At 62.6% G+C, this 57,061-nt stretch carries 54 protein-coding genes and 1 pseudogene (2 of these 55 cut by a window edge); 32 read left to right on the forward strand and 23 right to left on the reverse strand.

Annotation, left to right across the window (positions count from 1 at the left end; genetic code table 11):
• A protein-coding gene (locus JV201_RS28645; RefSeq protein ID WP_219406297.1) for an FAD-binding oxidoreductase crosses the window boundary here: on the forward strand, positions 1–11 show its 3' end. Its footprint begins 1,282 nt before the window's first position; the window shows 11 of its 1,293 coding nt (coding positions 1,283–1,293); its start codon lies off the left edge, out of view; the stop codon is at positions 9–11.
• Position 12: 1 nt separating this feature from the next.
• Here JV201_RS28645 and JV201_RS28650 read toward each other — a convergent pair whose 3' ends face one another.
• Positions 13–249, reverse strand: a complete 237-nt coding sequence (locus JV201_RS28650) for a DUF1127 domain-containing protein (RefSeq protein ID WP_219406298.1) — start codon at positions 247–249, stop codon at positions 13–15.
• 165 nt (positions 250–414) lie between these two features.
• Here JV201_RS28650 and JV201_RS28655 point away from each other — a divergent pair, with 165 nt between their 5' ends.
• Together JV201_RS28655 and JV201_RS28660 are read left to right on the forward strand one after the other, a co-directional pair.
• Positions 415–1,839: a PLP-dependent aminotransferase family protein gene (locus tag JV201_RS28655; protein WP_008439421.1), complete on the forward strand. Its 1,425-nt coding sequence runs from the start codon at positions 415–417 to the stop codon at positions 1,837–1,839.
• Positions 1,840–1,901: 62 nt separating this feature from the next.
• Positions 1,902–3,464, forward strand: coding sequence for a phospholipase D family protein (locus JV201_RS28660; RefSeq protein ID WP_003208738.1), 1,563 nt, complete (start codon positions 1,902–1,904; stop codon positions 3,462–3,464).
• A gap of 124 nt (positions 3,465–3,588) precedes the next feature.
• On the opposite strand, the gene JV201_RS28665 is transcribed toward JV201_RS28660, so the two are convergent.
• Both JV201_RS28665 and JV201_RS28670 read right to left on the reverse strand, forming a co-directional pair.
• The gene (locus JV201_RS28665; protein WP_102370161.1) at positions 3,589–4,731 is read right to left on the reverse strand and encodes an MFS transporter; all 1,143 of its coding nucleotides are present in this window, start codon (positions 4,729–4,731) and stop codon (positions 3,589–3,591) included.
• 156 nt (positions 4,732–4,887) lie between these two features.
• Positions 4,888–6,381, reverse strand: a complete 1,494-nt coding sequence (locus JV201_RS28670; protein WP_003213259.1) for an aldehyde dehydrogenase — start codon at positions 6,379–6,381, stop codon at positions 4,888–4,890.
• Between the two features lie 230 nt (positions 6,382–6,611).
• On the opposite strand from JV201_RS28670, the gene JV201_RS28675 reads away from it, so the two are divergent.
• Positions 6,612–6,974: a cupin domain-containing protein gene (locus tag JV201_RS28675; RefSeq protein WP_003213261.1), complete on the forward strand. Its 363-nt coding sequence runs from the start codon at positions 6,612–6,614 to the stop codon at positions 6,972–6,974.
• A 70-nt stretch (positions 6,975–7,044) separates the two neighbouring features.
• Here the strand turns inward: JV201_RS28675 and rpmG are convergent, their stop codons facing one another.
• Together rpmG and rpmB are read right to left on the reverse strand one after the other, a co-directional pair.
• Complete coding sequence (gene rpmG, locus JV201_RS28680; RefSeq protein WP_003176906.1) at positions 7,045–7,200, reverse strand: 50S ribosomal protein L33; 156 nt, start codon at positions 7,198–7,200, stop codon at positions 7,045–7,047.
• A gap of 11 nt (positions 7,201–7,211) precedes the next feature.
• Positions 7,212–7,445: a 50S ribosomal protein L28 gene (gene rpmB / locus JV201_RS28685; protein ID WP_003213263.1), complete on the reverse strand. Its 234-nt coding sequence runs from the start codon at positions 7,443–7,445 to the stop codon at positions 7,212–7,214.
• A gap of 458 nt (positions 7,446–7,903) precedes the next feature.
• Here rpmB and JV201_RS28690 point away from each other — a divergent pair, with 458 nt between their 5' ends.
• A complete protein-coding gene (locus tag JV201_RS28690) occupies positions 7,904–9,496 on the forward strand; it encodes an ABC transporter substrate-binding protein (RefSeq protein ID WP_008439424.1) in 1,593 nt (530 codons plus the stop codon).
• Positions 9,497–9,524: 28 nt separating this feature from the next.
• Here the strand turns inward: JV201_RS28690 and radC are convergent, their stop codons facing one another.
• Complete coding sequence (gene radC / locus JV201_RS28695; RefSeq protein ID WP_087693709.1) at positions 9,525–10,199, reverse strand: DNA repair protein RadC; 675 nt, start codon at positions 10,197–10,199, stop codon at positions 9,525–9,527.
• Positions 10,200–10,329: 130 nt separating this feature from the next.
• On the opposite strand from radC, the gene coaBC reads away from it, so the two are divergent.
• From coaBC to argB, 4 genes and pseudogenes are all read left to right on the forward strand, one after another.
• Positions 10,330–11,538, forward strand: a complete 1,209-nt coding sequence (gene coaBC / locus JV201_RS28700) for a bifunctional phosphopantothenoylcysteine decarboxylase/phosphopantothenate--cysteine ligase CoaBC (protein WP_008439425.1) — start codon at positions 10,330–10,332, stop codon at positions 11,536–11,538.
• A 5-nt stretch (positions 11,539–11,543) separates the two neighbouring features.
• Positions 11,544–11,999 carry a dUTP diphosphatase gene (gene dut / locus JV201_RS28705; protein WP_219406299.1) on the forward strand — a complete coding sequence of 152 codons (456 nt, stop codon included), beginning with the start codon at positions 11,544–11,546 and terminating at the stop codon, positions 11,997–11,999.
• A 252-nt stretch (positions 12,000–12,251) separates the two neighbouring features.
• Positions 12,252–13,673 (forward strand): annotated as a pseudogene (locus tag JV201_RS28710) (phosphomannomutase/phosphoglucomutase); the annotation flags it as partial.
• A 19-nt stretch (positions 13,674–13,692) separates the two neighbouring features.
• A complete protein-coding gene (argB, locus tag JV201_RS28715) occupies positions 13,693–14,598 on the forward strand; it encodes an acetylglutamate kinase (RefSeq protein ID WP_003213275.1) in 906 nt (301 codons plus the stop codon).
• A gap of 168 nt (positions 14,599–14,766) precedes the next feature.
• Here argB and pyrE read toward each other — a convergent pair whose 3' ends face one another.
• On the reverse strand, positions 14,767–15,411 hold the full coding sequence (gene pyrE, locus JV201_RS28720; protein ID WP_003213276.1) for an orotate phosphoribosyltransferase: 645 nt from the start codon (positions 15,409–15,411) through the stop codon (positions 14,767–14,769).
• Positions 15,412–15,493: 82 nt separating this feature from the next.
• On the opposite strand from pyrE, the gene JV201_RS28725 reads away from it, so the two are divergent.
• Positions 15,494–16,273 (forward strand): exodeoxyribonuclease III, encoded by a 780-nt coding sequence (locus tag JV201_RS28725; RefSeq protein ID WP_003176915.1) that lies wholly within the window; start codon positions 15,494–15,496, stop codon positions 16,271–16,273.
• 58 nt (positions 16,274–16,331) lie between these two features.
• Here the strand turns inward: JV201_RS28725 and JV201_RS28730 are convergent, their stop codons facing one another.
• Positions 16,332–16,700, reverse strand: coding sequence for a DUF4870 domain-containing protein (locus tag JV201_RS28730; RefSeq protein WP_003213278.1), 369 nt, complete (start codon positions 16,698–16,700; stop codon positions 16,332–16,334).
• A 22-nt stretch (positions 16,701–16,722) separates the two neighbouring features.
• Positions 16,723–17,445, reverse strand: coding sequence for a ribonuclease PH (gene rph / locus JV201_RS28735; protein ID WP_003213280.1), 723 nt, complete (start codon positions 17,443–17,445; stop codon positions 16,723–16,725).
• A gap of 217 nt (positions 17,446–17,662) precedes the next feature.
• Between rph and JV201_RS28740 the strand changes: the two genes are divergently transcribed.
• The 6 genes from JV201_RS28740 to JV201_RS28765 all read left to right on the forward strand — a co-directional run bounded on the left by JV201_RS28740 (position 17,663) and on the right by JV201_RS28765 (position 22,967).
• A complete protein-coding gene (locus JV201_RS28740; protein WP_008439430.1) occupies positions 17,663–18,526 on the forward strand; it encodes a YicC/YloC family endoribonuclease in 864 nt (287 codons plus the stop codon).
• An 11-nt stretch (positions 18,527–18,537) separates the two neighbouring features.
• Positions 18,538–19,158 carry a guanylate kinase gene (gene gmk, locus JV201_RS28745; protein ID WP_003213284.1) on the forward strand — a complete coding sequence of 207 codons (621 nt, stop codon included), beginning with the start codon at positions 18,538–18,540 and terminating at the stop codon, positions 19,156–19,158.
• A 167-nt stretch (positions 19,159–19,325) separates the two neighbouring features.
• On the forward strand, positions 19,326–19,589 hold the full coding sequence (rpoZ, locus tag JV201_RS28750; protein WP_003176920.1) for a DNA-directed RNA polymerase subunit omega: 264 nt from the start codon (positions 19,326–19,328) through the stop codon (positions 19,587–19,589).
• A 60-nt stretch (positions 19,590–19,649) separates the two neighbouring features.
• Positions 19,650–21,755 (forward strand): bifunctional GTP diphosphokinase/guanosine-3',5'-bis pyrophosphate 3'-pyrophosphohydrolase, encoded by a 2,106-nt coding sequence (gene spoT / locus JV201_RS28755; RefSeq protein WP_008439435.1) that lies wholly within the window; start codon positions 19,650–19,652, stop codon positions 21,753–21,755.
• 24 nt (positions 21,756–21,779) lie between these two features.
• The gene (locus JV201_RS28760; RefSeq protein WP_219406300.1) at positions 21,780–22,160 is read left to right on the forward strand and encodes a RidA family protein; all 381 of its coding nucleotides are present in this window, start codon (positions 21,780–21,782) and stop codon (positions 22,158–22,160) included.
• A gap of 63 nt (positions 22,161–22,223) precedes the next feature.
• On the forward strand, positions 22,224–22,967 hold the full coding sequence (locus tag JV201_RS28765; protein ID WP_003213290.1) for a hypothetical protein: 744 nt from the start codon (positions 22,224–22,226) through the stop codon (positions 22,965–22,967).
• A gap of 43 nt (positions 22,968–23,010) precedes the next feature.
• Here the strand turns inward: JV201_RS28765 and JV201_RS28770 are convergent, their stop codons facing one another.
• On the reverse strand, positions 23,011–23,862 hold the full coding sequence (locus JV201_RS28770) for an SDR family oxidoreductase (protein ID WP_219406301.1): 852 nt from the start codon (positions 23,860–23,862) through the stop codon (positions 23,011–23,013).
• A 189-nt stretch (positions 23,863–24,051) separates the two neighbouring features.
• Between JV201_RS28770 and exbB the strand changes: the two genes are divergently transcribed.
• The 9 genes from exbB to JV201_RS28815 all read left to right on the forward strand — a co-directional run bounded on the left by exbB (position 24,052) and on the right by JV201_RS28815 (position 32,689).
• Positions 24,052–25,038, forward strand: a complete 987-nt coding sequence (gene exbB, locus JV201_RS28775; RefSeq protein WP_023659288.1) for a tonB-system energizer ExbB — start codon at positions 24,052–24,054, stop codon at positions 25,036–25,038.
• A 6-nt stretch (positions 25,039–25,044) separates the two neighbouring features.
• Positions 25,045–25,470: a TonB system transport protein ExbD gene (gene exbD / locus JV201_RS28780; RefSeq protein WP_003213296.1), complete on the forward strand. Its 426-nt coding sequence runs from the start codon at positions 25,045–25,047 to the stop codon at positions 25,468–25,470.
• Positions 25,467–26,216: an energy transducer TonB gene (locus JV201_RS28785; RefSeq protein ID WP_219406302.1), complete on the forward strand. Its 750-nt coding sequence runs from the start codon at positions 25,467–25,469 to the stop codon at positions 26,214–26,216. Before exbD ends, JV201_RS28785 begins: the two co-directional genes overlap by 4 nt.
• A 167-nt stretch (positions 26,217–26,383) precedes the next feature.
• Entirely contained in the window at positions 26,384–26,719 is a 336-nt protein-coding gene (locus JV201_RS28790; RefSeq protein ID WP_003213299.1) for a cupredoxin domain-containing protein, read from the forward strand.
• A 3-nt stretch (positions 26,720–26,722) separates the two neighbouring features.
• Positions 26,723–27,541, forward strand: coding sequence for an FTR1 family protein (locus JV201_RS28795; protein WP_219406303.1), 819 nt, complete (start codon positions 26,723–26,725; stop codon positions 27,539–27,541).
• A gap of 19 nt (positions 27,542–27,560) precedes the next feature.
• Positions 27,561–28,091 carry an iron transporter gene (locus JV201_RS28800; RefSeq protein WP_177054881.1) on the forward strand — a complete coding sequence of 177 codons (531 nt, stop codon included), beginning with the start codon at positions 27,561–27,563 and terminating at the stop codon, positions 28,089–28,091.
• Between the two features lie 114 nt (positions 28,092–28,205).
• Entirely contained in the window at positions 28,206–29,126 is a 921-nt protein-coding gene (locus JV201_RS28805) for a hydrogen peroxide-inducible genes activator (protein ID WP_003213305.1), read from the forward strand.
• 8 nt (positions 29,127–29,134) lie between these two features.
• Positions 29,135–31,210, forward strand: coding sequence for an ATP-dependent DNA helicase RecG (recG, locus tag JV201_RS28810; protein WP_219406304.1), 2,076 nt, complete (start codon positions 29,135–29,137; stop codon positions 31,208–31,210).
• Positions 31,211–31,288: 78 nt separating this feature from the next.
• The gene (locus tag JV201_RS28815) at positions 31,289–32,689 is read left to right on the forward strand and encodes an aminoacyl-tRNA deacylase and HDOD domain-containing protein (protein ID WP_087693715.1); all 1,401 of its coding nucleotides are present in this window, start codon (positions 31,289–31,291) and stop codon (positions 32,687–32,689) included.
• Between the two features lie 135 nt (positions 32,690–32,824).
• Here the strand turns inward: JV201_RS28815 and JV201_RS28820 are convergent, their stop codons facing one another.
• From JV201_RS28820 to tagH, 13 genes are all read right to left on the reverse strand, one after another.
• Complete coding sequence (locus JV201_RS28820) at positions 32,825–33,205, reverse strand: hypothetical protein (protein ID WP_008439448.1); 381 nt, start codon at positions 33,203–33,205, stop codon at positions 32,825–32,827.
• Positions 33,206–33,330: 125 nt separating this feature from the next.
• Positions 33,331–34,254 carry a type VI secretion system-associated lipoprotein TagQ gene (gene tagQ / locus JV201_RS28825; protein ID WP_219406305.1) on the reverse strand — a complete coding sequence of 308 codons (924 nt, stop codon included), beginning with the start codon at positions 34,252–34,254 and terminating at the stop codon, positions 33,331–33,333.
• 84 nt (positions 34,255–34,338) lie between these two features.
• Positions 34,339–36,051, reverse strand: a complete 1,713-nt coding sequence (locus JV201_RS28830; RefSeq protein ID WP_063033839.1) for an SUMF1/EgtB/PvdO family nonheme iron enzyme — start codon at positions 36,049–36,051, stop codon at positions 34,339–34,341.
• Positions 36,044–37,228, reverse strand: coding sequence for an ABC transporter permease (locus JV201_RS28835; RefSeq protein WP_219406306.1), 1,185 nt, complete (start codon positions 37,226–37,228; stop codon positions 36,044–36,046). The genes JV201_RS28830 and JV201_RS28835 overlap by 8 nt, the downstream gene beginning before the upstream one ends.
• Positions 37,228–37,932, reverse strand: coding sequence for an ABC transporter ATP-binding protein (locus tag JV201_RS28840; RefSeq protein WP_008439454.1), 705 nt, complete (start codon positions 37,930–37,932; stop codon positions 37,228–37,230). Before JV201_RS28840 ends, JV201_RS28835 begins: the two co-directional genes overlap by 1 nt.
• Positions 37,932–40,940, reverse strand: coding sequence for a serine/threonine-protein kinase (locus JV201_RS28845; protein WP_219406307.1), 3,009 nt, complete (start codon positions 40,938–40,940; stop codon positions 37,932–37,934). Before JV201_RS28845 ends, JV201_RS28840 begins: the two co-directional genes overlap by 1 nt.
• Positions 40,937–41,656 (reverse strand): PP2C family serine/threonine-protein phosphatase, encoded by a 720-nt coding sequence (locus tag JV201_RS28850; protein ID WP_219406308.1) that lies wholly within the window; start codon positions 41,654–41,656, stop codon positions 40,937–40,939. The genes JV201_RS28845 and JV201_RS28850 overlap by 4 nt, the downstream gene beginning before the upstream one ends.
• Positions 41,657–42,310: a type VI secretion system-associated protein TagF gene (gene tagF, locus JV201_RS28855; protein WP_219406309.1), complete on the reverse strand. Its 654-nt coding sequence runs from the start codon at positions 42,308–42,310 to the stop codon at positions 41,657–41,659.
• On the reverse strand, positions 42,307–45,807 hold the full coding sequence (gene tssM / locus JV201_RS28860) for a type VI secretion system membrane subunit TssM (RefSeq protein ID WP_219406310.1): 3,501 nt from the start codon (positions 45,805–45,807) through the stop codon (positions 42,307–42,309). Before tssM ends, tagF begins: the two co-directional genes overlap by 4 nt.
• Positions 45,804–47,093 (reverse strand): DotU family type VI secretion system protein, encoded by a 1,290-nt coding sequence (locus tag JV201_RS28865; protein WP_219406311.1) that lies wholly within the window; start codon positions 47,091–47,093, stop codon positions 45,804–45,806. Before JV201_RS28865 ends, tssM begins: the two co-directional genes overlap by 4 nt.
• Before the next feature lie 6 nt (positions 47,094–47,099).
• On the reverse strand, positions 47,100–48,434 hold the full coding sequence (gene tssK / locus JV201_RS28870) for a type VI secretion system baseplate subunit TssK (RefSeq protein WP_003213330.1): 1,335 nt from the start codon (positions 48,432–48,434) through the stop codon (positions 47,100–47,102).
• Positions 48,435–48,448: 14 nt separating this feature from the next.
• The gene (tssJ, locus tag JV201_RS28875) at positions 48,449–48,955 is read right to left on the reverse strand and encodes a type VI secretion system lipoprotein TssJ (RefSeq protein ID WP_003213332.1); all 507 of its coding nucleotides are present in this window, start codon (positions 48,953–48,955) and stop codon (positions 48,449–48,451) included.
• 52 nt (positions 48,956–49,007) lie between these two features.
• Positions 49,008–50,339: a type VI secretion system-associated FHA domain protein TagH gene (tagH, locus tag JV201_RS28880; protein ID WP_023659289.1), complete on the reverse strand. Its 1,332-nt coding sequence runs from the start codon at positions 50,337–50,339 to the stop codon at positions 49,008–49,010.
• Positions 50,340–50,742: 403 nt separating this feature from the next.
• Here tagH and tssA point away from each other — a divergent pair, with 403 nt between their 5' ends.
• From tssA to tssG, 7 genes are all read left to right on the forward strand, one after another.
• Complete coding sequence (gene tssA, locus JV201_RS28885) at positions 50,743–51,762, forward strand: type VI secretion system protein TssA (RefSeq protein WP_087693721.1); 1,020 nt, start codon at positions 50,743–50,745, stop codon at positions 51,760–51,762.
• Positions 51,763–51,816: 54 nt separating this feature from the next.
• Complete coding sequence (gene tssB / locus JV201_RS28890) at positions 51,817–52,323, forward strand: type VI secretion system contractile sheath small subunit (RefSeq protein WP_003213340.1); 507 nt, start codon at positions 51,817–51,819, stop codon at positions 52,321–52,323.
• A gap of 2 nt (positions 52,324–52,325) precedes the next feature.
• Positions 52,326–53,822: a type VI secretion system contractile sheath large subunit gene (gene tssC, locus JV201_RS28895; protein WP_219406312.1), complete on the forward strand. Its 1,497-nt coding sequence runs from the start codon at positions 52,326–52,328 to the stop codon at positions 53,820–53,822.
• Between the two features lie 153 nt (positions 53,823–53,975).
• Positions 53,976–54,464: a type VI secretion system tube protein Hcp gene (locus JV201_RS28900; protein ID WP_003213345.1), complete on the forward strand. Its 489-nt coding sequence runs from the start codon at positions 53,976–53,978 to the stop codon at positions 54,462–54,464.
• 78 nt (positions 54,465–54,542) lie between these two features.
• The gene (gene tssE, locus JV201_RS28905) at positions 54,543–55,058 is read left to right on the forward strand and encodes a type VI secretion system baseplate subunit TssE (RefSeq protein WP_003213348.1); all 516 of its coding nucleotides are present in this window, start codon (positions 54,543–54,545) and stop codon (positions 55,056–55,058) included.
• Positions 55,055–56,914: a type VI secretion system baseplate subunit TssF gene (gene tssF, locus JV201_RS28910; protein ID WP_063033828.1), complete on the forward strand. Its 1,860-nt coding sequence runs from the start codon at positions 55,055–55,057 to the stop codon at positions 56,912–56,914. The genes tssE and tssF overlap by 4 nt, the downstream gene beginning before the upstream one ends.
• Positions 56,878–57,061, forward strand: the 5' portion of a protein-coding gene (tssG, locus tag JV201_RS28915; protein WP_219406313.1) for a type VI secretion system baseplate subunit TssG. It continues 860 nt past the right edge of the window; 184 of the gene's 1,044 nt are visible here — the first part of the coding sequence; the start codon lies at positions 56,878–56,880; the stop codon falls past the right edge of the window. Before tssF ends, tssG begins: the two co-directional genes overlap by 37 nt.

Below are 57,061 nucleotides of genomic sequence, written 5' to 3' on the forward strand. Positions count from 1 at the left end.
AACTGGTCTGAATCAGCCGCGCCAGAAGGGCTTCAAGCCTTCCCGGCGCGCCTGCTCGGCACTCAGGCCCACGTCTCGCAGTTGCTCGGGGGTCAGCTCCAGCAAGGTTTTGCGCGTATGCATGCGGTGCCAGAACAACGCCCATGAACTGAATGTGGGGGCCTTGGTACGCGCCGCCATGCGCCGCTCCTGCCCGGCTTCCAGTTCCTGACTGTGTAACGCCAACCGTACATCGCTCATACCGCTCATTTTCCTGCCCCTCATTAACGTGTTGCCATGAGTACGTAGGATGAGCCGGCGCGTAAAACCATGACAGATTCAACCACCCTGTATTAAATCCATACAGATACTGCCTATCGGCCGCTGAATCCTGTATTTTCAGCCTATCTGTACTGGTAACCGGGAAGCACCGCCATGACCCTATACGTCAACCTCGCCGAACTGTTGGGCACGCGCATCGAGCAGGGCTTCTATCGCCCGGGCGACAGATTGCCGTCAGTTCGGGCCTTGAGTGTGGAGCATGGGGTCAGCCTGAGCACCGTGCAGCAGGCCTACCGCGTACTGGAAGACAACGGCCTGGCGATGCCCAAACCCAAATCCGGCTACTTCGTACCGGTGGGCCGCGACTTGCCGGCATTGCCCGCCGTAGGCCGCCCGGCCCAGCGCCCGGTGGAAATTTCCCAGTGGGACCAAGTGCTGGAGCTGATCCGCGCGGTGCCACGCAAAGACGCCATACAGTTGGGCCGGGGCATGCCGGATGTATTGTCGCCGACCATGAAACCCCTGCTACGCAGCCTCGCTCGGATCAGTCGGCGCCAGGACATGCCGGGGCTGTATTACGACACTATCCACGGCAACCTGGACCTGCGTGAACAGATTGCCCGCCTGATGCTCGATTCAGGCTGCCAACTGACGCCCCAGGACCTGGTGATCACGACCGGCTGCCACGAGGCCCTGTCTGCCAGCATCCACGCCATTTGCGAGCCCGGCGACATCGTTGCCGTCGACTCGCCAAGCTTCCACGGCGCCATGCAAACACTGAAGGGCCTGGGCATGAAAGCCCTGGAAATCCCCACCGACCCACTCACCGGTATCAGCCTGGAAGCGCTGGAACTGGCACTGGAACAATGGCCGATCAAAGTCATACAGTTGACCCCCAACTGCAACAACCCACTGGGCTACATCATGCCGGAGTCGCGCAAACGCGCACTGCTGACCCTGGCCCAGCGCTTTGACGTGGCGATCATCGAAGACGACGTGTATGGCGAACTGGCCTACAGCTACCCGCGGCCACGCACCATCAAGTCCTTCGACGAGGATGGCCGCGTCGTACTGTGCAGCTCTTTCTCGAAGACCCTCGCACCCGGCCTGCGGATTGGCTGGGTCGCACCCGGTCGCTATCTGGAGCGTGTGCTGCACATGAAATACATCAGCACCGGCTCCACCGCGACCCAGCCGCAGATCGCAATTGCCGAGTTTCTGAAAGGTGGACATTTCGAGCCACATTTGCGGCGGATGCGCACGCAATACCAGCGCAATCGCGACCTGATGCTCGATTGGGTCAGCCGCTATTTCCCGGCGGGCACCCGCGCCAGCCGCCCCCAGGGCAGTTTCATGCTGTGGGTGGAACTGCCGGAAGGCTTCGATACCCTGAAACTCAACCGGCTGCTGGTGGATGAAGGTGTACAGATTGCAGTGGGAAGTATCTTTTCCGCCTCCGGCAAGTACAGGAACTGCCTGCGCATGAACTACGCTGCCAAACCAACGCCGCAGATTGAAGAGGCTGTACGCAAGGTCGGCGCGACCGCCATCCGGTTGCTGGCCGAAGCGATGGACTGACCTTTTACGGGAAATAGCCGTCATATGCGGACAATCGCCCTGATTCGGAACCCATGTCATTGATGACCCACCGGCTATTACCGTTTTTCCTGCTGGGCATCCTGGCCCTGGGCGGCTGCGCCACCATCGACGCGCCACGCACACCCAGCGAGGCGCTGCCGGCCAGCGAATCTTCCTTCGGCCGCTCGATCCAGGCCCAGGCCGCTCCCTACAAAGGCCGCTCCGGGTTCCGCCTGCTGCCCAACAGCAGCGAAGCCTTCATGGCCCGCGCCGAACTGATCCGCAACGCCCAGACCAGCCTCGACTTGCAGTACTACATCGTCCACGACGGCATCAGCACCCGCATGCTCGTGGATGAACTGCTCAAGGCCGCCGACCGTGGCGTGCGCGTGCGCATCCTGCTGGACGACACCACCAGCGACGGCCTGGACCAGATCATCGCCACCCTCGCCGCCCACCCGCAGATCCAGATTCGCCTGTTCAACCCGCTGCACCTGGGCCGCAGCACCGGCGTGACGCGGGCCATGGCGCGGCTGTTCGACCTGTCGCTGCAACACCGGCGCATGCACAACAAGCTGTGGCTGGCAGACAACAGCGTGGCCATCGTCGGCGGGCGCAACCTGGGGGATGAGTATTTCGACGCCGAGCCCAACCTCAACTTCACCGATATCGACATGCTCAGCGTGGGCCCGGTGGCCGAGCAACTCGGCCACAGTTTCGATCAGTACTGGAACAGTGCCCTGAGCAAACCCATTGGTGACTTTGTCAGCAGCGCTTCCAAAGGCGACCTGGCCAGTGCCCGCGTACGCCTGGAAGATTCCCTTGCCGAGTCTCGCCAACAAAACCATGCCCTGTACAACCGCCTGCGCACCTACAAGACCCAGCCGCGCATGGACATCTGGCGTCGCGAGCTGATCTGGGCCTGGAACCAGGCGCTGTGGGATGCGCCGAGCAAGGTGCTGGCCAAGGCCGATCCGGATCCACGGCTGCTGCTGACCACCCAACTGGCGCCCGAGCTGGAAGGTGTCAGCCATGAGCTGATGATGATTTCGGCTTACTTCGTTCCAGGCCAGCCTGGCCTGGTATACCTGACCGGTCGCGCGGACGCCGGTGTATCGGTAAGCCTGCTGACCAATTCCCTGGAAGCCACCGACGTACCGGCCGTGCACGGCGGTTATGCGCCCTATCGCAAGGCGCTGCTGGAACACGGGGTGAAGCTATACGAGTTGCGTCGCCAGCCGGGAGACGGTGGCGGCAGCGGACCTCATCTGTTCCGCAAAGGTACATTCCACGGTTCGGATTCCAGCCTGCACAGCAAGGCGATCATCTTTGATCGGGAGAAATCCTTCATCGGCTCATTCAACTTCGACCCGCGCTCGGTGCTGTGGAACACCGAAGTCGGGGTGCTGGTGGACAGTCCCGAACTGGCGGAACACGTGCGCAACCTGGCACTGGAGGGCATGGCGCCCCCGTTGAGCTATCAGGCGAAGCTGCAGGATGGCCAGGTGGTATGGGTGACCGAAGACAACGGCCAACTGCACACCCTGACCCGCGAACCCGGCAGTTGGTGGCGCCGGTTCAATGCCTGGTTTGCTACATCCGTCGGGCTGGAACGCATGCTTTAAGAACAGCGACGGGACCTGTGGGAGCTGGCTTGCCTGCGATGGCGGAGTGTCAGTTTACGTATCCGGTGCTGACACTCCGCCATCGCGGGCAAGCCCGGCTCCCACAGGTGATCGCATTTCAAGTTCAGGCGGGTTGTGCGGCGCCGAACGCACCTTGGCGCAGCAACAGGATCACCAACCCCAACGCCCCCGCCGCCATCAACAACGGCAACGCATGCCCGCTGATCCACTGGCTGCCGGCACCGGCCACCAGCGGGCCGATCAGGCAGCCAATGCCCCACAGCTGCGCGATATGCGCATTGGCGCGCACCAGTGCGTCGTCGCGGTAGCGCTCGCCAATCAGGATCAGCGACAGGGTGAATAACCCGCCGGCGCTGGCCCCGAACAGCACCCACACCGGCCAGATCATCAGCGTATCGAGCAACAGCGGAATCGCCAGGCTCGTCACCAGCAGCATCAGCGCGCAGCCGAGAAACAGCGTGCGCCGAGGCAGGTAGTCCGCCAGCGCGCCAATCGGCAGTTGCAGCAACGCATCACCGACCACCACCGTGCTGACCATCGCCAGAGCAATCTCGGCGGTGAAACCCTGTTGCAGGCAATACACCGGCAACAACGTAAGAATCATCGCCTCGAATGCGGCGAACAACGCCACCGCCCAGGCAATCGCCGGCAAGCCCTGGCAGAAGCGCAGCAGGTCGCCAAAGGTCACGCTGAAAGACTCGGCAGTCGGCGCACCGGAACGGCCCAGCAGCAGGATCGGCGAGCACGTCAGCAGACCGACACCCACCCAGAAGCCAATATCGTTGTCCGTACCCAGCGCGCCCAGCAGCAACGGGCCCGACAGCTGGCTCAAGGCATAGCTGCAGCCATACAGCGCCACCAGACGGCCGCGCCAGCGTTCGATCACCAGTTGGTTGATCCAGCTTTCGCCGAGGATAAACACGATGGTCAGGATCACCCCGATCATCAGCCGCAACACCAGCCATACCGGGTAGCTGGGCAATACCGCCAGCAAGCCGATGGAAATCGCCCCCGCCCACAGGCACAGGCGCATCAGGTTCGCCGTGCCCAGGCGCGAGGCTAGGCCGCTGGAGACCTTGGCACCCAGTAGCACACCGAAGGCCGGCATCGCCGCCATGACTCCGATGGCGAAGCTGCCATAGCCCCAGCTTTCCAGGCGCAGGGACACCAGCGGCATGCTCACGCCCAAGGCCAGGCCCACGCTCAAGACCGACGCCAACACGGCGAAATAGGTCGCCCAACGCATTTCCACGCTCCTGTGGATTACTTGGAGATCATACAAAACAGTGTGGGAGCGGGCTTGCTCGCGAATGCGGTGTACCAGTCAATACATCAGCGACTGTGATACCTCATTCGCGAGCAAGCCCGCTCCCACATTTTTTACAGCGGTGTTCCTGGAGGCTTACAACTTGATCCAGGTCGCCTTCAGCTCGGTGTACTTGTCGAACGCGTGCAGCGACTTGTCGCGGCCGTTACCCGACTGCTTGAAACCACCGAACGGTGCGGTCATGTCGCCGCCATCGTACTGGTTGACCCATACGCTGCCGGCACGCAGGGCCTTGGCAGTCAGGTGCGCCTTGGAGATGTTCGACGTCCACACCGCAGCGGCCAGGCCGTATTGGGTGTCGTTGGCGATCGCAATGGCTTCTTCCACGCTGTCGAAGGCAATCACCGACAGCACCGGGCCGAAGATTTCTTCCTGGGCGATCTTCATGGCGTTGGTCACGCCGTCGAAAATCGTCGGCTCGACATAGGTGCCACCGCTTTCCTGCAGCGTGCGCTTGCCGCCGGCCACCAGCTTGGCGCCATCGGCATGCCCGGCTTCGATGTACGACAGCACGGTGTTCATCTGCTGGGTATCCACCAGCGCACCGACCGTGGTGGCCGGGTCGAGCGGGTTGCCCGGCTTCCAGGCCTTGAGGGCCTCGATCACCAGCGGCAGGAATTTATCCTTGATCGAACGCTCCACCAGCAGGCGCGAACCGGCGGTGCACACTTCGCCCTGGTTGAAGGCGATGGCGCCGGCCGCGGACTCGGCGGCGGCTTGCAGGTCCGGGGCATCGGCAAACACGATGTTCGGGCTCTTGCCGCCAGCTTCCAGCCAGACGCGCTTCATGTTCGACTCGCCGGAGCGAATCAGCAGTTGCTTGGCGATCTTGGTGGAACCGGTGAACACCAGGGTGTCGACGTCCATGTGCAGCGCCAGGGCGTTACCCACGGTGTGGCCATAACCCGGCAGCACGTTGAACACGCCTTTCGGGATGCCGGCTTCAACCGCGAGGGCAGCGATGCGGATGGCAGTCAGCGGTGATTTTTCAGATGGCTTGAGGATCACCGAGTTACCGGTGGACAACGCCGGCCCGAGTTTCCAGCAGGCCATCATCAGCGGGAAGTTCCACGGCACGATGGCCGCGACAACGCCGACGGGCTCACGGGTCACAAGGCCCAGCTGGTCGTGAGGGGTGGCTGCGACTTCATCGTAGATCTTGTCGATGGCCTCGCCGCTCCAGCTCAGCGCTTGCGCCGCGCCTGGGACGTCGATGTTCAGGGAGTCGCTGATCGGCTTGCCCATGTCCAGGGTTTCAAGCAGTGCCAGCTCTTCGGCGTTGGCCTTGAGCAGGCCGGCGAAACGGATCATGGTGGCTTTGCGCTTGGCTGGCGCCAGGCGCGACCAGGCACCGGAATTGAACGTGGCACGGGCGTTTTCTACGGCACGCTGGGCGTCGGCGACGTCACAGCTGGCAACGGTTGCCAGCAGGCGGCCATCGACTGGGCTCAGGCATTCGAACGTGTCGCCGGAAACGGCGGCGGTGTATTCGCCATTGATGTAGGCGCGGCCTTCGATCTTCAGATCCTTGGCGCGTTGTTCCCAGTCGGCACGGGTCAGGGTGGTCATGCGAGTGTCCTCCTCTTATTGAATACAAGGGCCGGGCGATGTACCCAGGCACCTTCGAAGAATTCTTGCCCGGCCAGCCAGCTGTTCGGCTCAAGGCAGCTGCCACCCTAAACCAGCGGCGATGGATGTTTCAATATATTTGACATAACGGCAGCAAACGCCCTTGCGATGTTCATTTTAATAAACATAGACTTTGAGCTCTCCAACCGCAGGCCAGACGGGACACGCCCATGAACATCCAGAATATCGTCGACTTCAGCCAGGCCAGGACCGAGCCTGATCGCTACCGTCCGGCTGCGGAGAAAATCCTCAAGGGCGACCCGGAGCAAACCGTCTACAACCACTACAACAGTCCGTGCGGCCAGATGAGCGCCGGGGTCTGGGAAGGTGAAGTCGGACAGTGGAAGGTCAACTACACCGAGCATGAGTATTGCGAGATCGTGCAGGGTGTTTCGGTGTTGCGCGATGCCGACGGCAACGCCAAGACCTTGCGGGCCGGTGATCGCTTCGTCATTCCGGCCGGCTTCAGCGGCACCTGGGAAGTGCTGGAACCCTGCCGCAAGATCTACGTGGTGTTCGAAGAAAAGGCCTGATCATTTATCAGGCACAAAAAAAAGCCCGCATCGTGAGATACGGGCTTTTTTTCACAAGAAAGAAAACCAATTACTTGATTTTGCCTTCTTTGTAGATCACGTGCTTGCGAACGCGCGGGTCGAACATTTTCTTTTCGAGCTTGTCCGGGGTAGTACGCTTGTTCTTGTCGGTAGTGTAGAAGTGACCAGTACCGGCGCTAGAGATCATTCGAATCAATTCACGCATGATTTAGCTCCTTAGATTTTGCCGTCGCGGCGCAGTTCGGCCAGCACGACAGTGATGCCGCGCTTGTCGATAACACGCATGCCTTTGGCAGATACGCGCAGACGAACAAAACGTTTCTCTTCTTCAACCCAAAAGCGGTGATGCTGCAGGTTTGGCAGGAAACGACGACGGGTTTTGTTGTTTGCGTGGGAAATGTTATTCCCAGTCACCGGACCCTTACCGGTAACTTGACAGACTCTCGACATGCCTCAGCCCTCTAAAACCACATGCCCAACCCGGCATGGGTTGGCCGCTTAATCTCTCAGTCATTTGGCGCCAGGCGCCGCGTTTCTTTAGGGTCTTACCGGCTACACCTACTAGCGAAGGAACCGGGCCCCTAGAAAAGAGCGCTGCTTTATACCAGAAAGACCCCAGTGCAACAACAGGCCGTGTACTTTTATACGCGTAAATCCAGGCCATGGACGCCTGAACCGTTGCCAGGGTGGGCCGCTATAGAAGCTAACCGCTCGTCGCACAGAATGATTTACAGCGCCCGCGCGCACTGCAAAGTGCTCGGCAAAACGACCTGAGGCGCCATCAAAACAGTATTTGCGGCAAAAGCACAGGCAAAAATGGGCTAGTCATTTGTCAATCAGCCCACTACGGTAGGACTTTTCCAGACTGCACTCGCAGATGGGCCTTCGATCTGCAAAGGAAACCGAATATGCGCCTCGCTGCCCTACCGCTATTGCTAGCCCCTCTTTTTATTGCTGCACACGCCCAGGCGGCCACTACCCTGAGCGTCTGCACCGAAGCCAGCCCCGAAGGCTTCGACGTGGTGCAATACAACTCGCTGACCACCACCAACGCCTCGGCAGACGTATTGATGAACCGCCTGGTGGACTTCGACGCCACCAGCGGCAAGCTGGTCCCGAGCCTCGCGGACAGCTGGGAAGTGTCGCCGGACGGCCTCACCTACACCTTCAAGCTGCACCCGGACGTTAAATTCCACCGCACTGACTACTTCACGCCAAGCCGCAGCCTGACCGCCGAAGACGTGCGCTTCAGCTTCGAGCGCATGCTCGACCCGGCCAACCCCTGGCACAAGATCGCCCAGAGCGGCTTCCCCCACGCCCAGTCGCTGCAGTTGCCCACGCTGATCAAGAAGATCGACGCCCTCGACCCGCTGACCGTGCGCTTCACCCTGGACCACGCCGATTCGACCTTCCTCGCCGCCTTGAGCATGGGCTTTGCCTCGATCTACCCGGCGGAATATGCCGACAAACTGCTCAAGGCCGGCACCCCGGAGAAGCTCAACAGCCAGCCTATCGGCACCGGGCCGTTCATTTTCGGGCGTTTCCAGAAGGACGCGACGATTCGCTACAAGGCCAACCCGGATTACTTCGCCGGCAAGCCTGCGGTAGATAACCTGATCTTTGCGATCACCCCGGACGCCAACGTGCGCCTGCAGAGACTGCGTCGCGACGAGTGCCAGATCGCCTTGTCGCCCAAGCCCCTGGATATTGATGCCGCCCAAAAAGACGCCGACCTGAAGATCGAGAAAACCGCGGCCTTCATGACCGCGTTTGTCGCCATCAACAGCCAGCATCCGCCACTGGACAAGCCGGAAGTTCGCCAGGCGATCAACCTGGCCTTCGACAAGGCCAGCTATCTGAAGGCCGTATTCGAAGGCACCGCCGAAGCCGCCAACGGCCCTTACCCACCCAATACCTGGAGCTATGCCAAGGACCTGCCGGGCTATCCGCAGGACATTGCCAAGGCCAAGCAACTGCTGGATCGCGCCGGGCTCAAGGATGGCTTCAAGACCACGATCTGGACCCGGCCGTCGGGCAGCCTGCTGAACCCCAACCCCAGCCTGGGCGCACAACTGCTGCAGGCGGACCTGGCCAAGGTCGGCATCCAGGCTGAAATCCGTGTGATCGAGTGGGGCGAACTGATCCGCCGCGCCAAGGCCGGCGAGCACGACTTGCTGTTCATGGGCTGGGCCGGTGACAACGGCGACCCGGATAACTTCCTGACGCCGCAGTTCTCCTGCGCGGCCGTGAAGTCCGGCACCAACTTTGCCCGCTACTGCGACCCGGCGCTGGACAAGCTGATCAGCGCCGGCAAGACCACCAGCGAACAAGGCGTGCGCAGCAAGCTGTACCAGCAGGCCCAGGCACAGATCCAGCAACAGGCGCTCTGGCTGCCACTGGCGCACCCGACCGCGTTTGCGCTGACCCGCAAGAATGTCGAGGGGTATCAGGTGAGCCCGTTCGGGCGCCAGGATTACTCCAAGGTCAGCGTCAAGCCCTGACCCCTGCCAGGGGCTGGCATGCCAGCCCCTACATCCACCCAAATTCCGCCATCGACAGCGGGTCACCCTCCCCCACAATGATGTGGTCCAGCACACGCACGTCCACCATCTCCAGCGCCTTTTGCAGCACCTTGGTCAATTTTCGATCAGCGATGCTGGGCTCGGGGCTGCCGGAAGGATGGTTGTGGCACAGGATCAGCGCCGCGGCGTTGTAGTCCAGCGCGCGCTTCACCACTTGTCGCGGGTAGACGATGGCGTTGTCGATGGTGCCTTGAAACAGCTTTTCGAAGCCCAGCACTCGATGCTTGGCGTCGAGAAACAGGCAGCCGAATATCTCGTGAGGCTCGTGGCGCAGCAGTGCCTTGAGGTAGTCGCGCACGGCCTCCGGGCTTTCCAGCACCGAATCGTTGCGCAGGCGTTCAGCCAAATGGCGGCGCGCCATCTCCAGTACGGCTTGAAGCTGGGCGAACTTCGCCGGCCCCAACCCCAAATGCTGGCTGAACACCGGCTGCCTCGCCTCCATCAGCGCCCGAAGGCTGCCAAATTGCGCCAGCAGATGGCGCGCCAGGTCCACGGCACTTTTGCCTGACACCCCGGTGCGCAGGAAAATCGCCAGCAATTCCGCGTCGGAAAGGTTCTCCGCTCCCAGCTCCAACAGCTTCTCCCGCGGACGCTCTGCCGCAGGCCAATCGCGAATACTCATGGCACCTCCGTGTGCATGTGCGCCGCTGTTGCATGGCGGACGCTGTGGTATCTTAGGCCATCTTTTTGCGTGCGATTTCACCTGGGGAGGGGGCATCGCAACGCCATCACTGAACTGGAAAGGCAAGCCAATGCAGCGTCTGTATCGGAAACGCATCGTTCTCGGCGTCGGCGGCGGCATTGCCGCCTACAAGAGCGCAGAGCTGGTTCGCAGGCTTCTCGACCAAGGCGCCGAAGTGCGCGTGGTCATGACCCGTGGCGGCAGTGAATTCATCACCCCGTTGACCATGCAGGCCTTGTCCGGCCACCCGGTTCACCTCGACCTGCTGGACCCTGCGGCCGAAGCCGCCATGGGCCACATCGAGCTGGCCAAGTGGGCCGACCTGGTGCTGATCGCCCCGGCCACCGCCGACCTGATCGCCCGCCTGGCCCAAGGCATTGCCGACGACCTGCTGACCACCCTGGTACTGGCCACCGACGCCACCGTCGCGATCGCCCCGGCCATGAACCAGGCCATGTGGCGCGACCCGGCCACCCAGGCCAACACCCAACTCCTGCAAAGCCGCGGCCTCAAGGTTTTCGGCCCGGCCTCCGGCAGCCAGGCCTGCGGCGACGTGGGCATGGGCCGCATGCTCGAAGCCACCGACCTGGCCCACTGCGCCGCCGACTGCTTCCAGCACCTGGCCCTGACCGGCAAGCACGTGCTGATCACCGCCGGCCCGACCCAGGAAAACATCGACCCGGTGCGCTACATCACCAACCATAGCTCAGGAAAAATGGGCTTTGCCCTGGCGGAAGCGGCGGTCGAGGCAGGCGCCCGTGTGACGTTGATCACCGGCCCGGTGCATCTGCCGACCCCGGATCGCGTCACCCGAATCGACGTAGTCAGCGCCCGCGACATGCTGGCGGCCTGTGAAGCGGCGATTCCCTGCGACCTGTTCATCGCTTCGGCTGCGGTAGCGGACTACCGCCCCGAGGTGGTTGCGCCGCAGAAACTCAAGAAAGACCCTACAAGCGGCGACGGCCTGCTCCTGCAAATGGTCCGTAACCCGGACATCCTGGCGACCATCGCCACCCGTGAGGACCGCCCGTTCAGCGTCGGTTTTGCCGCCGAAACCGAGCATTTGCTGGACTATGCCGCACGCAAATTGAAAGACAAAAACCTCGACCTGATTGTCGCCAACGATGTCGCCAACCCGAGCATAGGCTTCAACAGCGAGGAAAATGCCATCAGCGTGATCGACCGCGAGTTGCACGCTACCGTTTTCGCCCAGACCAGCAAGGGCAAGATTGCCCGCCAACTGATCTCTTTTATCGCCCAACGGCTGAACCAGGTTTAATTTCCATGCACGCTTTGCAAGCCAAGATCCTCGACCCCCGCATCGGCAACGAATTCCCGCTGCCGGCCTACGCCACACCAGGCTCCGCCGGCCTCGACCTGCGCGCCATGCTCAAGCAGGACACCGTGCTTGAGCCAGGCCAGACCATTCTGATTCCGACCGGCCTGTCGATCTACGTGGGCGACCCGGGCCTGGCGGCGCTGATCCTGCCGCGCTCCGGCCTGGGCCACAAACACGGCATCGTCCTCGGCAACCTGGTTGGGCTGATCGACTCGGACTACCAGGGCGAGTTGATGGTGTCCTGCTGGAACCGTGGCCAGACCGCGTTCAATATCGCCGTCGGCGAGCGCATTGCCCAACTCGTGCTGGTACCGGTGGTGCAGGCGCACTTCGATCTGGTCGAAGAGTTCGACGAAACACAACGCGGCGCAGGTGGCTTCGGGCATTCCGGCAGCCACTGACTAAGCTGAATTGACTTAGCCGAACAAGCCGGGTGCCTCACCCGGCCTGATGCCAACGCATGGCCTTTCAGGATGAAGAATGCGCGGAACTTATCAGCAAGGTTTCCCCAGTGAAATCAGGGCATTAAGCGGGCAAAAGGGCGGAGCTTCGGCGCCGATGGCACTTTTGCACCACGAACTCTATGCCAAAAACGCCGTCTTACCCTTCAGTTTGAGCCTGCCGGTCAGCACCCTTGAGGCCAGCCCAGCCCCTTATCGATGGAGTTCCCCCCCGCAATGAGCAACCCAGCCCGAGTCGCCCCGACATTTCCCGACAGCATTTTCCGCGCCTATGACATTCGTGGCGTGGTCCCCAAGACCCTGACCGCCGAGACCGCCTACTGGATCGGCCGCGCCATTGGCTCCCAGAGCCTGGCACAGGGCGAGCCCAACGTTTCCGTAGGCCGTGATGGCCGCCTGTCCGGCCCCGAGCTGGTCGAGCAACTGATCCAGGGCCTGGCCGACAGCGGTTGCCACGTCAGCGACGTGGGCCTGGTGCCGACGCCTGCGCTGTACTACGCAGCCAACGTACTGGCCGGCAAGTCGGGCGTGATGCTCACCGGCAGCCATAACCCGTCGGACTACAACGGCTTCAAGATCGTCATCGCTGGCGATACCCTCGCCAACGAACAGATCCAGGCCCTGCACACCCGCCTGAAGACCAACGACCTGACCAGCGGCGAAGGCAGCGTCACCAAAGTCGACATCCTGCAGCGCTACTCTGACCAAATCACCGGCGACGTCAAACTCGCGCGCCGCCTCAAAGTGGTGGTGGACTGCGGCAATGGCGCGGCCGGCGTGATCGCCCCGCAACTGCTCGAAGCCCTGAACTGCGAAGTGATCCCACTGTTCTGTGACGTCGACGGCAACTTCCCGAACCATCACCCGGATCCAGGCAAGCCCGAGAACCTGGTAGACCTGATCGCCAAGGTCAAGGAGACCGGGGCTGACGTCGGCCTGGCCTTCGACGGTGACGGCGACCGCGTTGGCGTGGTGACGGACACCGGCGAAAACGTGTTTGCGGACCGCCTGCTGATGCTGTTTGCCCGCGACGTGGTTGCGCGCAACCCAGGTGCCGAAATTATCTTCGACGTGAAGTGCACCCGCCGCCTCACACCGCTGATCAAGGAATACGGCGGTCGCCCGCTAATGTGGAAGACTGGCCACTCGTTGATCAAAAAGAAAATGAAAGAAACCGGCGCGCTATTGGCCGGCGAAATGAGCGGCCATGTGTTCTTCAAGGAGCGCTGGTTCGGCTTTGACGACGGCATTTACAGCGCCGCTCGTCTGCTGGAGATCCTCAGCAAGGAAAAATCGACCGCGCAGGAGCTGTTCCAGACCTTCCCGAATGATATTTCTACGCCAGAGATCAATATCCATGTGACCGAGGAGAGCAAATTCAGCATCATTGACGCACTGCACGATGCGCAATGGGGCGAAGGCGCCGACCTGACCAGCATTGATGGTGTGCGAGTCGATTACGCCAAAGGCTGGGGCCTGGTTCGCGCATCCAACACCACACCGGTGCTGGTGCTGCGTTTCGAGGCGGATACCGAGGCTGAGTTGCAGCGCATCAAGGACGTGTTCCACGCCCAGTTGAAACGTGTTGCCCCTGATCTCCAATTACCGTTCTGATTTTTTACCGGAGCCCTGAATGACCCTCGAACGCGAAGCCGCCGCCAATACCGCCAAGGTCCTTTCCGAAGCGTTGCCTTACATTCGACGCTACGTCGGCAAGACGCTGGTGATCAAGTACGGCGGCAATGCCATGGAAAGCGACGAGCTGAAAACCGGCTTTGCCCGCGACATCGTGTTGATGAAAGCCGTCGGGATCAACCCGGTGGTGGTACACGGTGGCGGCCCGCAAATCGGTGACCTGCTCAAGCGCCTGTCCATCGAGAGTCACTTCATCGACGGCATGCGTGTGACCGACGCCCAGACCATGGACGTGGTAGAGATGGTCCTGGGCGGCCAGGTGAACAAAGACATCGTCAATCTGATCAACCGCCATGGCGGCAGCGCCATCGGCCTGACCGGCAAGGACGCCGAACTGATCCGGGCGAAGAAGCTCACCGTGACCCGCAAGACCCCGGAGATGACCCAGCCGGAAATCATCGACATCGGCCAGGTGGGCGAAGTGATCGGCATCAACACCGACCTGCTGAACCTGCTGGTGAAAGGCGATTTCATTCCGGTGATCGCGCCGATCGGTGTCGGTGCCAACGGTGAGTCCTACAACATCAACGCCGACCTCGTGGCCGGCAAGGTGGCCGAGGCGCTGAAGGCCGAGAAGCTGATGCTGCTCACCAACATCGCCGGCTTGATGGACAAGGAAGGCAAGGTCTTGACCGGCCTGACGACCCAGCAAGTGGACGACCTGATCGCCGACGGCACCATCTACGGCGGCATGCTGCCGAAGATCCGCTGCGCGCTGGAAGCGGTGCAAGGCGGCGTTGGCAGCTCGTTGATCCTGGATGGCCGGGTGCCGAATGCGATCCTGCTGGAAATCTTCACCGATACCGGTGTGGGTACCCTGATCAGCAACCGCAAGCGCCCCTAAGCGCTGGTAAACAAAAAGGCCCCGTTCAATTCGATTGAACGGGGCCTTTTCTATGTACTCGGTCTAAAAATGTGGGAGCGGGCTTGCTCGCGAAAGCGGCGGGTCAGTCGACACATATATCAACTGACAAGCCGTATTCGCGAGCAAGCCCGCTCCCACATGGATCTTCTAAACGCCGAACTGCTCGCGATAAGCCTTGACCGCCGGCAAATGCTGCTTGAGCTGCGGGTCATCTTCCAGGAACTGCAACACCTGGTTCAGGGACACGATGCTCACCACTGGAATCGCGAAATCACGTTCCACTTCCTGGATCGCCGACAATTCACCGTTGCCGCGCTCCTGGCGGTTCAGCGCGATCAACACGCCGGCCGCCTTGGCGCCGTCCTGGGAAGCGATGATCTGCATCACTTCGCGAATCGCCGTACCGGCAGTGATCACGTCGTCGATGATCAGCACGTCGCCCTTGAGCGGCGCACCCACCAGGCTGCCGCCTTCGCCGTGGGCCTTGGCTTCCTTGCGGTTGAAGCACCAAGGCAGATCCAGCTCGTGATGTTCAGCCAACGCCACGGCGGTCGCGGCCGCCAGGGGAATGCCTTTGTAGGCAGGGCCGAACAGCACGTCGAAGGAAATACCGCTTTCAACGATGGCGGCCGCATAGAAACGACCCAGCTGCGCCAGGGCAGAACCCGAGTTGAAAAGGCCAGCATTGAAGAAGTAAGGGCTGGTGCGCCCGGACTTCAAAGTGAACTCACCGAAGCGCAATACGCCGCGATCGATGGCAAAACGAATAAAATCGCGTTGATACGCCTGCATGAAAAAAGCCTCAGATACCACGGATTTAGCTAATTAGGTAGACGGCGTGTATCATACACGCACGCGATTTTTGGGGCCATTTATGCGGATCATCAGTGTGAACGTCAATGGTATTCAGGCTGCAGTCGAGCGTGGTTTGCTCAGTTGGCTGCAAGCCCAGAATGCCGACGTCATCTGCCTGCAGGACACCCGCGCCTCCGCCTTTGAACTGGACGACCCAGCCTTCCAACTGGATGGCTACTTCCTTTATGCCTGTGATGCCGAAGTTCCCGCCCAAGGCGGCGTGGCTTTGTATTCGCGGTTGCAACCCAAGGCGGTCATCAGCGGCCTCGGCTTCGAGACAGCCGACCGCTACGGGCGCTACCTGCAAGCCGATTTCGATAAGGTCAGCATTGCGACCTTGCTGCTTCCATCAGGGCAGAATGGCGATGAAGACTTGAACCAGAAGTTCAAGCTAATGGACGACTTCGCCCGTTATCTGGATAAACAGCGGCGCAAACGTCGCGAGTACATTTACTGTGGCTCGCTGTACGTGGCGCAACAGAAGCTGGATATCAAGAACTGGCGCGACAGCCAGCAATCCCCGGGCTTCCTGGCGCCGGAACGGGCCTGGATGGACGAGATTGTCGGCAACATGGGCTATGTCGATGCCCTGCGGGAAGTCAGCCGCGAAGGCGACCAGTACAGCTGGTGGCCGGATAACGAACAGGCCGAGATGCTCAACCTCGGCTGGCGTTTTGACTACCAGCTGCTGACGCCAGGCTTGCGTCGCTTCGTGCGCAGCGCACGTCTGCCACGCCAGCCGCGCTTCTCGCAGCACGCGCCGCTGATCGTGGACTACGACTGGACCTTGACCATCTAAGGTCTTTTTCCAGGTACAAAAAAACCGACATCGCTGTCGGTTTTTTTGTGGGCGGTGGTTATTTGATCAACCGCAATGTCCACGGATAACGATAAGCCACGCCCTTGTTGGCCTTGATGCCCGCAATGATCGTCATCACCACCGCGCCGATCACCAGCACGGTCATCAACACAAAGCCTATCACGATAAAACCCAGCAGGAAGCAGACCGCCCAGGCAATGCCCACGGTGATCTGGAAATTCAGCGCTTCCTTGCCCTGGTCATCAATGAACGGGTCTGCATCCTTCTTCACCTGCCAGAGAATCAAGGGCCCCAGCAGGCTGCCGAACGGGAACATCAGCCCGAAGAACGCCGCAAAATGACAGAGCATCGCCCACTGGCGAACTTCCTTGGACGGTGTCGGCAGTGGAAGTTGGCTGTCACTCATGGCGTCGCTCCTTGGGATTGAATCAGTCGGCCAATGCGGCGTTCTGCAGTTCGAAGATTTCGGTCATGCCCTTCTGGGCCAGGGCCAGCATGGCATTCAGGTCCGCCGGCTGGAATGGCGCGCCTTCGGCGGTGCCCTGCACTTCAATGAAACCACCGGTGCTGGTCATCACCACGTTCAGGTCGGTCTCGGCAGCCGAATCTTCAAGATAGTCCAGATCCAGCACCGGCTCGCCCTGATACATGCCGACCGATACAGCCGCGATCATCTGCTTGAGCGGATCGCCGCCTTTCAGGCCGCCACGTTTCTTGATGACTTTGAGCGCGTCGACCAGGGCAACCATGGCGCCGGTGATGGAGGCAGTACGGGTGCCACCGTCGGCCTGGATCACGTCGCAGTCGACGTACAGGGTCACGTCGCCCAGCTTGGACATGTCCAGGGCTGCACGCAGGGAGCGACCGATCAGGCGCTGGATTTCCAGGGTGCGGCCGCCTTGCTTGCCACGGCTGGCTTCACGCTGGTTACGCTCGCCGGTGGCGCGCGGCAGCATGCCGTATTCGGCGGTCAACCAACCCTGGCCCTGGCCCTTGAGGAAACGCGGCACGCCATTTTCGACGCTGACGGTGCAGATAACCTTGGTATCGCCAAACTCGACCAGTACAGATCCCTCGGCGTGTTTGGTGTAGTTGCGGGTGATGCGGATCGAGCGGAGCTGATCGGCAGCGCGACCACTTGGACGTTTCATAGGGGATACCTGTACGGAGGACGAAAAACTGCCGAGCATTATAGAGCCGCCAGCCCTGATCGGCACGGCTAAAAAATCCTGTTACAAACCCGGGCACCGAAGCCACTGTTTGGGGCCACCCGTCCCCTTGAGCTACAATCCTGCGCCTTCGCAGCCTGTCGGCTTCAATCTACCCATCAGCCCGCCTGTTTGCGGGACTGCATCGCGAGGTACCTCCATGGTGCACAGCATGACCGCCTTCGCCCGCGTCGAAAAAGCCGGCGTCCAAGGCACCCTGAGCTGGGAATTGCGCTCGGTCAACAGCCGCTACCTGGAGCCGCACCTGCGCCTGCCGGAATCGTTTCGCGACCTCGAAGGCGCGGTCCGCGAAGCGCTGCGCCAGGGCATTTCCCGCGGCAAGCTGGAATGTACCCTGCGCTTTACCGAGGAAACCACCGGCAAGCCGTTGCAGGTGGATCGCGAGCGCGCCGCCCAATTGGTCGCCGCCGCCGAAACCATCGCCGGCCTGATCAAGCAGCCTGCCGCCATCAACCCGCTGGAAGTCCTGGCCTGGCCCGGCGTGCTGGTGGCCGATGCCACTGACCCACAGGCGTTGAACGCCGAGGCGCTGGCCCTGTTCAACCAGGGCTTGAAAGAACTCAAGGCCGGCCGCGAGCGTGAAGGGGCCGAACTGGCCCGCCTGATCAGCGACCGCCTGACCTCCATTGAAGAAGACGTGGTGACCCTGCGCGAACTGGTGCCGCAGATGCTTGCCACCCAGCGCCAGAAGGTCCTGGACCGCTTCGCCGACATGCAGGCCGAACTGGATCCGGTGCGCCTGGAGCAAGAGATGGTCCTGCTGGCGCAAAAAAGCGACGTGGCCGAAGAACTCGACCGCCTGAGCACCCACATCCTGGAAGTGCGCCGCGTGCTCAAGTCTGCCGGTGCCGCCGGTCGGCGCCTGGACTTCCTGATGCAGGAACTCAACCGCGAAGCCAATACACTGGGCTCCAAAGCCTTTGATCCGCGCAGTACCCAGGCGGCGGTCAACCTCAAAGTGTTGATCGAGCAAATGCGCGAACAAGTACAGAATATCGAGTAAGGCACCCTGACATGACCCACAGCACCGGCACCCTGTACATCATTTCCGCCCCATCGGGCGCGGGCAAAAGCAGCCTAGTCAAGGCCCTGACCGACGCTGACGAGCAGATCCGCATCTCGGTATCCCACACCACCCGCGCCATGCGCCCGGGTGAAGTGAACGGCGTGCACTACCACTTCGTCGAGCGCACCGAGTTCGTCAAGATGATCGAGCACGGTGATTTCCTGGAGCGCGCCGAGGTCTTCGGCAACCTCTACGGCACCTCGCAAAGCCACCTGCAGCAGACCCTGGACGAAGGCCACGACCTGATCCTGGAAATCGACTGGCAGGGCGCCGAGCAAGTGCGCCAGCTGATGCCCAAAGCTCGCTCGATCTTCATCCTGCCGCCTTCGCTGGAAGCGTTGCACCAGCGCCTGACCAATCGCGGCCAGGACAGCGACGAGATCATCGAAGGTCGCATGCGTGAAGCCGTCAGTGAAATGAGCCACTACGTCGACTACGACTACCTGATCATCAACGACGATTTCGCTCACGCGCTGGACGATCTGAAAGCGATTTTCCGCGCCAATCAGCTCCAGCAAAAGCGTCAGCAGCAGCGTTTCGGCAAATTATTGGCCGAACTGCTCGGCTGATTGGCTCTTCCCAAAACCGCTGCAGGGGCTTTACATTGGCACTTGTAGCGCGTTTGCGATGGCCTGCGAAAAATCAGCGCTTCCCTAAACGCTGGTGATTTTTTAAACTGTTCAGTCCGCTCGCCCAACCGGGCAGCGCGCATATTGCATTCGCTCCGAGGAATACCATGGCCCGCGTAACCGTTGAAGACTGCCTAGAACACGTGGATAACCGCTTTGAGCTGGTCATGCTCTCTACCAAGCGTGCCCGTCAACTGGCCACTGGCGGCAAAGAGCCCCTGGTCCAGTGGGAAAACGACAAGCCTACCGTTGTAGCCCTGCGTGAAATCGCTGAAGGCCTGATGAGCTACGAGTTCATCGCCAACGCCGAAATCGTTGAAGACGAACCGCTGTTTGCAGCGTTCGAGGACGAGTCCAACGAGGCCGTCTAAGCCTATGCCTGGTCGACGTAGCACGGCGCGGGGTCACAGCCAACGGCAGGAGTTAATACTTTGCCGAGCATAGACGCCCTCGCCGATCGCTTATCGACCTACCTCGGCCCAGACCAGGTCAACCTGGTCCGCCGAGCGTATTTCTACGCCGAGCAAGCCCACGACGGCCAACGCCGCCGCAGTGGCGAGGCGTATGTCACGCATCCTCTTGCCGTGGCCAATATTCTTGCCGACATGCACATGGACCATCAGAGCCTGATGGCCGCGATGCTGCATGACGTGATCGAAGACACCGGCATTGCCAAGGAAGCGCTCAGTGCGCAATTTGGCGAAACCGTGGCCGAACTGGTCGACGGGGTCAGCAAACTGACCCAGATGAACTTCGAGACCAAGGCCGAAGCCCAGGCGGAAAACTTCCAGAAGATGGCCATGGCCATGGCCCGGGACATCCGGGTGATCCTGGTCAAGCTGGCCGACCGGCTGCACAACATGCGCACGCTGGAAGTGCTGTCCGGTGAAAAACGCCGGCGCATCGCCAAGGAAACCCTGGAAATCTACGCGCCCATCGCCAACCGGCTGGGCATGCACGCCATTCGTATCGAGTTCGAAGACCTCGGCTTCAAGGCCATGCACCCGATGCGTTCCGCGCGCATCTACCAGGCAGTGAAACGCGCCCGGGGCAATCGCAAGGAAATCGTCAACAAGATCGAAGAATCCCTGAGCCATTGCCTGGCGATCGATGAGATCGAGGGCGAAGTCAGCGGCCGGCAGAAACACATCTACGGCATCTACAAGAAGATGCGCGGCAAGCGCCGGGCCTTCAACGAGATCATGGACGTGTACGCGTTCCGGATCATCGTCGACAAGGTCGATACCTGCTACCGCGTGCTGGGTGCTGTACATAATTTGTACAAGCCCCTGCCGGGACGCTTCAAGGATTACATCGCGATTCCCAAGGCCAACGGCTATCAGTCGCTGCATACCACGCTGTTCGGTATGCACGGGGTGCCGATCGAGATCCAGATCCGCACCCGCGAAATGGAAGAGATGGCCAACAACGGCATCGCCGCCCATTGGCTGTACAAATCCACCGGCGACGAGCAGCCAAAAGGCACCCATGCCCGCGCCCGCCAGTGGGTCAAGGGCGTGCTGGAAATGCAGCAACGTGCCGGCAACTCCCTGGAATTTATCGAAAGCGTGAAGATCGACCTGTTCCCGGACGAGGTCTACGTGTTCACGCCCAAAGGCCGGATCATGGAGCTGCCCAAAGGCTCCACGGCGGTCGACTTTGCCTACGCGGTGCACACCGACGTGGGTAACAGCTGCATAGCCTGTCGGATCAATCGTCGACTGGCCCCGCTGTCGGAACCGCTGCAAAGCGGCTCCACGGTGGAGATCGTCAGCGCACCGGGCGCGCGCCCGAACCCGGCATGGCTCAACTTCGTGGTCACCGGCAAGGCTCGCACCCACATCCGTCACGCCCTGAAACTGCAACGCCGTTCCGAGTCCATCAGCCTGGGCGAACGCCTGCTGAACAAGGTGCTCAACGGCTTCGACAGCTCTCTGGACAAGATCCCGGCCGAACGCGTTCAGGCGATGCTCCACGAGTACCGCCAGGAACTGATCGAAGACTTGCTGGAAGACATCGGCCTGGGCAACCGCATGGCCTATGTGGTCGCCCGCCGCCTGCTGGGCGAAGGCGAACAGTTGCCAAGCCCCGAAGGCCCGCTGGCGATTCGCGGCACCGAAGGCCTGGTGCTCAGCTACGCCAAGTGCTGCACGCCGATCCCTGGCGACCCGATTGTCGGCCACCTGTCCGCCGGCAAAGGCATGGTGGTGCACCTGGACAACTGCCGCAATATCAGTGAAATCCGCCACAACCCCGAGAAATGCATCCAGCTTTCGTGGGCAAAGGATGTCACTGGCGAATTCAACGTCGAGCTGCGGGTCGAGCTGGAACACCAGCGCGGCCTGATCGCCCTGCTGGCCAGCAGCGTGAACGCGGCCGACGGCAATATCGAGAAAATCAGCATGGACGAACGCGATGGCCGCATCAGCGTGGTCCAACTGGTGGTCAGCGTGCACGACCGCGTGCACCTGGCCCGCGTGATCAAGAAACTGCGCGCCCTGACCGGGGTCATCCGCATCACCCGCATGCGCGCCTAGCCCATCCATTACAAGGAGTCATTCATGACCAAGACTGTTATCACCAGCGACAAGGCACCAGCAGCAATCGGTACTTATTCCCAGGCGATCAAGGCGGGCAATACCGTCTACATGTCCGGCCAGATTCCACTGGACCCAAAAACCATGGAGCTGGTTGAAGGCTTTGAAGCCCAGACCATCCAGGTCTTCGAAAACCTGAAGTCGGTTGCCGAAGCTGCGGGCGGTTCGTTCAAGAACATCGTCAAACTGAACATCTTCCTCACCGACCTGAGCCACTTCGCCAAGGTCAACGAGATCATGGGCAAATACTTCGAACAGCCGTACCCTGCCCGCGCCGCCATCGGCGTTGCCGCCCTGCCAAAGGGCGCGCAGGTTGAGATGGACGCCATTCTGGTCATCGAGTAAAACATCCGGCGCAGCGCTTCCACGGGAAGGCTGCGCCGAATTGGTTCTTGGAAGGATTTCGTAATGCGCAAAGCGCTCGTTGCCTCTTCGTTGCTCGCCCTGTTGCTCGGCGGCTGCGCCAGCAATCCCGCCGACCTGGATGTGAGCGGCACCTGGATCAACCAGGCCGCCATCGACGCGGCAGCCAAGGGCGGCCCTTTGCGTGAAGCCCTGCAGAGCTATGGTCCGAACCTCGAATGGGAGGTGAACACCAAAGCGTCCCAGGCCCGCTACTACAACGGTTTTGAAGTAGCTGAAGGCAAATTGCTGGGTGAAAAATCCGGCGCCTGGAGTGTCGATTTCTACGGCAGCTCCGCCACTGAACTCAAGCGTAAAGGCAAGCTGCTGCTGCAAGGGGCCAATGATAACGAGCCCGAGCAACTGTTCGCCCGTGCCAAGGATCCAGCCCCCGAAGGCGCGCCACTGGGTGCCAACTTCGAACGCACCCTGTACGCCGCCTACATGGGCGGCACCTGGAAAATCAGCAGCGGCACTGGCGAAGGCGCCACCGTACAGTTCCAGGCCAATGGCCAGGTGACCGGCTTGCCCGGCGCCGATCAGTACTCGCTGTGCCTGGCGGGCGATTGCGCCTCCATGAGCGGCGGCTACGACAGTATCTGGCTACAGTTGAACGGCCAGGGCAACCCGTGGATCTTTGCGCGCAAGGGCAAGCAACTGGAGATCTTCCAGGCGATCAACACCGCCCAGGCCGACGAGGTACCCTCGTTCACCCCCGGGCCACGACAGTGGTTGCTGGAAAAACAGTGACGCAAAAAAGGAGCCCTCAGGCTCCTTTTTCTTCACGCCGCGATCAACCCTCCAGGATCGCCGCATACCCTTCGCGATAACTCGGATAACGCGGCACCCAGCCCAACGCCTTGGCCCGGGCGTTGCTGCACTGCTTGCTACCGGCGCGTCGCACGCTGGCGTTCTCGGCCCATTCGGTCACGCCAAGGTACTCGCGCAACCAGGCAACCACCTCGGCCAGCGGGGCCGGAGCGTCGTCGACGCCGATGTAGCACTGATCCAGCACACCGCCCTGCTCCACGTGCTGCAGCAAAAACGCGAGCAAGCCCGCCGCGTCATCGGCGTGAATCCGGTTGCCATATAAAGGCGGATCAATCGCCACGCGATAACCCTGGCGCACCTGGCTCAGCAGCCATTCCCGGCCCGGGCCATAGATACCGGTGAGGCGCACCACGCTCGCGGGAATGCCGCTATTCAACGCCACTTGCTCGGCTTCCAGCATCACTTGTCCGGAATAACCGCCTGCCTTGGTCTCGGAGCTTTCGTCGACCCACTCACCGTTCTGCTGCCCATACACACTGCTGCTGGACACAAACAGCAGGTGCTTGGGCTCCTGGCCGTAGTCGTTCAGCCACTCCAGCACATGCCGCAACCCTTGCAGGTATGCCGCACGATAACCCGCCTCGTCGTGATCGGTGGCGGCCGCGCAATACACCAGGTAATCCACCCCGCCCACCGGCCAGGTATCGGGGCAGTCTTCATTGAACAGGTCGCCGGCAATCCCGAAAACACCCTTGGGAAGGCGCGAAATATCCCGCCGCAGGCCATGAACCTCCCAGCCCTGGGCCAGCAATTGGGTGGCCAGACGGCTACCGACATCGCCGCAACCGGCAATCACCACAGAAGGCGCAGACATCACAAAACTCCGTTCTTAAAGGTCAAGGTTAGCCCCCGCAGATGACCAGCGGCCAGCAAAACGACAAATAAAGTAACTGTATTACTTCTGTTAACAAGAATTACTTGCAATAATAACCGCCCATTTGTCCTCGACCCGTTACGGTCTGGAAGGACGCTCACTCATTTTTTTCTCTCAGGTCCGGCCAGCATGACACGCAATACATCCCCCGCTTCGCCAACCAAGCCTCACAGCCCATCCCGCGCCTGGCGTGCGATTGCTGCAGTGCTGTTCAGCGTCCTGCTGGCACCGACCGCCGCGTTCGCCGACAACACCGCGCCGGCCGCCCCGCCTGCAGCGAGCGCGCCAGCTACAGAGCAAAACGCTCCTGCGCCAGCCGCCGCACCGGCCGCGACCGACCCGGCCCTGGCCGCCGAAGGTGCTCCGGCTGACGAGTCCGGCGTCGTGCTGGAAGAAGACAACAGCCTGGGCATGGCCCACGACCTGTCGCCCTGGGGCATGTACCAGAACGCTGACATCATCGTGAAGATCGTGATGATCGGCCTGGCCATCGCTTCGATCATCACCTGGACCATCTGGATCGCCAAGGGCTTCGAACTGCTGGGTGCCAAGCGTCGCCTGCGCACTGAAATCGTCCACCTGAAAAAAGCCACCACCCTGAAAGAAGCCAGCGAAAGCGCGGCGAAGAAGGGCACCCTGGCGCACCTGCTGGTTCACGACGCACTCGAAGAGATGCGCCTGTCTGCCAACACCCGTGAAAAGGAAGGCATCAAGGAACGCGTGAGTTTCCGTCTTGAGCGCCTGGTTGCCGCCTGCGGTCGCAACATGAGCAACGGCACCGGCGTGCTGGCCACCATCGGTTCCACCGCGCCCTTCGTCGGCCTGTTCGGTACCGTGTGGGGCATCATGAACAGCTTCATCGGCATCGCCAAAACCCAGACCACCAACCTCGCCGTCGTGGCGCCCGGCATCGCCGAAGCCCTGCTGGCAACCGCACTGGGCCTGGTTGCCGCGATTCCTGCGGTAGTCATCTACAACGTCTTCGCCCGTTCGATCGCCGGCTACAAGGCGCAGGTGTCGGACGCTTCGGCAGAAGTCCTGTTGCTGGTCAGCCGTGACCTCGATCACCTGCCTACCGAGCGCAGCTCGCAACCGCATATGGTGAAAGTGGGGTAATCGGCCATGGGCCTGCATTTGAATCAAGGCGACGACGAGCTCGTCGAGAACCACGAAATCAACGTCACGCCGTTTATCGACGTGATGCTGGTGCTGCTGATCATCTTCATGGTGGCTGCACCGTTGGCCACCGTGGATATCAAGGTCGACCTGCCCGCTTCCAGCGCGAAACCTGCGCCGCGGCCGGAGAAACCGATATTTCTCAGCGTGAAGGCGGACCAGCGTCTGTTCCTGGGCGAAGAAGAAGTCAAATCCGACACCCTGGGCGCGGTGCTCGACGCCAAGACCCAGGGCAAGAAAGACACGACCATCTTCTTCCAGGCCGACAAGGGCGTGGACTACGGCGACCTGATGAGCGTGATGGATGCCCTGCGGGCGGCCGGCTACCTCAAGGTAGGCCTGGTCGGACTTGAGACGGCAGCCAAGAAATGATCACGACGCGCCACAAACTGACGCGTTATGGCACCAGCCTTGCCGTCGTGCTGGGCGTCCACGCCGTCGCGATCATCATCGCGCTCCAGTGGTCGGCGCCACATATGGTCCAGCTGCCTCCGGCCGCCATGGTCATCGACCTGGCACCGATGCCGGCGCCACCACCTCCGGCCCCGCCGAAGGTGATCACGCCGCCACAGCCGCCTGCGCCAGTCGAAGAGCTGCCATTGCCGAAACTGGCCGAGGCACCTAAGCCGACGATCCAGGTGCCAAAGCCGGTCAAGCCCAAGCCAAAATCACAGCCGCCCAAGCCTGTGGAGAAGAAGCCCGATCCGCCCAAGGAAAAACCTTCCGAAGAGCCGCCGAGCGAAACTCCGCAGAACAACGCGCCTACGGAAAAATCCGCCCAGCCACAACCGGGCCCTTCACCGCAGCAGATCGCGGCCAAGGCCACCTGGGAAAGTACCCTGCTGGGCCACCTGCAGAAGTACAAGAAGTACCCGCCAGGCGCACAGGCGCGTGGCAAGGAAGGCCTGAACCGCCTGCGTTTCGTGGTGGATGCCGATGGCAACGTGCTGTCCTACGAACTGGTGGGCCGCTCCGGCAACGCCGACCTGGACCGCGCCACCCTCGACATGATCCGTCGTGCCCAGCCGCTGCCCAAGCCACCGGCCGACATGTTGAAAGGCGGAAGCATCGAGATCGTTGCACCGTTCGTTTACAACATCGAAAAACGTCGCCGCTAACCCCCACCGTGGGCACTCTCGGGTGCCCACGGCTGCTGTTCCCTCCCCGCGCATCACCGCAACCTGAACCAGGCTTGAACGAGTCGGCACCTAACTCGATCTTCACTTGTAACACTTAAAGACAACGCCAATTATCCGCGAATAGTTCTCATTAGCGGACATTCGGCATGCCCAACCTTGCCCGGCTGGCTCTCCTCCTACTGGCTTTACCCGTCGCTGCACAGGCGGATCAGCTGGTCACCCTGGTCATTCAGAACCACACCTTCAGCCCCTCGACGTTCGAGGTGCCGGCCGGTGAGCGCTTTCGCATCCAACTCACCAGCCACGACGAAAGCGTCGACGAGTTCGAAAGCTACGACATGAAATTCGAAAAAATCATCGTCCCCGGCAACACCATCACGGTGTTTGCCGGCCCGCTGCATCCCGGCACCTACACCTTCTTCGATGACTACCACCCCGACCAGGCCAAAGGCACGGTCACCGCCGTCGCAGCCAAGGAGTAAGCCATGCTGGCCTGTGTGTTGATCGTGTTTCGTGAAGTGCTGGAAGCCGGGATTGTGGTGGGCATCGTGATGGCCGCCACCCAGGGCCTGGCAAGACGTGGGCTGTTCATTGGCGGCGGAATCGCAGCCGGCGTGCTCGGTGCCGGCATCCTCGCACTATTTACCGGCGCAATTACCCAGGCGCTGCAGGGCTTTGGCCAGGAGATTTTCAACGCAGCCATCCTGGTGGTCGCCGTGGTCATGCTGGGCTGGCACAACTTATGGATGGCCAGTCATGGTCGCGAGCTGGCGACCCAACTGCGCAGCGCCGGCAATTCAGTACTCAAGGGTGAAAAATCACTCTGGGCCCTGGCCGTGGTCATCACCGTGGCCGTGCTGCGCGAAGGCTCGGAAATCGTGCTGTTCCTCTATGGCATCGCCGCCTCCAGCCAGACAGACCCACTGTCGATGCTGGCCGGCGGCGTGCTCGGCATCGTCGCCGGCGCCGCGCTGTCCTGGCTGATGTACCGCGGCCTGGTCGCCATCAGCCTCAAGCGCCTGTTCTCGATTACCGGCTGGATGATCGCCTTGCTTGCCGCCGGCATGGCTGGCCGGGCCGCCGCGATCCTCGCCGGTATCGACCTGATTCCCGCCTGGGGCTACCAGCTCTGGGACACCTCCTGGCTGGTCTCCGATGGCAGCCTCACCGGCCGCGCGTTGACCGCGCTGGTGGGCTACACCGACCGACCTCTGGGCGTTCAATTGGTGGCGTGGCTCGTCACCCTCTCGCTCCTGGTGCTGGGTAACCGTTTACTGCATTCACGCCCGACACAATCACATTAACCGCCCCAGGAGCCCCACCATGAAACACCTGCGCAACCCCTTCGCCGCCGCACTGCTGCTCGTCAGCGCCGTGGCCGCTTCCGCCCTCGCCCAAGCCCGCGAATACCCGATTGGCGGACCGGTGCAGATCAATGACATGGAGATCGCCTCCTCGTACCTGGTGGGCATCGAAATGGCGCCCATGCCGCCAGGCATGGTGATGAGCAAGGACTCGGTACACCTTGAGACCGATGTGCACGCCACTGCCGACAACAAATACGGCCTGTCCAACGGTGAGTGGGTGCCGTACCTGACCATCAGCTACTCACTGGTCAAGGAGGGCTCGCCCGACTACAAGGAAATCGGCACGCTGTTGCCGATGGTGGCCAAAGACGGCGCCCACTACGCCAACAACGTGAAAATGGACGGCCCCGGCACCTACACCGTGGTGTTGCGCTATGAAAGCCCACAGATCAAGGGCTTCTTCCACCATGTAGACAAGGAAACCGGCGTGCCTGAATGGTGGGCTCCCTTCACCGAAACCTTCACCTTCAAGTACCCGCAAAAGTGAAATACGGGGCGGCGATACCCGATTAACCGGTGTCGCGGCCCCTACGCTGTCTGATAACGTGCGTCTATCGATTGCAGCCGGTATGCTTGGCCCGCAACCTCATGGACGCCCGCTATGACTCTTACAGAATTACGCTACATCGTTACCCTCGCCCAAGAGCAGCACTTCGGCCACGCGGCCGAGCGTTGCCACGTCAGCCAGCCGACGCTGTCGGTGGGTGTGAAGAAGCTTGAAGACGAACTCGGTGTGCTGATTTTCGAGCGCAGCAAAAGCGCCGTGCGCCTGACGCCCGTCGGCGAGGGCATCGTCGCCCAGGCCCAGAAGGTTCTGGAGCAGGCCCAGAGCATTCGCGAGCTGGCCCAGGCCGGCAAGAACCAGCTGACCGCCCCGCTGAAAGTCGGCGCCATCTACACCGTCGGCCCGTACCTGTTCCCGCATTTGATTCCGCAACTGCACCGCGTCGCGCCGCAGATGCCGCTGTATATCGAAGAAAACTTCACCCACGTGCTGCGCGACAAACTGCGCAACGGCGAGCTGGACGCGATCATCATCGCCCTGCCGTTCAACGAGGCGGATGTGCTGACGCTGCCGCTCTACGATGAGCCGTTCTACGTGCTGATGCCGGCGTCCCACCCATGGACGCAGAAAGACACCATCGACGCGGGCCTGCTCAACGACAAGAGCCTGCTGTTGCTGGGCGAAGGCCATTGCTTCCGCGACCAGGTGCTGGAAGCCTGCCCGACCCTGACCAAGGGCAACGACGGCGCCAAGCACACCACCGTGGAGTCCAGCTCCCTGGAAACCATTCGCCATATGGTCGCCTCCGGACTGGGTATCTCGATCCTGCCGCTGTCGGCGGTCGACAGCCATCACTACGCCCCCGGCGTGATCGCCGTGCGCCCACTGACGCCGCCGGTACCGTTCCGCACCGTGGCGATTGCCTGGCGTGCGAGCTTCCCGCGTCCGAAAGCGATTGAAATCCTCGCCGACTCGATCCGCCTGTGTTCGGTGGCCAAGCCGCCTGCTGCGAGCTAAGTAACGGTATGACTGAGCTGTCGCAGGTATCGGTGACGGCACTCAAGGGTGTCGGGGAGGCCATGGCCGAGAAGTTGGCCAAGGTCGGGCTGGAAAATCTCCAGGACGTGCTGTTCCACCTGCCCCTGCGTTACCAGGACCGCACCCGCGTGGTGCCCATCGGCCAGTTGCGCCCTGGGCAGGACGCGGTGGTTGAAGGCACCGTCAGCGGCGCCGACGTGGTCATGGGCAAGCGCCGCAGTTTGGTCGTGCGCCTGCAAGACGGCACCGGCGGCCTGAGCCTGCGCTTCTACCACTTCAGCAACGCCCAGAAGGAAGGCCTCAAGCGTGGTACCCGCGTGCGCTGCTACGGCGAAGCCCGGCCCGGTGCTTCGGGGCTGGAAATCTATCACCCGGAATACCGCGCGATTACCGGCGACGAACCTCCGCCGGTAGACACCACCCTCACGCCAATTTACCCGCTCACCGAAGGCCTGACCCAGCAGCGCTTGCGCCAACTGTGCATGCAGACTCTGACGATGCTCGGGCCAAAAAGCCTGCCCGACTGGCTGCCCCAGGAACTGGCGCGCGACTATCAACTGGCGCCGCTGGATGATGCGATCCGCTACCTGCATCACCCACCCGCCGACGCCGACGTCGACGAGTTGGCTCTCGGTCATCACTGGGCCCAGCATCGCCTGGCGTTCGAAGAACTGCTGACCCATCAACTGTCCCAGCAGCGCCTGCGCGAGAGCATGCGTTCGCTGCGCGCGCCGGCCATGCCCAAGGCCAAGCGCCTGCCTGCGCAATACCTGGCCAACCTGGGGTTTGCACCGACGGGCGCCCAGCAACGGGTCGGCAACGAAATTGCCTACGACCTGAGCCAGAAAGAACCGATGCTGCGGCTGATCCAGGGCGACGTGGGCGCGGGTAAAACCGTGGTCGCCGCCCTCGCCGCGTTGCAGGCCCTCGAAGCCGGCTATCAGGTGGCGCTGATGGCGCCCACCGAGATTCTCGCCGAGCAGCACTTCATCACCTTCAAGCGCTGGCTCGAACCGCTGGGCCTGGAAGTCGCGTGGCTGGCCGGCAAGCTCAAGGGCAAGAACCGCGTAGCCGCCCTGGAGCAGATCGCCGCCGGCGCCCCGATGGTGGTGGGCACCCACGCGTTGTTCCAGGACGAAGTGAAGTTCAAGAATCTGGCGCTGGTGATCATCGACGAACAGCACCGCTTCGGTGTGCAGCAGCGCCTGGCCCTGCGCCAGAAAGGCGTGGGCGGCCGCATGAGCCCGCACCAGTTGATCATGACCGCCACACCGATCCCGCGCACCCTGGCCATGAGCGCCTACGCCGACCTCGACACTTCGATCCTCGACGAACTGCCGCCGGGCCGAACGCCGGTCAACACCGTGCTGGTCACCGACACCCGCCGCGTCGAAGTCATCGAACGGGTACGCGGCGCCTGCGCCGAAGGCCGTCAGGCGTATTGGGTGTGCACGCTGATCGAAGAATCCGAAGAGCTGACCTGCCAGGCCGCCGAAACAACCTATGAAGACCTCACCAGCGCCTTGGGTGAACTCAAGGTCGGGCTGATTCACGGTCGCATGAAGCCGGTGGAAAAGGCCGCGGTAATGGCCGAGTTCAAGGCCGGCAACCTGCAATTGCTGGTGGCGACCACGGTGATTGAAGTCGGCGTCGACGTCCCCAACGCCAGCCTGATGATCATCGAGAACCCCGAGCGCCTGGGCCTGGCGCAACTGCATCAATTGCGCGGCCGCGTCGGCCGGGGCAGCGCCGCCAGCCACTGTGTGCTGCTGTACCACCCGCCGCTGTCGCAGATCGGTCGCCAGCGCCTGGGGATCATGCGCGAAACCAACGACGGCTTCGTGATCGCCGAAAAAGACCTCGAACTGCGCGGCCCCGGCGAGATGCTCGGCACCCGCCAGACCGGCCTGCTGCAATTCAAGGTCGCCGACCTGATGCGCGATGCCGACTTGCTGCCCGCCGTGCGCGACGCGGCCCAGGCGTTACTGGAGCGTTGGCCGGAACACGTCAGCCCGCTGCTGGATCGCTGGCTGAGACATGGGCAGCAATACGGCCAAGTGTGACGGCTGACTCACTTAGACAACCCTCACTTGTATCAAGCTGGTTATACTCCAATGACTGTAGGAAATTGGATTCAGGCCATGTCAGAAGTTGCCCTCGCCACAGCCCCACCGACTGCACCCTCGGTGATTCGGACGCTGCTTGCAAAGCTCGCCATCAGCTACACGGAAGTTGCCGAACGCCCCGGCCTGAACCCGGCGCAGAAGGTTCAAGCCGTACTGCTCGATGATGCCGTGGGTGCACTCATGGTGCTGTTTCCACAGAACCAGTTGCTGGACCTTAATCGCCTCGCCGAGCTCACCGGTCGGCGCCTCACGGCCGTGTCGCCGGAGCGCCTGGAGCGCATGCTCGGCAAGCACAGCCTGAGCCTGCTGCCCGGCCTGCCGCCGCTGACCAGTTCTCCCTGCCTGTACGAAGAAAGCCTGTTGCGTGAGCCGACCGTGCTGGTGCACTCGGGCGAAGCCGGGCTGCTGCTGGAGATTTCCAGCGACGCGTTCAAGAGCATGCTGACCAAGGCCAGCGCCGCGCATTTCGGCGAGCCGCTGAGCAACATCCGGCCAAACCTGGATCGCCCCAACGACGACCGCGAGGAAATCACCCAGGCGATGCAGGCGTTCACCGCCCGCCGTATCCAGCAGCGCCTGGAAGCCACCATCGAAATTCCACCGCTGGCCGATACCGCGCAAAAGATCATCAAGCTGCGGGTCGACCCCAACGCCACCATCGACGACATCACCGGCGTGGTCGAAACCGACCCGGCCCTGGCCGCCCAGGTGGTGAGTTGGGCCGCGTCGCCCTACTACGCCTCGCCGGGCAAGATCCGCTCGGTGGAAGACGCCATCGTGCGCGTGCTGGGCTTTGACCTGGTGATCAACCTCGCACTCGGCCTGGCCCTGGGCAAGACCTTGAGCCTGCCCAAGGACCACCCGCAACAGGCCACGCCGTACTGGCACCAGTCGATCTACACCGCTGCCGTCATCGAAGGCCTGACCCGCGCCATGCCCCGCGCCCAGCGCCCGGAAGCCGGGCTGACGTACCTCGCCGGCCTGCTGCACAATTTCGGCTACCTGTTGCTGGCCCACGTCTTCCCGCCGCACTTCTCACTGATCTGCCGGCACCTGGAGGTCAACCCGCACCTGTGCCACAGCTACATCGAGCAGCATCTGCTGGGCATCAGCCGCGAGCAGATTGGTGCGTGGTTGATGCGCTATTGGGACATGCCGGACGAACTGTCCACCGCCCTGCGCTTCCAGCACGACCCGACCTACGACGGCCAATATGCGGAATACCCGAACCTGGTGTGCCTGGCGGTGCGCTTGCTGCGCAGCCGCGGCATCGGCTCCGGGCCGGATGAATCCATCCCGGACGAACTGCTTGAGCGCCTGGGGCTGACCCGGGACAAGGCAGAGGACGTGGTGAGCAAGGTGCTGGATGCGGAGACGTTGTTGCGCGAGTTGGCTTCGCAGTTCAGCCAGGGATAAATCGGGCGCCTGTTACACCGTATTCGCGAGCAAGCCCGCTCCCACATTCGACCGAGTTCCAACTTTGGAATGGGATTGAATGTGGGAGCGGGCTTGCTCGCGAATGCAGGCGACGCAGTATTGCTGAAGAACCCCCTAGCCTTTGGGCTTTTTCTTCGGCTTCAAATACTTGGTCAACCCCTGGAACCAGATCACCAGCGCCGGGTTGCCCTTGATCTGGATCGACTTGTCCTGAATCCCCGTCATGAACGCCAGTTGCTTGTTCTTCGCCTGCATCGTGGCGAAGCCGTAGGCGGCGTCTTTGAAGGCGATGGCAAACGCAGGCGCGGGATGAACACCCGAGCGGCTGGTAATGCGCTGGTCTTTGACGATGAAGTGACGGGCAACCTTGCCGTCGAGGGTCTGCAACTGGAACGCCAGGTCCTTGTCACCCAACTGCTGCTGGAACGCAGGGTTGGTGCGGCTGGCTTTGCCCATCAACAGGCCAAGCATCCAGAGAAGAAAACGAAATTTCATGCACACGGCCTCAGTGTAATTATTGGGTGGCCGCAGCAGTTTAACGATTTGTGCAAATAACGCTACCGATCTCCCGTTTTAGCAGGAGATCGGCTGGCGTTTAACGCTTATAGCAACAACTTTCCTCAGACGTTAGGGCAAGGAACCGGTGCCCAATCCGCCAGGTTCGGATCACGGCAAGTGCCTTCGATCTGCGCTTTACCGGCGCTGGCAACCTGCTTGCTTTCAGCTTGCTTGGTCTGGGCGGTCTGGATGGTTTTCTCGGTGGCTACGGCTTCTTTCGGCACGGTTGGCAGTACCGGCTTTTTCGCGACTTTTACCGGCTTCTTGCCTTTGGTTGGCGTCACCACCGGCGTGGTATCGGCAGTCGCAACAGTGACCACGTCGGAGCGTTGTACGCCCACTTGTTGCAGATCCTGCTCGTACGCCTGGGTGTAGTTGTTCAGGTCTTCGCTGGCCTTGCCGTTCACCGCGACGATCAGGTCGTTGGACTCTTTCAGGCCCGAGACGATTTCTGCCAGGCGCTTGCGGCCTTCAACGTCGTTGACGGTCTTGGCCTTGCGGTCAGCCACCAGCTTGGTGAACGCACTCTGGTAGCACTGCTGGGACGCCTTGGCATACGCGGTGCTGCGGTCGATGTCGGAAGCGCGCTTGTTGACGTCAGTGGCGTAGGAGGCGATGCGCTGGTTGTCATCGGTGATCTGCTTCTGGCGCTCGGTGTAGTAACCCGCAGCACCACCGGCCAGGGCGCCGCCCGCTGCACCGATGGCAGCGTTGCGGCCGCGCTTGTCGGAGTCGCCGGTCAGGGCGCCCAGCAAAGCACCACCGGCCGCACCCAGGGCGGCGCCGGTGACCACCGACTTGGTCAGGTCCGAATCGGTAGCACGCAGGTGCTGCACCGGCTCGTAGCAGTTCGGGTAGTACTCGACCTTGGTGGTCGAGGCGACTTTGTTGGTCGGCGACGTTGCGCAACCGGTCAGCACCGTGCTGAAGCCTGCGGCAATCAGCAGCAGATGACGCTTGGAAACCGCCTTACGGGAAAAAATCATCGTTGTGTTCTCTTTTAAGTTTGACTTGCCCAGCACGGCCCACCGCCGCCTGAGTCCCTTCCAAGCTCGCTGTACAACCAGCGGTCAAGACCGCTGACCGCTCGCTGCGAGCAATTCCTTCAAAATCGTCGCCGGGTCGGCCCGCTGTTGCTTGCGGTAGTTGCCCACATGGCGAACGAATAACGTCGCACGCGTCACCAGGCTCTTGCCCAGTACCGGCTTGCGATCCAACTCTTCCTTGATCCGTTGAAACTGCGCCTGGATCACCGCATCGGTGTAGCGCGTGCCGGTGGCCAGGTTGTCGATGTAGATCGCCACCGCGCCGTCCAGCGCACTGCGCCCATTGGTGATCGCCGTGGCGAACAGCTGCGCGCTGGCCTCGTCCTTGGCGTCGATGGCCTGCTGGCGGCTCTTCTGCAAATTGATCAGGCGGATGTTGTAGTTGTTGATGGTCTCGGCCACCAGGGCCGCGGACTGAATCAGGTTGCCGGCCGCTTCTTCGCGCTGCTGGGCGATCAGCGAGACGTTGCGCTTGAGCTCTTCGTTGACCAGGCCGAGCTCCGCTTGCAGGCGCGGGTCGACGCTGGCGGCGATGATGCTGTCCAGGCGCTTGGTCGGGTCCTGGGCGTCGTCGATGGCATCGGTCAGCGAGGCCAGGCGACCTTCCTTCTGCCACTGGGCGAACAGTTCCTTGTAGCGCGAACGCGGTGCCGACAAGGCGCCAATCGCCACGCGAAAGCCGGTGGTCTCGTTGCTTTGTTCGGTACCGTCGGCGGCGAACAACGGGTACTCGCGGCGCATGCCGGTGAACAGCGTGCCCTCGCCTTCCAGGTAGTTGCCGCCCTTGACCACGAACCCACCATAGGTGCCCTGGCGACGCCCGGCGTGCACCAGTTGAAAGGACTCCTGGACCATTTCCGCTGCGTTGCCGATCACATCGAACATGCCGATCGGGTTGGGCAGCTTGGTGCCGATGGGCATCAGCCGTGCGGCCTGGCCGGTGCCACCCGCGACCTGATTGAACACCGCATAATCGGCGAGGGGGCCGTCGCTTTCGCTGCCCTCGGTACGCCGTGGAAACAGCCGGCCTTCCAGGTCCTGACGGCTGACCGCCTGGCCACCGCGAGCGGCGAACTCCCACTCCACTTCGGTAGGCAGGCGCACAAAGCCCAGGCCGCCGTCGTCCGCCGAAGCACCGCGACCACTCACCGGCAGCAGCTCGCGGTGATATTTCATCAACCAGGCGCTGTACACCGCCGAGAAACGTTCGGCTTCAAAGCGCGACAGCTTGACCTTCGGCAAGCGCGCCGCCATCCCGGTAGGTACATCGCACGCCGGGGCGGGTTCGCCACTGGCCAGGGATTGCGCCTGGGACATGACCTGCGCATATTGCCGCGCAGTGACTTCGTACTTGCCGATGAAGTACAGCATCGGCTTGAGCGGGGTCTTGGCATCGGTCTTCGGCATCAGCGGCGCGATGACCTTGTTCCAGTCCTTGGGCAGGTCCTTGAGGGTGAACTGGCCGTTGATGAAGTCGCGGCGATAACCGGAAATGAACGACTGCTGATAGCCCGCTTCACCTTCGCTGAACGGGTAGCCGAGGCTGATCTCGCGGTCATCCAGGGTGCCCTGGGCCAGCACGTAGGCATAGCGGAACACCATGTTGCCTTCGCAGGGCAGCGGCAGGCTGACGTCGTCCGGCAACGGCTTGGGGTTGTCCAGCTTGTCGCTCGCCTCATCGGCCCAGGCCACACAGGACAGGGTCAGCGCCACGGCGGCGCCCAGTAACTTATACATCTCTGATTCCTTCAGAAGCCTGGATACGCGCCACACGCCAACCACCACACGCCGCCGCCACGGCGCTGACGCCGAGGACAGCTGCCAGGGCCAGGCCGTAATGACGCGCCAGCAGGTGACTGGCGTATTCGCCCGGTACCTGCACGAATAATTGGTTCAGGCCGGACTCTGCCAAGCCATATAAAAGCCCACTCAATACAGCGGCAAACCCCGCGCTGTAGAGCGCCTGCAACACCACAAACAGCAACAACCCGGCGGTGGAAAACCCCAACAGCCGCAATACCGACAGCTCCCGGCGCTTGCGTGCAACCGACGCCAGCGCCCCGGCAAAGATCGCGGCAAACGCGCCCGCCAACGCCAGCCCGGCGATGATCCAGAACACGATCGACAGGTTGCGGCTCAACGACTGCACCTGGGCGATGGTCTGGGCCTGGGTCGACACCAACAGATTCTGCTCGGCGAAATACACCCGCAGCGGCTCCACATCCACCAGGCGCCGCGCATACAAACGGAACGCCGGGTATACCCGTTGCTCGCTGACGCCCACCGCATCGCCGTCCCAGCCAAACGCCGGCACCGCGCGGCCATCGCGATAATCTTCCGCTGCTTCCAGCAAGCCCAAGGGTGCAAACAATCCATCCCGGGCGAAGGCTTCCAGCGGCGCTACCTGCAGCACTTGAACCCGCAGGCGTTGCGACTCGATGCGCCCCGCCACCTGGCGCCCAAAACTCGCCTCCAGCCAATCCCCGGCCTTTGCCCCGAGCTTTTCGGCAGCGGTGTGGCTCAGCACGATCTGATCCAGGCCCTTGGGCATCGGCAGGCCGGCCAGCAATGGGTCGTTGGCGGCGGTCGGCAGCATCTCCACCGTCACCGCCCCCAACTGCGCCGTCGCCGCAATCTGCCGGGTGCGCGGCAAGGCGAACGCCACGTCGCTGCGCTGGCGGAGCTGCTCGACAAATTCACTGCTGAATCGACCACCGCCCAACGGAATAATTTCCCGGGTGGCCGGGTCGTTCTCCAAACGTTCGGTCAAACTGCTAACCAGTCCAAATTTCAGGCCGAACAACACCAGCAACGGCGCGATCACCGCCACCAGCGCCAGCACCGAACACACCGACAGCCACGCATCGTTGCGGTAATCCTGCCAGGCCAGGGAAGCCACCAGGGCGATACGCATCAGCACGCCTCCCCAAGGGTGGCGGTGACGCCGCCGTCGGCGTCGCGACGGCAACTGATGCGCCGCACCTGCAAGCCGCTGGCCCGGGCCAGGGGTTCATCATGGGTGGCGATCACGCAGCACGCGCCGTTATGCCGGGCCTGGGCCAACAGCGCCTGCATCACCCGCTCGGCGTTCAACGGGTCGAGCGCAGCGGTGGGCTCATCCGCCAGCAACAGCTGCGGACCGTGGGCCAGGGCTCTTGCGCAACTGACCCGCTGACGCTGGCCGACGGACAACGCCGCCGGCTTCTTGTCCAACTGATCAGTGATTTCCAACTGCTCGGCCAACCGCGCCACGCTGCCGTCGTCTTTCAAACCCAGGAGTTGCCGCGACAACGCAATGTTGCCGCGCACATCGAGAAAGCCCAGCAGGCCGCCGGTTTGCAGCACGTAACCCAGGTGCCGACTGCGTAGCTCCGCCAGCGCGCTTTGCTGGTCACCACGCCAAAGCCCGGCAATGTCGACGCGGTTGAAATCGAACTGCCCGACCTGGTCCGGCGCCAACACCAGCGCGAGCAAATCCAGCAAGGTGCTCTTGCCACAGCCACTCGGCCCGACCACCGCCAACTGTTCACCCGCACGCAGTTGCAAGCCCGGTATCACCAGGCTGTAGCGCTGGGCACCAACGCCCCGGCTCTTGTGCACTGCGCTCAGGTTCAGCATTACGGCAGCGTCGACAGCGGCACGCGGTACAACGCATCACCCGGCTCGGCATCGCCGAAACGGACCCAGTTGGCCACATCGTTATGGAAGGTTTCGTAGAGGCGGATCTTCGAATCCAGCTCGTCGATAAAGTCTTCCTGCTCGGCCACGCTCAACGACAGCCACAAATCCTGGGTCATGTTCAGCGACTTGCTGCGGTACGGCAGGCCTTCCAGGTATTCGCCAAGGATGCCGCCGTCCGCCAGGTTGCCGCCCTTTTTCAAGGCCTGTGGATCACGGCTCATATAGGCCGAGGCGCTGGCGATTTCCTGGAAGAAATCCTTCGGTGAGGTCTGGGTTTTGCGCGCGGCGTCGACGATCAGTTTCAAGGACTGCTGCAAGTCGTTGAGCTGCAATTTGGTCAACATCACGCACACCTGGAAGGCCGGCAACGCGGTGTTGGTCAGGTCGCGGTCGGCGGTCCAGGCACTCACCAGTTGCGGCGCCTGGCTCGCGGTTTTGCGGCCAAGGAAATCCATGTGCATCGCGTAACCGACGGCGGCGGATTTGTCCGCCAGGGTCGGCGCGGCACTGAGCAGCGGCACCGGCTGCGGCGTGTTGCTGCGCACCTGATGCACCAGGTTGGCGAACACCGTGCCGATCTCGTCGACCCGCTCGCCGAACTTGCGCACATCGCCACCGGGCACCGGCGTGTACAGGTCGCCGATCTGCGGGTTGGCGTCGGCGGTCAGGGTGCGGTACTGGGTTTCGGCGCCGCTGTGGGTTTTCTTCCCGGCGTCGGTGCGCAGGTGCAAGGCGTAGATCTTGATCTGCTTGCCCAATGCAGCCTGGCGTACTTCGGCTTCGTTCATCTGGGTGGTGGCGAACGGGTCGTTCTTGCGCAACGCACCGGCGTCGGTCACCAGCAGGATCAAGCGCCCGCCGTAGCCGGACCAGTCCATGCCTTCCACCGCCTGCATGACACCGGCGAACGCGTCTTCGTTGAACGAGTGGCTGGACACCGTCGACGCTTTGACCTGCCGCGCCATGTCGAGGAAGCGCTGCGGGTCGCGCCCTTGGTCGAGGGTGATCAGGGTCTTGGCCACATACTCCAGGCCGGGGGTTTTCTTGATGCTGTTGCGAAAACCCACCAGGCCAAAGCTCACGCTGTCCAGTTCGCCACGCTCGGCGATGCGGGTTTGCAGCTCGTGGACCACGTCGCGAACCTGGTCGATGTAGGGCTGCATCGACACCGTGGTGTCGACCACCAGCACCACGGCCGTGCGGAAGGCATCGGCATTGGCATCAATCACCGGCGTTCGACCGACAGCCTTGGCGATGACATCAGGTGTGCTGCCAGGGTCGATGGAGGCGACGTTGAGCAACTGCACCGGCTGGCCGTTTTCGTCGAAGCTCTCCTTGGAGTCGAAGATCGGCAGCAAATAGAACTGGTTCTGCGGGACGGCGCTGGCGGTCGGCTCCAGGGCCAGAACCTGCTGGTTGTCCTCGGTGTTTTTCTGCACCTTGAGCAGCAGGTTTTTCGCCGCTGCGGGATCGGCTAAAAGCTTCTCCACTTCAGCGGACTGACGCAGGAACATCACCGGCGCCCGGCCCGAACGCTCGGTGAACTTGAGCACCAGGCTCTGCTTCCAGTCGCTGGCTTGCGCCGCCGGCAGCCAACCGTCGCTGCGCCCGTCGGTGGCGGCGCCAACCCGCAGCCAGGGGCTGCCGTCGACGTCCTTGCGTTGGTAGACATAGAGCACGGAAAACGCCGGCAAACCTTCGCCAGGCGCCCCGCCCGCTTCGTGGGAAAGCTTGGCGCCAGGCTTGCTCAGTACCCGCTGGAACAGGGTTTTCTTGCCGGCCATCAGCAACGGGCGTTGACCGCCGTCAACCTGCGCCGCTACCGGTTGCGCGGCAGGCGGCGCGATGGTCTTGGCCGCCTCGGCAACCGGCTGCGCGGCGGCTGGCGCGTCATCTTTCAACCACCAGTAACTTGCGCCCGCAATTGCCAGCGCGACCGCCACGGCAACTGCCGCCAACGCCAGCACCGGCCCACGGTTTTGTCCGGACACGGCCGAGTGTTGCGTCGGCGTCACCACCGGTTGCCGCACGGGTTGTGGCTGCGGCTTTTCGGTCGGGATTTCGATGGAAACCGGCGTGAGTCCGGCCAGGTCATTGGAGACCGCAACCGGAATCGGCAGGGGCCGAATCAACGTCGCCTCTACCTGCTCCTCCTTCGGCAACTGATCCAGCGCCAGCAGCAACGCCGCCGCATCCGGGAAACGCTCCGCCGGGTCCTTGGCCAGCAGCTTGCGCAGCACCTCCTGATAGCGCCCGTGGTGCACCGGCAATTCCGGCAGCGGTTCAGTCAGGTGTGCCAGTGCTGTGGAAAGCGCATCGGTGCCGTTGTAAGGCAACTTGCCCACGAGGATTTCATAGAGCACCACGCCCAGCGCATACAGGTCGGCGCGCCCGTCAATTTCCTGGCCCCGGGCCTGCTCCGGGCTCATGTAGCTCGGCGTGCCGACGGCAAATCCGGCCTGGGTGAACTGCGTGCGGTCATCCAGGGACTTGGCGATGCCAAAGTCCGACAACACCGCCGTGCCATCCGCGCGGAACAGAATGTTCGCCGGCTTCACATCGCGGTGTACCAGGCCCTGGGCGTGGGCATAACCCAGCGCCGAGGCGATCTGCCGGATATACGTCAGCCCCTGCTCCGGCGTCAGGCCCGCGGCGATGCGCTCCTTGAGCGTGCCGTTGGGCAGGTATTCCATGGCCATGTAGTACAGCTCACCGACATTGCCGATGTCATGGATGGTCACGGTGTGCGGGTGGGACAGGCGCGCCAGGGTCTTGCCTTCGCGCAGGAAGCGCTCGCAGAAGCTCGGGTCGGCCGCCAGCGCCGCCGCCATGATCTTCAGCGCCACCTTGCGCTCCAGGGACCGCTGGGTCGCCAGGTACACGCTGGCCATGGCGCCAACGCCAATTTCGCCTTCGATGTCGTAGCCGGGAATGATGAAGTTCATGTCGACACCTTCACAACGATGGCGCTGATGTTGTCCGGCGCGCCGCGATTGAGCCCCAGGTGCACCAGGCTGCGGACGATTTCGTCCGGCTCGGCATGGCTCAGTACTTCGCGGATCTCGTGGTCTTCGACGGTCTTGTTCAGGCCGTCGCTGCACAGCAGGTAACTGTCGCCGGGGGCGATCAACAGGTCGACCGACGACAACGCCAACTGTGCTTCCACGCCAATCGCGCGGGTGACGATATTCGCCCGTGGATGCACCCGCGCATCGGCTTCGCTGAGCAGGCCGCTGTCCTGCAAGTCCTGCACGTAGCTGTGGTCGCGGGAAATGCTTTCCAGCAGGCCGTCGCGCAGGCGATACAGGCGGCTGTCGCCGGCCCACAGGCACACGCCGCGCAAGCCTCGGGTGGCGAGCAACACCACGGTGCTGCCCATCATGGTCACGCCACGGTGGGCGGTTTCTTCGCGCACCGCGCCGTTGACTCGCAACAGGTCGCTGCGCAACGCCGCCGTGTATTCCTCAAGGGAACGGCCCACGGGAATGCTGCGCAGGCTGTCGACAATCAGGCTGCTGACGTAATCCCCCGCCGCGTGCCCGCCCATGCCGTCGGCCACCACCCACAGGCCGTTTTCCGGCAGGTCGAGGCAAGCGTCTTCATTGACTTGGCGAACCATGCCGACGTGGCTTTTGCTGGCGGATTTGAACGTGGACCGCATCTACACAACACCTTCTTGGCCGAGCAAAAATTGCGCAAAATCGTCGGCAGCAGGCAAGCCCTGACACCGCATTAAACCGGGAGAAATCTGTTGCGAACCACGGCCCCACCACAGGCTCGCGCCTTCGCAAGCCTGTTCGGCAAGCGCATTCATCCGCGCCTGCGGGTCTGTGGCGTTGACACGCTGCAAGCCCGCAAAGCGACTACCCAAGGTGCGAGATTGGCAGGCTGGAGCGCCGAGGGATTCGATGCCGTCGCTGAAACCTTCGAAGCTGGCGCCGGCATCCAGCGTGCTCAGCAGCAGCTCTTCCACCTGTTCAAACCAGGTGTCCGGGCCGCCAACGACGGAGGCCGGGTCGGTGTCGTGATCCAACAGCGCAGCCACCGTCAGCGGGAAATAGCGCCCCACCCGGTCGATGCTCGGCATCACCACGCCCACCGCCGCGTCCGGCCCGCACACACCCGGCGCCAACACGAAGCGCCACAATGGGCTGACCAGGTAAGCATTCAGCCAGTCAGCCCCGAGGCGGGTCTGGCTGGCGAGCAATCCGGACGCCAGCCAACTGTCCCAAGGGCCGATAAAACTCTGGGGCAGCGCGCGGCTGACAAAGTCGCCGCGGCACGCCAACTTGCCGTAGAAACCCAGCGTGGTCATAGCCGCTCCGGCAGGCTGAAGCCGTTAAGCACGCGGCTCTTGAACGGGTTGAAGGCACTGTTGGCCCGCAACTCGTAGGAGATGCTCGCGCCGTCGACCCGCAGACGCAGGTTGAAGCGGTCCGGCGAATTGCCGGCGGTCAGGTCCGATTGCTCCAGCAGACGAAACCAGGCCCACGGGCCGTCCAGCGTCACGCCGGAGCGCCCGCTGGCTGACGGCGGCATGATGGAAATGCGCACCACGCCAATGCTGCCGGGATTCGGCCACTGCATCGCGACCGGCCGGCTCGGGCCGTGGTCATAGCTCAGTTGCTGGCCGTCCAGGTCCAGCAGGAACTGGGTGATGGTCGCGTCCATCGCCACCGGTTTGAGTTCAAAGCGCACGATCGGCTGGGTGCCACCGGCACGGAAAAACGCATCCCGAATGGTCGCCGCACGCTGGAAGGTTTGCAGCACGCCCGGCGCGATGCCGAGCTTCTGCGCCGCGCCCGGCTGCCAGCGCCAGGTTTGCGTGGAGGTGTCGACGTAAGGTTGCAGGTACTTGCGGAAGTAATTGTCCATCACCCCGCCCACCCCGAAGAACTGGCCGAAGTCATCCAGGGTCGCGTCCCGCGCACTGCCGGGCGACATCGGATAACGCCCGGCCAGGGACTGGCGATACACGTTCACCACTTCGCTGACCCACGCCGCATTCAGCTGGTTACGCACCCCGCCCATCATGCTGTTGGTGGTGGAGTTGACCACTGACTTGACCATGCCCTGCACCAGCGGCGGCTGGCGTTCGGCATTCAGGCTGACCCGCGTGGCCGCAGCCGCCGCCTGGTTTTTCGCTTCGCCGAGCAACGCATCGCCACTGGCGCCGACCATGGCGCTGACCTGCACATACAGCGCATTCATGTCCGCCAGCAGGCCATCGATGGCCGCCGGTTCGCCTTCGTTCTTGCTGACGATGCTGTTGAGTTCGGCGAAGTGCGCCGTCACCGGATCTTCACTGGCCGCTGGTGCATTCGCAGTTGGCTGGTCCTGGCCAAGCAGGCTGCCGAGGCGTTCCTTGAGCTTGTCCACGCCACCTTCCACCGGCGCGCCCTTGGCGGCCAGCAAGCGTTCTTCCGCTTGCAAGTCGGTCTCTTTGGAGACCGCCACCAGCAGCTTCTTCAGCGGCGAGGTCGGCCCGGAAATCACCCGCAAGACGTCGGCCGCCTGGGCCACGCTGGTGATCGGCACAAAGTCGATATCCGCCAGCAACGCATCCCACTGGCGTTGATAGTCCTGGAAGTACAGGCGGCGCACATCGGCGGCGAGGCTGACGACGTTTTGTTGGTCGGCCTGCTCGTGGCCCAGTACCCATTGCTCTTCAGCGAGGGTGCCAGTCTGGTTCAGGCTGGCCAGCAGGAAGCCCTGGCGATAACCCTTGGCGGTGAAGAAACCGCTCAACGGTTCGCCCAACGGCTTGCCGCTCTTGCGACTGAACACCAGCGCGGCATCACGGCCCGCCGCTTCGTTGATGCGAAAGTCCGGCACGCCTTCCGGCAGTTTCTGGCGCTTGATACGGTCGTAGACGCGCTGGGCCACCGGCAGTTGCTGCAGTTGCCGACGCAGGTCGTCGATCAAGCGCGGGTCGAGACGGGCGCTGGGCGGATGCCGCTCGAACAAGGCCTGCAAGTGCCCGATCAGTGCCTGGCGTTGGTCTGCCGGCAGGTCGCGCGGCAGGTTGCGGTCCCAGTCGAGGGCGATCCAGGCCTTGATGAAGTCCGGGTCGTAATGCTCGCTGTCGGCGAGCATCAGGTAGGCCTTCAAACCTTCGTAGAGGAAGTCGGAATTGCCGCCGCCGTGCAGTTGCTCTTCGATGCGCGTCACCAAACGGGGCGCGAACACGGCGATCAACAGCTTGCGGTAGACGCTGGCGGATTCGGCTTCGAGCATGTCGCCCTGATACAGGCCCAAGCCTTCGGACCAGCTCGGCGAGTCGCCCGCCAGGTTCTTCACCGCATTGAGCAACGGCAATACCGCGAGTACTTCGCGCTGCGCCGGGCTCAGGTTCTGCACGGTCTGGCCCAACGGCGCGACCTTCTGGTCAACCTGGGCGATGTAGGCCTGGTTGGCGCGATAACTCACCCACCACAACGTGCTGACGACCAGTACCAGCGCCACGGTTGCGGCCAGCACACCCCGGGCAATCCACTTGCGACGGCGCTCGACCTTCGGGTTGACGCCCACCAGGCCACGCTCGGCAAACGCCACGGCGGTGAACAGTTTTTCGATGAAGTAACTGCGCCCGGTGCCGGTCTGGCGCGCCAGGTGCTGGCGGTCCAGGTTCATGCTCTGGGCCATGGCGCCGATCAAGCGGTCAATCGGGCTGCCTTCCTGGGTGCCGCTGGTGAAGTACACACCGCGCAGCAAGACGCGCTCTTCAAAGGCGTTGGGTTTGAACACGCCTTCGAGGAAGCCTTGCAGGCAATCCTTCAACGCGCCGAACTGCTGCGGGAAACCGTAGATCAGGTCGCGCCGCGCCGGGTCGCGTTCCTGTTGCAGGCGCTCCACCAGGCGCTCGTTGAGGCGCTGTTCCAGGCCGGCGAACTCGCTTTGCAGATGGGCCAGCGGGCTGTCGCTGTTCTTGCCGTCGTCCAGGGCGAAGGTCATGCCCCACACTTGGGCGCGCTCTTCCTTGCTCAGGTTGTCGAAGAACTCCATGAAGCCCGGCACCAGGTCGAGCTTGGTGAGCATCAGGTAGATCGGGAAGCGCACGCCCAGTTGGGTGTACAGCTCCTGGATGCGCAGGCGGATCGCGGCGGCATGGGCGGCACGCTCGGCATCGCTGCCCAGCAGCAGGTCCGAGAGGCTGATGGCGATAAACGCACCGTCAATCGGGCGCCGGGATCGCTGCTTTTTCAGCAGGTCGAGAAAGCCCAGCCAGGCGGCTTTATCCACCGTGGAGTTGCTGTCCTGGGTGGTGTAGCGGCCAGCGGTGTCGAGCAATACGGCCTGGTCGGTAAACCACCAATCGCAATTGCGCGTACCGCCCACGCCCCGTACCGCACCGGCACCCAACTGCGCCGCCAAGGGAAAGTGCAGCCCGGAATTGACCAGCGCGGTGGTCTTGCCCGAGCCCGGCGGGCCGATGATCACGTACCACGGCAGCTCATACAGGTTGCGGCGCTCGTCACCGCCCAGCTTGGCCTTTTTCAACAGGGCCAGGGCTTCGTCCATGCGCTGGCGCAGGGTCGCCAGCTCTTCGGCGGTGGCGACGCTGGCAGGGGCTGGCGGGGTTTCCGCCGCGAGGCTGCGCATCACTTCGGCGGCCTGGCGCCGGGCCTGGATAATCCGGAATACGCGGTAGGCAATCCACACCGCGAACACCAGGATGATCAGCGCCCAGCGGCGCCCTTCCGGCACCAGCACATCGAGCAACGGGCCCACAAACCAGATGATCAGGCTCAAGGCGATCAGGCCCAGCAGCGGGATCACCCAGCGAATCACAAAACTGAAAAACGCCTTCACTCGACGCCCTCCGCCAATACGGTGATTTCTACCCGGCGATTGCGCGCACGGCCTTCGGCTGTGGCGTTGGTCGCCACCGGCTCGGTGTCGCTGCGGCCTTCGGCGCTGAAGCGTTCCGGCTGGCCGGTCTTGGCCGCGAGAATCTCCAGCACCGACTTGGCCCGCGCCTCGGACAGCGCCCAGTTGGACGGAAAGCGCAGGGTCGCAATCGGACGGTTATCGCTGTGGCCGGTGACCCGCACCTGGCCCTTGACCTTGCGGATGGCGTCGGCAATACGCAGCATCAGCGGCTGGAAGTCATCGACGATGCTGGAGCTGGCCGAGGCGAACAGTTCATCACCACGGATGGTCACCACGGAGCGGTCGACGGCATCTTCCACGACTACGCGACCGGCCTTGATGTCTTCCACCAGGAAGCCTGCCAGACGCGGTCGCTCAATGATTTTCGGCTGGGCCACCGGACGGTCGATGGCCTGCACCGGGATCTCCCCCAGGGCATGAATATTCTTGAACACCGGCTCGGCATCCGACGCCAGTTTCATCCGCAACCCGAACAGCAATGCCAACAGCAGTGCCAGGCCGATGGCCACGGCGATCCATGGCGGCATGAACTGCGCCAGGCGATCACGGGCCACGGTCACGCCGCGCCAATGGGGTGACAGCTCGCGCTCATGCTCGCCACGGGCACTGCGAATCGCCGCAGCGGTACGCTCGCGCAAGGCTTCCAGCTGGCTGCGGCCATCGTTCATCACGCGGTAGCGACCTTCGAAACCCAGGCACAGGCACAGGTACAGCAGTTCCAGCAGGTACAGGCGTTCCCGCGGGCTTTGCAGGCAGTGATCCAGCAATTGGAAGACCTTTTCGCCGCCCCAGGCTTCGTTGTGCACGGTGATCAGCAGGCTCTGCTTGCCCCAGTCACTGGCACTGCCCCACGGCGTACTCAGCACGGCTTCATCGAGGGCGGTGCACAGCGCGTAACGCGCCAGCAGCACATCGTTGCGGGCCACGCCGGCCGCCTCGGCACGTTCTTCGAACTGGCGCAGGTAAGCCAGCAACTGCGCACGCAGGCTCGCTGGCGCAGGGTGCGAGATCGTGTTGCGCAGGCGCGTCAGCAGCGACAACAACGGGCCGGCAGCGCTTTCCAGCGGGTTCAGGCCCTGGGCCTTGCCGGTCAGGATCGGCGCAGCGGGCATCGACAGCGGCGCCGGCTCTGCGCGAACAGGCTCCGGCGCGCGGCCACCGGGACGCGGCATGAACTGGGTGCGGTCATCGTCATTCGGATGCATCGCGGATTACCCTCGGATGGCCCAGAAAGCCAGGTTCAACCCCGGGAACTGGCCGGCGATGTGGAACGCAAAGCCACCGGAATTACCCAGTTGCTGCCAGTGCTCGCTGCCCCGGTCCAGCTCGTAGTAGGTGGAGCCTGCGTGGTACGGAATCTGCCGTGGCGCCACCGGCAGCGGCAGCAGGCCGATGCCCGGCAGTTGCAGGTTGACCAGGTCGCGGATGTGTTCCACCGAGCCAACTTTGCTTTGCTGGCCGAAGCGCGCGCGCAGGGTTTCGCCCGGCACATCGGCGCGCACCACCAGGATGAAACTGGCGCTGTCGATCAGGGTTTTGTCGGCCAGCATCGCCACGTGCACGCCGTAGGCTTTCTCGACAATCGGGATCGGCGTGGCCTTGCTGTCGATCAGCATCGACAGCGCCTCGCGCAGGGCCTGCATCACCGGGGTGAAGCTCAAGGCCAGGTCGTCATGCTGGTATTGCGGGTATTCGTGGGGGCGGCGACCCGTGGTGGAGAAGGTCGAGAACTCGCCGGCCAGGCTCACCAATTCACTGAAGAAACGCTCCGGGTGCAGCGGGCTCAACTGACTCAGGTGCTGGATCAGCGGCTGGGCGCGGTTGACCAGTTGCAGCAGCATGAAGTCGGCAATCTCCGAAGCACCACCGGCGCCCGAAGCCACCACGCGCCCGGCCAACGCTTCGCCGCGCTGGTGCAGCAGGCCCAGCAGTTCGCTGCGAAACGCGGTCAGCGGTTTGCTGGCCGTCACGTCGAGGACCGGCGGGATGTAGCTCTCGTCCAGCACCAGGGCGCGGTCGGCGCGTTTTTCCTTGATGCGCACCAGGCCAATGGCCGCGTAATCGCTGATGCCATCCTGGGCGGTCAAAAGGCGCAAGGCGCGGGAGCCGACCGCCACCGGCGCACGGTTTTCGAAGGGCGCGTTGTCGTCGCGCACTTCACGCACTTGGCTGACATAGCGCGCGGCTTCCAGGGCCTCGCCTTCGTCAACGGTGTCGCGGGCGCCGGCACGCTTGAGGGGCAACGCCAGGTACACCAGGCCATCGCGCAAGTTGTCGTCGATATTCAGCGGGCTCGGCGCCAGGTCGTCCTGGGGGATATTGAACGGCGTGCCATCCGGTAACAGGCCGCGTGCCGAGACGATCGCCAGCTTGCCCTGCGCCAGCAGGCCCTGGTCGATCAACAGTTCGGAAAAGCCCCAGGCCCCCGCCGACAACGGGCGGCTGCGCGCATCGATCAGGTTTTCCAGGTAACGGTCATGCTGCTGGAAGTGCTGCGTTCCGATGAACATGCCTTCCGACCAGACCACGCGATTGTTCCAGGACATGGGGGCTCCGATTCTTATTGGGCAGGGCTGGATGGGGGAACCACGACGTCGGCACGCACGGCATGCACATCGAGGCTGATCTGGTATTCGGTGTATTGGCGTGCCGGCACGTTGAGCACCGTGCGCCACTCGGCACGGTCCAGTTCGCGATAGCCCACCAGCAGGCCGATCTGGCGGGTGGACGGGTCGAGGTCGCGCTGGATGCTCAATTGCTGGCCGGGCAGGATCACCACTTCGTCCTGGTCGAGCAGGTCGAGGCCGAGGGTCGACTGTGCGCGATCGGCCAGGGCGAAGTAGTCGGAACGGCTGAAGGTGGCGGCGTTTTTCAGTTCGAAAATCCGCACCCGTACCGGGGCTGCCTGGCCATTGGCGCCGGGGTTGAGCCCGGCGATGGCATGGAAATGCAGCTCGACGGCGGCGGTGTCTGCCTCAGCTTCGGCGGCCTCGGGCTTGGCCGCATCCTTGGCACACGCCGTCAGCAGAAGCGCGGTGGCGACTGCGAGTAAAAACCTGGGAATCATCCTGCGTCCTCAATGACGTACTTAGCTATCCGTTGTTCCATGTACTGCGTTGTTAGTGACGCTGTCGGCTGCTGTGCGCTTCGTAGGCACGGCTGAATTCACGCCCGAACAGGTCCTGGAAATCTTCCTGGGCCTCGCGGGAAATATTGCTGTAGAGCTCGGTGAACTGCTGCCAGTACTGGGCCTGGCGCGAGCCGTTGAAAATGCTCGATAGCCCGCCGGGCTTGCCCATGCGCTCTTCGAGCTGCGCCGGTTCAAAGCGCGTCAGCAGGTGCTTGATGGCGGCTTCGACCCCGGCCATGACGGCCAGTTGGTGGGCGCGCAGATCGTCGAAACTGTCGCGCACGGCCAAGTCCGGTGCCATAAACGCCTGATTGCTGTGGCGTAGGAGCAGCAGTAGCGCTTCATCGGCATTCGGGGCGAATTTCAACGGATTGTTTTCCACCGGTTGAATCACCGTCTGCTGCATGCGGAACTCGCCCTTGAGGCTGCTGCGGGCACGCAACACGTCGATCAGGCCTTCGACCATCAGCCGGTAACTGCGGCCGATGCTTTCCATCTGGGCTTCGGCCTGGGCCTTGTCCAGGCGCAACTGATCGAGGCCCGCACCACGCAGGAAGGCTTGCAACAGGTCGGGCTGGCTGGCATCAGCCACCGGGAGCGGGCGCTCGACCTTGGGCGGCTCGATGACCGGCGGCTGTGGCGGTGTTGGCGGCGGCGGTGCAACAGGCCTGGGTGCCGGGGCATCGCCGAACAGATCCCAGTCTTCGGGGATTACTGAGCCCGAGACCACCGGCGCAGGCGGCTCAGCCACGGGCAGCGGTGTCGGCGGGCGGAAGTCGTGCTGCTCGGCCGGCACGTGATCGTGCACGGTGGCCGGCGGTACGCTGGTGGGCGCGAGGAAGTCGAACAGGTCCGGCAGGGTGTCCATCGACGAGGCGCCCTGGAACTGCGGCGCGATCACCGGAGGTGGCGTCGGGGCCTTCACGGCGGCGCCCATCAGGGCTTCGAAACTGTTGGACGCGTCACCGGTGAAAGACGGGGTATCTGTCACTTTCAGGTTGAAATCGATACGCGCCTGGATCTCGTAATCGCCGATGCGGATCAGTTCGCCGTCCTGCAATGGCTCGCTGCTTCCCCGCCGCAAACGAATACCGGCATGCACTAACTCAACTCCATTAGTGCTGTTATCAGTTAAGTAGTAACGACCATCTTTGTACTGAATAACGCAATGTTGCGTGGAAACAAGACGTTCTGGATCAGGCAGTACCCAGTCATTTTCGGAACCGCGGCCAATAGCCATCACTCCCTGGTCCAGGGACTTTTCAGAACACTGGCCAGGGGTAATCTTGTGATAACTAGTGATAGTCAAGCACAGCGACATCTTGCCTCCTTGCTGATACTTCGCGCGCGGCCGTTCCCTGGGAGAAATGCTCCGAGAGATCCACGACAGATCCTTCCAAAACCTTGAAAGCCTGCTTCAACCCGCGTAATTGCTGATCTTAACCGGCCTGTATGACAAAAATCCTGCCTCGGCACCTGCTTCGACTGATCAGTCGCACAAGATGTTAAGCACCGCACATCTGTCATAGAGGGCGAATAGCTTACCTTGACAAGGCATAAGTACTACACCAAAAATGCACAACTTCTTGAACACCAATGATGGCACTTTGAAATCGGCATGATGTCAAAGCGCTAAATAAGACCAAGAAAACATGCAAAGTTCCTCGCGCAACTAATGCATGAGTTGCCCGTCATCTAACGGGCTGATAGGGAGATCGAATTTAGTGGATGTGCCTCTGCTGCTCGCCGCCGTTTCCGCGACTTCGCCTTGTGGCGAAGACTTGGAATATGACGCCGATTACTTGCATCTTGAGCGTGCCGCACAGGGTCAACCCGAGCGCAGCATGGGCGACTCGATCCTGCCTGCCGAACCTCCGGAATGGCGCAGCATCCAGCAGCAAAGTCTCGACCTCCTGCAACGCAGCAAAGACCTGCGCATCACCCATTTCCTGTTGCAAGCCGCCCTCGCCCTCCAGGGCATTGCAGGGCTTGCCGACGCACTCGCGCTGATCAACGCGCTGCTGCGCGAATACTGGGCCGACCTGCATCCGCGCCTGGATGCCGATGACGACAACGACCCCACCGTGCGCATCAACGCCCTCAGCGGCGTGGCCAGCGACGCGAACATCCGCCTGCTGCGTGAGGCCATTCTCACCCGTTCGCGCACCTTCGGGCCCGTCAGCCTGCGCGCCGCGCTGAATGCCAGCGGGCTGCAGAGTTTCCCCGGCGAAAACCTCGGTGCCGAACAGCTTAACGGCGCATTCCTCGACAGCGATGCCGAGCAACTGCAAGCCACCCGCGACGCGCTGAACGCCGCCCGCGACGCCTGTGAGGCCATCGAACAATACGTCAGCGACCAGGTCGGTTCCGCCCAGGGCGTGGACCTCGGCCCCTTGAAGCAACTGCTCAAGCAGGCCGTGCAGATACTTAACCAATACGCCCCGCACAGCGGCGCCGCCAGCGAGCCCGAGGTTGTCAGTGACGACAATGCCCCCTCGGTTGAATACGCCGCCGCGCCCGTTGCAGCACGCCCGACCGGCGACATCGCAAGCCGCGATGAAGTGCTGCGCAGCCTCGACAAGATCCTTGCGTACTACACCCGGCACGAGCCTTCGAGCCCGCTGCCGGTGCTGTTGAACCGAGCGAAGAATCTGGTGCACGCCGACTTTGCGGCCATCGTGCGCAACCTGATTCCCGACGGCATGTCCCAATTTGAAAATCTGCGCGGGCCGGACAGCGAATAAGCGTACGGATCGCGCAGTTACAACACCGTCGCTCAAGCGACCAGGAGCAGCAACGTGGCGAAGCAAAGTTCTCAGAAATTCATCGCGCGCAACCGTGCGCCTCGGGTGCAGATCGAGTACGACGTCGAGCTCTACGGCGCCGAGAAAAAGGTCCAGCTGCCCTTCGTCATGGGCGTGATGGCCGATCTCGCTGGCAAGCCCGCCGAGCCTCTGGCGCCTGTGGCCGACCGCAAGTTCCTTGAAGTGGACGTCGACAACTTCGACTCGCGCCTCAAGGCCATGCAGCCACGCGTCGCGTTCCACGTGCCCAACGAGCTGACCGGCGAAGGCAACCTGAGCCTGGACATCACCTTCGAAAGCATGGACGACTTCAGCCCCGCCGCTGTGGCGCGCAAGGTCGATTCGCTCAAGCAACTGCTCGAAGCCCGCACCCAGCTGGCCAACCTGCTGACCTACATGGACGGCAAGACCGGCGCTGAAGAAATCATCATGAAGGCGATCAAGGACCCGGCACTGCTTCAGGCACTTGCCAGCGCGCCCAAGCCTGCAGGGGAGCAGTAATCATGACTGACAATACCGCCCGCGAAGGCACCCAGATCCTGGGTACCACCGAAGAAGCCAGCGAGTTCGCGAACCTGCTGCTGCAAGAATTCAAACCCAAGACCGAGCGTGCCCGCGAAGCCGTGGAAACCGCTGTGCGCACCCTGGCCGAGCAGGCTCTGGCCCAGACCGATCTGGTGTCCAACGACGCGATCAAGTCGATCGAATCGATCATCGCCGCCATCGACGCCAAGCTCACCGCCCAGGTCAACCAGATCATCCATCACCAGGATTTCCAGCAGCTGGAAAGCGCCTGGCGTGGCCTGCACTACCTGGTGAACAACACCGAGAGCGATGAGCAGCTGAAGATTCGCGTGCTCAACATCTCCAAGCCGGACCTGCACAAGACCCTGAAGAAATTCAAGGGCACCGCGTGGGACCAGAGCCCGATCTTCAAGAAGATGTACGAAGAAGAATACGGCCAGTTCGGCGGCGAACCTTACGGTTGCCTGGTGGGCGACTACTACTTCGACCAGTCGCCTCCCGACGTGGAGCTGCTGGGGGAGCTGTCGAAAGTCTGCGCCGCCATGCACGCACCGTTCATTGCCGCCGCTTCGCCAACCGTGATGGGCATGGGCTCGTGGCAGGAACTGTCGAACCCGCGCGACCTGACCAAGATCTTCACCACCCCGGAATACGCCGGCTGGCGCTCGCTGCGTGAATCGGAAGACTCGCGCTACATCGGCCTGACCATGCCGCGCTTCCTGGCGCGCCTGCCGTACGGTGCCAAGACCGATCCGGTGGAAGCCTTCGCCTTCGAAGAAAACACCGACGGTGCCGACAGCTCCAAGTACACCTGGGCCAACGCCGCTTACGCGATGGCGGTGAACATCAACCGTTCGTTCAAACACTTCGGCTGGTGCTCGCGCATCCGTGGCGTGGAGTCGGGCGGTGAAGTCGAGAACCTGCCGGCCCACACCTTCCCGACGGATGACGGTGGCGTGGACATGAAGTGCCCGACCGAAATCGCTATCAGCGACCGCCGCGAAGCGGAACTGGCGAAGAACGGTTTCATGCCGCTGCTGCACAAGAAAAACACCGACTTCGCTGCCTTCATCGGCGCCCAGTCGCTGCAGAAACCGGCCGAATACGATGACCCGGATGCCACCGCCAACGCCAACCTGGCCGCGCGCCTGCCGTACCTGTTCGCCACCTGCCGTTTCGCCCACTACTTGAAATGCATCGTGCGCGACAAGATCGGTTCCTTCAAAGAGAAGGACGAGATGCAACGCTGGTTGCAGGACTGGATCCTCAACTACGTCGACGGTGACCCGGCGCACTCCACCGAAACCACCAAGGCCCAGCATCCATTGGCTGCCGCCGAAGTGATCGTGGAAGACGTCGAAGGCAACCCGGGGTACTACAACGCCCGGTTCTACCTGCGCCCGCACTACCAGCTCGAAGGGCTGACCGTGTCGCTGCGCCTGGTATCGAAGCTGCCTTCGGCGAAAGGCGCGTAACACCGTCGCTCGTTCCCACGCTCCGCGTGGGAATGCCGCCCGGGACGCTCCGCGTCCCAGTGACGCAGAGCGTCACAAGATGCGTTACCACGCAGAGCGTGGGAACGATCAGCGTTAACAAATTCTGTGGCTCAGACCACACAGGGAGAAAACATGGCTGTTGATATTTTCATCAAGATCGGCGACATCAAGGGCGAGTCCATGGACAAGGCCCACAAGGACGAAATCGACGTGTTGAACTGGAGCTGGGGCATGGCCCAGTCCGGCAACATGCACGTTGGCGGTGGTGGCGGCGCAGGCAAGGTGAACATCCAGGACCTGTCGCTGACCAAGTACGTCGACAAGGCCTCGCCCAACCTGATGATGCACTGCGCGAGCGGCAAGCACATCGACAAGGTCACGCTGACCGTGCGCAAGGCCGGCGGTGAAAGCCAGGTCGAGTACATGATCATCAACCTGGAAGAAGTGCTGGTCACCTCCCTGAGCACCGGTGGTTCGGGCAGCGATGATCGCCTGACCGAAAACGTGACCCTGAACTTTGCCCAGGTGATGGTGGACTACCAGCCACAGAAAGCCGACGGCACCAAAGACGGCGGCGCGATCAAGTTTGGCTGGAACATTCGCTCCAACACCAAACGCTGATTGCCCCTGTAGCCGCCACCCCAAGTGGCGGCTGCAAGCCCCCTGTTCCTCTCGCAACCCGTCCGTGGAGCTGCTTTGGTGGTAACTGAAATTGCTTCCCGCGATCGCCTGCAACCGTCCCTGCTGGACCGGTTGACCGACGATGACCCGACCAATCCTAAGGAAAGCGCCGACAAACGCGTGCTGTCCCTGAGCCAATTGAAAGCCTCGGTGCTGCGTGACCTGACGTGGCTGCTCAACACCACTTCACTGCTCAACGCCGATGCCACGCTGCACACGCCTGCCGGTACGTCGGTGGTCAATTACGGGCTGCCGGCGCTGGCGGGCAACAGTGTCTCCAGTGTCGACATCAGCGCCCTGGAAGCCTTGATCCGACAAGCCATCGCCACCTTCGAGCCGCGCATCCTGCGCCACACCTTGCGGGTCAAGGCACGCGTCGGCCACGGTGAGATGAACCACAACGCCCTGAGTTTCGAGATCGAAGGCGACCTGTGGGCGCAGCCGGTGCCGTTGCGCCTGTTGCTGCAAACCGACCTGGACCTGGAGTCCGGCCATGTGCGTGTGGTCAACGCCGACCAGCGGAGACGCCCATGAACCCGCGCCTGCTGGAGCTGTACAACCAGGAACTGCACCACGTGCGCGAAAGCGCCGCCGAGTTCGCCAAGGAATACCCGAAGATCGCCAGTCGGCTGACCCTGTCCGGCATGGACTGCGCCGACCCGTACGTCGAACGCTTGCTCGAAGGCTTTGCGTATCTAACGGCCCGGGTCCAGCTCAAGCTCGACGCCGAGTACCCGACCTTCACCAACAACCTGCTGGAGATCGCCTACCCGCACTACCTGGCGCCGACCCCGTCGATGACCGTGGTGCAGTTGCAGGCCGATCCCGATGAAGGCTCCCTGGCCAGTGGTTTTCCACTGCCCCGCGACACCGTCCTGCGCGCCGCCTTGGGCCGCGAAACCCAGACCTGCTGCGAGTACCGCACCGCGCACCCGGTGACGCTGTGGCCGTTGCAGGTCGCCCAGGCCGAGTACTTCGGCAACCCGTCCGCCGTGCTCGGGCGTTTGGCTGCCAGCGAACCCAAGGCCAAGGCCGGCCTGCGCCTGACCTTGCGTACCGGCGCCGAGCTGCCGTTCAACAGCCTGGCGCTGGATAATTTGCCGCTGTACCTCAGCGGTGCCGACGAACAACCGTTCCGCCTCTACGAACAACTGCTGGGCAATGCCTGCGCGGTGTTCGCGCGCAAGCCCGGTGGTGACTGGGTTGAGCGCCTGCCGCCGGATGCCTTGCGCTCCCGGGGTTTCGATGACGCCGATGCGGCGATGCCGGTGGTGCCGCGGGCGTTCCAGGGCTATCGCTTGCTCCAGGAATACTTCGCCCTGCCCCACCGTTTTCTGTTCGTCGAATTCGCTGAACTGAGCCGTGCAGTCAAACGCTGTGACGGCCAGGAACTGGAACTGATCGTGCTGTTCGACCGTCACGATCCAAGCCTGGAAGGCAGCGTCGGCAAGGCGCAATTCGTGCCGTTCTGCACCCCGGCAATCAACCTGTTTCCCAAGCGTGTGGACCGGATTCACTTGTCCGAGCGGGTCAACGAACACCATGTGATCGCCGACCGCACGCGACCGATGGATTTCGAGATTCACTCCTTGAGCGGCATCACGGGCCACGGCACCGGACCGGAGCAGCCGTTCCTGCCGTTCTATGCAGTACGCGATCCGTCGCGCTATGGCCGTGACCAGGCTTACTACACGGTGCGTCGCGAACCCCGCGTGTTGTCCAGCGACCAGCGCCGCAACGGGCCGCGCTCCACCTATGTGGGAAGCGAAACCTTCGTCAGCCTGGTGGACACCCAGCAAGCCCCGTACCGCCATGACCTGCGCCAACTGGGCGTGACCGCACTGTGCACTAACCGCGACTTGCCGCTGTTCATGAGCGTGGGCAACGGCAAGACCGACTTCACCCTGGCCGACAGTGCGCCGGTATTGGCCGTGCGCTGCGTCGCCGGGCCAAGCCGCCCGCGCGCCAGCCATGCCCATGACGCCAAGGCCTGGCGTCTGATCAGCCAGTTGTCGTTGAACTACCTGTCGCTGAGCGAGCAAGGCCAGGGCGCCGCCGCGCTGCGTGAACTGCTGCGCCTGTATGGCGACAGCAACGACGCCGCCCTGCAATTGCAGATCGAAGGCCTGCGGGAAGTCAGCAGCAAGGCGGTGACCCGGCGCCTGCCGATGCCCGGCCCGATCGTGTTTGGCCGCGGCCTTGAGATCACTCTGGAATTTGATGAAAACGCGTTCCGCGGCACCGGCGTGTTCCTGCTCGGTGCGGTGTTTGAACGGTTCCTGGCACGCTACGTGTCGATCAACAGTTTTACCGAGACGGTGATCCGTACCACCGAACGCGGCGAGATCATGCGATGGAAAGCCAAGCCCGGACGCCGTCCGACCCTGTGAGTACCCTGGATGCAATGCATCAGGAGCCCTGGGAATATGACTTCTTCCAGGCGCTGCGGCGTATCGAGTGCGAATCGCCGGACCTGCCACGCCTGGGGCATTCCCTGCGCCTGGCGGATGACCCGCTGCGTCTCGGGCAGCAGGCCG

This window comes from Pseudomonas sp. Colony2 (assembly GCF_019382755.1).
GTDB lineage: Bacteria > Pseudomonadota > Gammaproteobacteria > Pseudomonadales > Pseudomonadaceae > Aquipseudomonas.

Bases quoted from the DNA above. Each gene is read 5' to 3' on its own strand.
- JV201_RS28650 (WP_219406298.1), bottom strand. From the start codon at position 249: ATGAGCGGTATGAGCGATGTACGGTTGGCGTTACACAGTCAGGAACTG.
- JV201_RS28655 (WP_008439421.1), top strand. From the start codon at position 415: ATGACCCTATACGTCAACCTCGCCGAACTGTTGGGCACGCGCATCGAG.
- JV201_RS28660 (WP_003208738.1), top strand. From the start codon at position 1,902: ATGACCCACCGGCTATTACCGTTTTTCCTGCTGGGCATCCTGGCCCTG.
- JV201_RS28665 (WP_102370161.1), bottom strand. From the start codon at position 4,731: ATGCGTTGGGCGACCTATTTCGCCGTGTTGGCGTCGGTCTTGAGCGTG.
- JV201_RS28670 (WP_003213259.1), bottom strand. From the start codon at position 6,381: ATGACCACCCTGACCCGTGCCGACTGGGAACAACGCGCCAAGGATCTG.
- JV201_RS28675 (WP_003213261.1), top strand. From the start codon at position 6,612: ATGAACATCCAGAATATCGTCGACTTCAGCCAGGCCAGGACCGAGCCT.
- rpmG (WP_003176906.1), bottom strand. From the start codon at position 7,200: ATGCGTGAATTGATTCGAATGATCTCTAGCGCCGGTACTGGTCACTTC.
- rpmB (WP_003213263.1), bottom strand. From the start codon at position 7,445: ATGTCGAGAGTCTGTCAAGTTACCGGTAAGGGTCCGGTGACTGGGAAT.
- JV201_RS28690 (WP_008439424.1), top strand. From the start codon at position 7,904: ATGCGCCTCGCTGCCCTACCGCTATTGCTAGCCCCTCTTTTTATTGCT.
- radC (WP_087693709.1), bottom strand. From the start codon at position 10,199: ATGAGTATTCGCGATTGGCCTGCGGCAGAGCGTCCGCGGGAGAAGCTG.
- coaBC (WP_008439425.1), top strand. From the start codon at position 10,330: ATGCAGCGTCTGTATCGGAAACGCATCGTTCTCGGCGTCGGCGGCGGC.
- dut (WP_219406299.1), top strand. From the start codon at position 11,544: ATGCACGCTTTGCAAGCCAAGATCCTCGACCCCCGCATCGGCAACGAA.
- argB (WP_003213275.1), top strand. From the start codon at position 13,693: ATGACCCTCGAACGCGAAGCCGCCGCCAATACCGCCAAGGTCCTTTCC.
- pyrE (WP_003213276.1), bottom strand. From the start codon at position 15,411: ATGCAGGCGTATCAACGCGATTTTATTCGTTTTGCCATCGATCGCGGC.
- JV201_RS28725 (WP_003176915.1), top strand. From the start codon at position 15,494: ATGCGGATCATCAGTGTGAACGTCAATGGTATTCAGGCTGCAGTCGAG.
- JV201_RS28730 (WP_003213278.1), bottom strand. From the start codon at position 16,700: ATGAGTGACAGCCAACTTCCACTGCCGACACCGTCCAAGGAAGTTCGC.
- rph (WP_003213280.1), bottom strand. From the start codon at position 17,445: ATGAAACGTCCAAGTGGTCGCGCTGCCGATCAGCTCCGCTCGATCCGC.
- JV201_RS28740 (WP_008439430.1), top strand. From the start codon at position 17,663: ATGGTGCACAGCATGACCGCCTTCGCCCGCGTCGAAAAAGCCGGCGTC.
- gmk (WP_003213284.1), top strand. From the start codon at position 18,538: ATGACCCACAGCACCGGCACCCTGTACATCATTTCCGCCCCATCGGGC.
- rpoZ (WP_003176920.1), top strand. From the start codon at position 19,326: ATGGCCCGCGTAACCGTTGAAGACTGCCTAGAACACGTGGATAACCGC.
- JV201_RS28760 (WP_219406300.1), top strand. From the start codon at position 21,780: ATGACCAAGACTGTTATCACCAGCGACAAGGCACCAGCAGCAATCGGT.
- JV201_RS28765 (WP_003213290.1), top strand. From the start codon at position 22,224: ATGCGCAAAGCGCTCGTTGCCTCTTCGTTGCTCGCCCTGTTGCTCGGC.
- JV201_RS28770 (WP_219406301.1), bottom strand. From the start codon at position 23,862: ATGTCTGCGCCTTCTGTGGTGATTGCCGGTTGCGGCGATGTCGGTAGC.
- exbB (WP_023659288.1), top strand. From the start codon at position 24,052: ATGACACGCAATACATCCCCCGCTTCGCCAACCAAGCCTCACAGCCCA.
- exbD (WP_003213296.1), top strand. From the start codon at position 25,045: ATGGGCCTGCATTTGAATCAAGGCGACGACGAGCTCGTCGAGAACCAC.
- JV201_RS28785 (WP_219406302.1), top strand. From the start codon at position 25,467: ATGATCACGACGCGCCACAAACTGACGCGTTATGGCACCAGCCTTGCC.
- JV201_RS28790 (WP_003213299.1), top strand. From the start codon at position 26,384: ATGCCCAACCTTGCCCGGCTGGCTCTCCTCCTACTGGCTTTACCCGTC.
- JV201_RS28795 (WP_219406303.1), top strand. From the start codon at position 26,723: ATGCTGGCCTGTGTGTTGATCGTGTTTCGTGAAGTGCTGGAAGCCGGG.
- JV201_RS28800 (WP_177054881.1), top strand. From the start codon at position 27,561: ATGAAACACCTGCGCAACCCCTTCGCCGCCGCACTGCTGCTCGTCAGC.
- JV201_RS28805 (WP_003213305.1), top strand. From the start codon at position 28,206: ATGACTCTTACAGAATTACGCTACATCGTTACCCTCGCCCAAGAGCAG.
- recG (WP_219406304.1), top strand. From the start codon at position 29,135: ATGACTGAGCTGTCGCAGGTATCGGTGACGGCACTCAAGGGTGTCGGG.
- JV201_RS28815 (WP_087693715.1), top strand. From the start codon at position 31,289: ATGTCAGAAGTTGCCCTCGCCACAGCCCCACCGACTGCACCCTCGGTG.
- JV201_RS28820 (WP_008439448.1), bottom strand. From the start codon at position 33,205: ATGAAATTTCGTTTTCTTCTCTGGATGCTTGGCCTGTTGATGGGCAAA.
- tagQ (WP_219406305.1), bottom strand. From the start codon at position 34,254: ATGATTTTTTCCCGTAAGGCGGTTTCCAAGCGTCATCTGCTGCTGATT.
- JV201_RS28830 (WP_063033839.1), bottom strand. From the start codon at position 36,051: ATGTATAAGTTACTGGGCGCCGCCGTGGCGCTGACCCTGTCCTGTGTG.
- JV201_RS28835 (WP_219406306.1), bottom strand. From the start codon at position 37,228: ATGCGTATCGCCCTGGTGGCTTCCCTGGCCTGGCAGGATTACCGCAAC.
- JV201_RS28840 (WP_008439454.1), bottom strand. From the start codon at position 37,932: ATGCTGAACCTGAGCGCAGTGCACAAGAGCCGGGGCGTTGGTGCCCAG.
- JV201_RS28845 (WP_219406307.1), bottom strand. From the start codon at position 40,940: ATGAACTTCATCATTCCCGGCTACGACATCGAAGGCGAAATTGGCGTT.
- JV201_RS28850 (WP_219406308.1), bottom strand. From the start codon at position 41,656: ATGCGGTCCACGTTCAAATCCGCCAGCAAAAGCCACGTCGGCATGGTT.
- tagF (WP_219406309.1), bottom strand. From the start codon at position 42,310: ATGACCACGCTGGGTTTCTACGGCAAGTTGGCGTGCCGCGGCGACTTT.
- JV201_RS28865 (WP_219406311.1), bottom strand. From the start codon at position 47,093: ATGCATCCGAATGACGATGACCGCACCCAGTTCATGCCGCGTCCCGGT.
- tssK (WP_003213330.1), bottom strand. From the start codon at position 48,434: ATGTCCTGGAACAATCGCGTGGTCTGGTCGGAAGGCATGTTCATCGGA.
- tssJ (WP_003213332.1), bottom strand. From the start codon at position 48,955: ATGATTCCCAGGTTTTTACTCGCAGTCGCCACCGCGCTTCTGCTGACG.
- tagH (WP_023659289.1), bottom strand. From the start codon at position 50,339: ATGTCGCTGTGCTTGACTATCACTAGTTATCACAAGATTACCCCTGGC.
- tssC (WP_219406312.1), top strand. From the start codon at position 52,326: ATGACTGACAATACCGCCCGCGAAGGCACCCAGATCCTGGGTACCACC.
- JV201_RS28900 (WP_003213345.1), top strand. From the start codon at position 53,976: ATGGCTGTTGATATTTTCATCAAGATCGGCGACATCAAGGGCGAGTCC.
- tssF (WP_063033828.1), top strand. From the start codon at position 55,055: ATGAACCCGCGCCTGCTGGAGCTGTACAACCAGGAACTGCACCACGTG.